The following is a 46,952-nucleotide window of genomic DNA, read 5'->3' as shown; positions in this document are numbered from 1 at the left end:
AGGCCGAGGGCTTGTCCATGTGTGCTCGCGTCCACTGTGTGGTTCTGAAACAATCAGCCACCGAACCCCCCTGGCGGGGAGCTGTTCCCTTTAGGGGGATGGTGTCCCTGCCTGGTGTGCGGGTGGTGTGTGTTTCATAGTGTTTCGGTGGTCATAGCGTTAGGGAAACGCCCGGTTACATTCCGAACCCGGAAGCTAAGCCTTTCAGCGCCGATGGTACTGCAGGGGGGACCCTGTGGGAGAGTAGGACACCGCCGAACAATTATTCAGCCCCCGCCCCCGAGGTTTGCCTCGGGGGCGGGGGCTTTTTTGCTTCCCGTCACCTCACGTTCACATCGCCCGGAGACTCTGGGCGCCTCGACAGGCGGAGGTGTGGAGACGTGCAGCAGATGACGACTGCCGGACGGCAGCACAGGATCGCTTCGGACTCGACGTCCTCCGCGTTGCGCAACGCTCTGGTCGAGCTGGGCATCGGCACTGGCGACGAGGTGATCGTGCCGTCCTTCGGGCCCAGCGCGCCCGCCGACGCCGTGCGGCTGGCCGGCGCCGTACCGGTCTTCGCGGACATCGATCCGCGGACGTTCTGCCTGGACCCCGACGCGGTCGCCGCCAGCGTCACCTCCCGCACGGCGGCGATCCTGCCGGTCAGCGTATTCGGGCATCCCGCGCCGCTGGCGCGGCTCGGCGAACTGGCCGGGCGCTACGCACTGGCCATCGTGGAGGAGGGCGGCACCGCCGAGGACATCGGGACCGTGGCCCGGCGCCGGGCGCACGCACGCTTCCTGGACTCGGCGTTGACCGGCGTGATCGTGCCGTACACCGAGCCGGGCGCCCGTCACCTCTATCACCAGTACACCGTGCGGGTGCCCGGCAATGGCCGGCCCGACCGGGACGCCTTCGCCCGGGCCCTGGCCGTCCGCGGCGTCAGGGCGACGGTGAGCGTTCCCGTACCGGTGCACCGTATGCCCGCGCACCGGTCGGGGACCGTACTCCCGCAGACCGAGCTGGTGGCCGCCGACGCGCTGTCGCTGCCGGTGCATTCCGGGCTCAACCAGCGGGAGCTGACACATGTCGCCGACGCCTGCAATGCCCTCGGCGGACTGATCTGACCGCGCGTCGACAACCGCCGATCGGGTTTCACCGCACACCAGTTCATGCGCTACGATCTTCCCGTTGACCCGCCCCAATAGCTCAGTCGGTAGAGCGTCTCCATGGTAAGGAGAAGGTCTACGGTTCGATTCCGTATTGGGGCTCAGCAGGACAAGGCCCCCGCCTCCATGGCGGGGGCCTTTCCTTTTGTCCCTGTACGTGTCCGCGTTCCTGTCCCCGCACGTGTCCTGGCACGTGCTTCCGCGGCTGTCTCCGGTGCCGGAACGCGGTTACTTCGGTACCCGCATCACGAGGATCGCCATGTCGTCCGACGGCGCGTCCGAGGCGAACCGCTCGACCGCCCGCTGGACGCGTGAGGCGACCGCGCCGGCGGTCAGGCCCGTGCAGGTGGCCAGGACATCGGCGAGGCCGTCGTCGCCCAGCATCCGGGTGCCCTCGCGGCGCTCGGTGACGCCGTCGGTGACGCAGAGCAGGACATCCCCCGGGTCGAGGGTGATGGACTGCTCGAAGAGTTCCAGATCCTCCATCACGCCCAGCAGCGGCTGCGGTTCGGCGGCCGGTTCCACGGTGCCGTCCGGGCGCAGGCGAAGCGGCAGCGGGTGTCCGGCGCAGACCATGCGGAGCACCGCGCTTCCGTCGTGCTGCGGCCACAGCTCGCCGTAGAGGAGGGTGAGAAAGCGGCTGCGGGCGCCCTCGTCCAGGATGGCGGCGTTGAGCCGTTCCAGCACCGCGGGGCCGCCGAAGCCCTCGCGGGCCAGCAGGCGCAGCGCGTGCCGGGCCAGGCCGGTCACGGCGGCCGCCTCCGGGCCCGTACCGCACACGTCGCCGATGGCGAAGCCCCAGCAGCCGTCGCGGATGGGGAAGAGGTCGTAGAAGTCGCCGCCCACCTCATTGCCCTCACCGGCGGCGCGGTAGACGACCTCGACTTCGACGCCGGGCACCCGGGGCAGCTCCGGCGGCAGCAGGCTGCGCTGGAGGGCCTGGCTGATGGCGGTGCGCTCGCTGTAGAGGCGGGCGTTGTCCAGGGCCAGGGCGGCGCGGCGGGAGAGATCCTCGGCGAGCTCCAGGATCTCCTGGCGGAAGCGCTCGTCGGTGGGCTTGCCGAGGGTGAGCATGCCGATGACGCGGTTGCGGGCCACCAGCGGCAGCACGACTGTCTCGCCGCCGATCGCGGCCGCGGTGGCCAGCTGGATGCCGGGGGTGTTCGCGGGGCGGCTGCTCACCGCCGAGGAGGCCGCGGCGGCCGACCCCACGCCGAGGCTGCGCAGCGAGGCGCGCAGGGCGCTGGAGTGGGCCACGTCCGACGGGTCGGTCCAGATCCGGGCGCCGGGTGTCGGGTCCGGGGCGGGCGGCCGTACCTGGGACAGCAGTGCCTTGATGCCGTCGATGCGGTCCTCGTCCTCGTGCAGGACGAAAGCCAGCTCCGGTTCGGACTGCGACTGCTCGGCGATGGTGTAGACGGCGCACCAGCTGGCCAGCGTCGGTACGGTCATCTGCGCCATCAAGGCGAGTGTCTGATCGCGTTCCAGGGTGCCGGCCAGCAGGTCGGAGGCCTCGACGAGGAAGGACAGCGAGCCGCGGCGGAGCCGCTCCAGCTCGGTGAGGCGGGCGCTTTCGACGGCCAGCGCGATCCGGTCGGCGGCGAACTGGAGGCGGAGTGCCTCCTGGTTGGAGTAGCGGCCGGGCGCCTCGGCGGCGACTCCGATGGAGCCGGTCAGGCGGCCCTCGACCTTGAGCGGCACGGTGACCACCGAACGCATGCCGGTGCCGGACAGCAGCGGTACGGCGCCGGGTACGGCGGTGAGGTCCTCGTGCACCGCGGGCATCCTGGCACTGCCGTAGCGTCCGGTGCCGGCCTCGACGGGGACCCGGGCGAAGCGCTGCCGGGCCGAGGGCAGGCCGGTGGAGGCGCGTACCTCCAGCTCGGTCTCGTCGTCGGTGGCCAGCAGCAGGTAGGCGGCGTCCCCGTCGAGCATGTCGCGGGCGCGTTCGACGGTGCGCTGGAGGAGGCTGTCGAGGTCGTCGGGGGCGGGGGAGCCGATGAAGACCTCGAACGCGTCGGTGCTCTTGCCGCGCTGGGTGAGGCTGGGGTCGGAGTGCGCCGGGCCCCGGGACGGGCTCTGCAGGACGGCGCGCTCCTCGGCGCGTACCAGCAGACACACGGTGGAGGGCTCGCCGGCGCTGTCGCGGACCCGCAGGTGGGAGCCGTAGACGGGCAGGACGCGGCCTCCGGCGTCGCGCAGGCCGTAGGTGCCCTCCCAGCGGGAGAGCTGGAGCGCTTCGGCGAGGCCGATGCCGGTGCCGGGGGTCTGCGGCCAGGCGGTGATGTCGGCGAGCGACTTGCCGAGTATGTCGGCGGGGGCGTGGCCGAACAGATCCGCCGCGTCGTCGTTCCACCGGGTGATGACGGCGCGGTTGTCGGCCTGGATGACGGCGACCCGGACCCGCTCGTCGGCGACCGGCAGATCGGTGACGGGCATCACGGGACCGGCCGAGCGGGTGCCGGCCGGACGCTCCGGCAGGTCGAGCTGGAACCAGACGGTCTTGCCGGCGGCGGTGTACTCCACGCCCCAGCGGCCGGCCAGCGCGGCGCACAGCAGCAGGCCGCGACCGCCTTCGTTGTCGCCGTCGCGGAACTGGCGGCCGCGCGGCTGCATCGGGATCTCGCGTTCGGGATAGTGGTCGGCGACCTCGACCCGGACCGCTGTCTCGTACCGCAGGCAGGTCACGTCGGCGGCGGTGCCCGCGTGCACCACGGCATTGGTGACGAGCTCGCTGGTGAGGACCACCGCGTCGTCCACCACGTCGGCGAAGCCCCAGCCGTGCAGGGTGTCGCGCACGAACGCCCGGGCGACGGCGACGGAGCGCCCCACGGGTTCGAAGCTGGCCGCTGCCCGCGCCGTGATCACAGATCTCCTCGTGAGTGTTTCGGTGTTCCCCCGGAGGCTGTGTCCGGTCGCGCTCCCACCAGTTCCCCGACCACGAGCCGAGTGTCGCACTGCCATCAGGCAAGGCTAGTGCGTGGGACGGCGGCCGTCCCATGCGGTACGAAACCGGGAAGCGTTGTGACGCTTGTCCCTCTATATGCGATGCGCGGATGGCGAAGCGCCACAGTGATCAGGGGTTGAACACACCGCGCAGTCGGCAGGTGCCATCGAGCGTGCGATGGTGCCGAACCGCTGGGACTCCTCCCGCCCCGGGGGACAGGCTTCTCGCCGGACAGCACAGCCGTGGCGAAGGACGAGTCCCGCCCTCCATAGGCCAACGACCGTTCCGGTGAGATGGTTACGACGGAAGTTTGCCGGGCCGGTGGGCGATGGTGGAACACTAGGCATGTTTGCTCGGCAGAAAACATGCACATCCGCAGGTCGATCGACCCTCCAGGAGGGACACGGTGGAGTCTGGCGCATCGGCGCGGGGCACAGTCACGCGTACGAAGAACGGGCGATCTCGTGGCAGCGGGACGGTAGAGGTCGATTCGGCCGCGCTCACCAAGCTGCTCGGGGCGCTGGCCGCGATGCGGGACGGGAACTTCCGCAAGCGGCTCACGGTGTCCGGCGACGGCCCGATGGCCGAGATCGCCGCGGTCTTCAACGAGGTCGCGGACCGTAACCAGCACCTCACCGGGGAGCTGGCCCGGGTCCGGCGGGTGGTCGGCCGGGAGGGCAAGCTCAACGAACGGCTGGAGACCGGCGCCAGCGAGGGCGCCTGGGCGGCGGCCATCGAGGCGTCCAACGCGCTGGTCGACGACCTGGTGCGGCCGGTCTCCGAGGTCGGCCGGGTGCTGTCGGCGGTGGCCGAGGGCGATCTGGTGCAGCGGATGGACCTGCGGGCGCAGAACGCCGACGGGTCGGCGCACCCGCTGCGCGGGGAGTTCCTGAAGGTCGGCCGTACGGTCAACGGGCTGGTCGACCAGCTGTCCGCGTTCACCGACGAGGTGACCCGCGTCGCCAGCGAGGTCGGCACCGAGGGCAAGCTGGGCGGCCAGGCGAAGGTGCGCGGGATGGCCGGGTCCTGGAAGGACCTGACGGACTCGGTCAACACCATGGCGTACCGGCTGACGGCCCAGGTCCGGGACATCGCGCTGGTCACCCAGGCGGTGCTGAAGGGCGACCTGTCCCGCAAGGTCACCGTGCATGTGGCCGGCGAGATGCTGGAGCTGAAGAACACCGTCAATTCGATGGTGGACCAGCTGTCCTCCTTCTCCTCCGAGGTCACCCGGGTCGCCCGTGAGGTCGGCACCGAGGGAGAGCTCGGCGGTCAGGCGCAGGTGCCCGGCATGGCGGGTGTGTGGAAGGACCTGACCGACTCCGTCAATCTGATGGCCGGGAATCTGACCGCGCAGGTGCGGGACATCGCGCAGGTCACCACGGCGGTCGCCAACGGCGACCTGACGCAGAAGATCACCATCGGGGCGCGCGGCGAGGTCGCGCAGCTCGCCGAGACGATCAACGCCATGACCGAGACACTGCGGACCTTCGCCGACGAGGTGACCCGGGTCGCGGGCGAGATCGGCGCCGAGGGCCAGCTCGGCGGGCAGGCCCAGGTCCCGGGCGCGGCGGGCACCTGGAAGGACCTCACCGACTCGGTGAACACCGCCTTCCGCAATCTGACCGCCCAGGTGCGGGACATCGCGCAGGTCACCACGGCGGTGGCGGGCGGCGACCTGTCGCAGAAGGTCACGGTGGACGTCTCCGGCGAGATGCTGGAGCTGAAGAACACCGTGAACTCGATGGTCGGCCAGCTCTCCTCGTTCGGTGACGAGGTGACCCGGGTGGCCCGCGAGGTGGGCGTCGAGGGCATCCTCGGCGGGCAGGCGCAGGTGTCCGGCGCGGCGGGCACCTGGAAGGACCTCACCGACTCGGTGAACACCGCCTTCCGCAACCTCACCGGTCAGGTCCGCAACATCGCGCAGGTCACCACGGCGGTCGCCAACGGCGATCTGACCCAGAAGGTCACGGTGGACGTCTCCGGCGAGATGCTGGAGCTGAAGAACACCGTGAACCGGATGGTGGACCAGCTGGGCTCCTTCTCCGCCCAGGTGACGCGGATGGCCACCGACGTGGGCACCGAAGGCCGTCTCGGCGGTCAGGCGCGGGTGGACGGGGTCAGCGGCACTTGGAAGGACCTGACCGACTCCGTCAACTTCATGGCCGGCAACCTGACCTCCCAGGTCCGGCAGATCGCCCAGGTCACCACGGCGGTCGCACGCGGCGACCTGTCGCAGAAGATCGATGTGGACGCCCGGGGCGAGATCCTGGAGCTGAAGAACACCATCAACACGATGGTGGACCAGCTGTCGTCGTTCGCCGAGCAGGTCACGCGGGTGGCCCGCGAGGTGGGCACCGACGGGCGGCTGGGCGGCCAGGCGCAGGTGCCCGGTGTGGCCGGTGTGTGGCGCGACCTGACCGACTCGGTGAACTTCATGGCCGGCAACCTCACCGGCCAGGTCCGCAACATCGCGCAGGTGGCCACCGCCGTCGCGCGCGGCGACCTGTCGCAGAAGATCGACGTGGACGCCAAGGGCGAGATCCTGGAGCTGAAGAACACCCTGAACACGATGGTGGACCAGCTGTCGTCGTTCGCCGAGCAGGTGACCCGGGTGGCCCGCGAGGTGGGCACCGAGGGCATCCTCGGCGGGCAGGCCGAGGTCAAGGGCGTGTCCGGGACGTGGAAGGACCTCACCCAGTCCGTCAACTTCATGGCGAACAACCTGACCTCGCAGGTCCGCAACATCGCCGATGTGACGAGCGCGGTCGCGCAGGGCGACCTGTCGCGGAAGATCACCGTCGACGCCAAGGGCGAGATCCTGGCCCTGGTCACCACCGTGAACACGATGGTGGACACCCTGTCGGCGTTCGGTGACGAGGTCACCCGGGTGGCCCGCGAGGTCGGCACGGAGGGCCAGCTCGGCGGCCAGGCACGGGTGCGGGACGCCTCCGGTATCTGGAAGGACCTCACCGACAACGTCAACCTGATGGCCAACAACCTGACCAGTCAGGTGCGGTCGATCTCCTCGGTGGCCACGGCGGTCGCCAACGGCGATCTGACGAAGAAGATCGATGTGGACGCCCGGGGCGAGATCCTGGAGCTGAAGAACACCATCAACACGATGGTGGACACCCTGTCGGCGTTCGGTGACGAGGTCACCCGGGTCGCCCGCGAGGTCGGTACCGAGGGCATCCTCGGCGGCCAGGCCCGGGTGCCGGGCGTGGCGGGCACCTGGAAGGACCTCACCGAGTCCGTCAACGGGATGGCCTCCAACCTGACCGGCCAGGTCCGGCAGATCGCGCAGGTCACCACGGCGGTCGCCCGCGGCGACCTGTCCAAGAAGATCGATGTGGACGCCCGCGGCGAGATCCTGGAGCTCAAGACCACCATCAACACGATGGTCGGCCAGCTGTCCGCCTTCGGTGACGAGGTGACCCGGGTGGCCCGCGAGGTGGGCACCGAGGGCCGTCTGGGCGGTCAGGCGCGGGTGCCGGACGTCTCCGGCATCTGGAAGGACCTCACCGAGTCGGTGAACCTGATGGCCAACAACCTGACCTCGCAGGTGCGCAACATCGCCCAGGTCGCCACCGCGGTGACCCGCGGCGACCTGAATCTGCGGATCGACGTGGACGCGGCCGGCGAGATCCTGGAACTCCAGGACTACATCAACACGATGATCGTCAGGCTGCGCGAGACCACGCTGGCCAACAAGGAACAGGACTGGCTCAAGGGCAATCTGGCCCGTATCTCCGGTCTGATGCAGGGCCGCCGCGACCTCGGCGACGTGGCCGCGCTGATCATGAGCGAGCTGACCCCGGTGGTCTCCGCGCAGCACGGCGCGTTCTTCCTCACCGAGGACACCACGGAGGCCGGCGAGGAGTACGAACTGCAGCTGATCGGCAGCTACGGCTTCTCCCGGCGCACCAGGTCCACCGTCTTCCTGCCCGGCGAGGGGCTGATCGGACAGGCGGCGGTGGAGAAGCGCAGCATCCTGATCGAGCATGTGCCGCCGGGCTATCTGAAGATCACCTCCGGGCTCGGCGAGGCGCCGCCGTCCCATGTGATCGTGCTGCCGGTGCTGTTCGAGGGCCGGGTGCTGGGCGTGATCGAGCTGGCCGCCTTCCAGCCGTTCACCCAGATCCAGAAGGACTTCCTCGACCAGATCACCGACATCATCGCGATCAGCGTCAACACCATCTCGGTCAACACCAAGACCGAGGGACTGCTGAAGCAGTCCCAGGAGCTGACCGAGCAACTGCAGGAACGCTCCGCCGAGCTGGAGAGCAGGCAGCGCGCGCTGGAGATGTCCAACGCCGAACTGGAGGACAAGGCCGAGCTGCTGGCCCGGCAGAACCGCGACATCGAGGTGAAGAACACCGAGATCGAGGAGGCCCGGCAGGTCCTGGAGGAGCGCGCCGAGCAGCTCGCGGTCTCGATGCGCTACAAGTCGGAGTTCCTCGCCAACATGTCGCACGAGCTGCGCACCCCGCTCAACTCGCTGCTCATCCTGGCCAAACTGCTGGCCGACAACGCCGACGGCAATCTGTCGCCGAAGCAGGTCGAGTTCGCCCAGACCATCCACGGCGCCGGATCGGACCTGCTCCAGCTGATCAACGACATCCTGGACCTGTCCAAGGTCGAGGCGGGCAAGATGGACGTCTCGCCGACCCGGATCGCGCTGGTGCAGCTGGTCGACTACGTGGAGGCCACCTTCCGGCCGCTGACCGCGGAGAAGGGCCTGGACTTCTCGGTACGGGTCTCGCCGGAGCTGCCGGTCACCTTGCACACCGACGAGCAGCGGCTGCTCCAGGTGCTGCGCAATCTGCTGTCCAACGCGGTGAAGTTCACCGACAGCGGCTCGGTGGAGCTGGTGATCCGCCCGGCCGGAACCGAGGTGCCGCAGTCCATCCGCGAGCAGTTGCTGGAGGCCGGGACACTGCGCGAGCCGGACCAGCCGCTGATCGCGTTCTCGGTGACCGACACCGGCATCGGCATCGCGGCCGGCAAGATGCGGGTGATCTTCGAGGCGTTCAAGCAGGCCGACGGCACCACCAGCCGCAAGTACGGCGGTACGGGCCTGGGCCTGTCGATCAGCCGCGAGATCGCCCGGCTGCTGGGCGGTGAGATCCACGCCGACTCCCAGCCGGGACGCGGTTCGACCTTCACGCTGTATCTGCCGCTGAGCCTCGGCGAGGTGCCTCCGGCGCTGCCGCAGCTGGCCGTCGGCGGCTACGGCGCGGACATCGACCAGAGCGCGCAGGGCCGCACCCGCAGCCCCGGCAGCAGCCTGGCGCGGCTGCGCCGCCGCTCCGCCCTGCCGCCGGCCCCGCACTCCTCGGGGGGCGGCGGCCACCCGGGCGCCCAGGGCAACGGTCAGGGTTACGGCCAGAGCTATGGCCAGGGTTACGGCCAGGGCTACGGGCATAACGGCCAGGGCGGCGACCTGGGACCGAGCAGCGTGCACGGCTACGGGCAGGCCCAGCTCGGCGCGGCCGAGCCGTGGGCGGACGAGGCGCAGGGCGAGGCGTACGCCGGTTTCTCCGGCAGCTTCAGCGGCGAGAAGGTGCTGATCGTCGACGACGACATCCGTAACGTCTTCGCGCTGACCAGCGTGCTGGAGCAGTACGGACTGACGGTCCTCTACGCCGAGAACGGCCGGGAGGGCATCGAGGTCCTGGAGCAGTACGACGACATCGCCGTGGTGCTGATGGACATCATGATGCCGGAGATGGACGGATACGCGACGACGACGGCGATCCGGAAGATGCCGCAGTTCGCCGGGCTGCCGATCATCGCGCTCACCGCGAAGGCGATGAAGGGCGACCGGGAGAAGGCCATCGACTCCGGAGCGTCGGATTATGTGACGAAGCCGGTGGACACTGATCATCTGCTCACGCTCATGGAACAGTGGATGCACGCGCGTTGACCGGCGCGCCCCCGGGGCGCGCCGGAGGGGCCGGTCCGGCCGTCCGGCGTGCCGGGGGAGGCGGTCGGCCCCGGCAGGCGTATCTTTTGCCGACCCGTGTGTCGGGCGAGGTGTGAGGGCAGTGGAATCAGGGAACCTTCTGGTCCCCGCCTACGTTTCCGGTGCGTGTTGAGTGACCTGGCGGTGACAGGGTGTGGCGAACGGCGGGGTGCGGCTACCATGACCGGCACAAGGACGGGCGGCATGACGGAGCTGTCCCCGGGGGCGGCGACCGGCACAGGGCCGGGGCGAGGAGGGCGGGCCATGGTGCAGAAGGCCAAGATCCTCCTGGTCGATGACCGGCCGGAGAATCTGCTGGCGCTGGAGGCGATCCTCTCGGCGCTCGATCAGACACTGGTGCGGGCATCGTCCGGGGAGGAAGCACTCAAAGCGCTGTTGACCGACGACTTCGCGGTGATCCTGCTCGATGTCCAGATGCCGGGCATGGACGGATTCGAGACCGCGGCGCACATCAAACGGCGGGAGCGGACCCGGGACATCCCGATCATCTTCCTGACCGCGATCAACCACGGGCCGCACCACACCTTCCGCGGCTACGCGGCAGGGGCGGTCGACTACATCTCCAAGCCGTTCGACCCGTGGGTGCTGCGGGCCAAGGTGTCGGTCTTCGTGGACCTCTACATGAAGAACTGCCAGCTGCGGGAGCAGGCGGCGCTGCTGCGGCTCCAGTTGGAGCAGGGCCTGCCGGACGGCGCGGGCTCCAACGGCGGCGGCAAGGAGTCGGTGGGGATCATCGCCGAGCTGTCCGCGCGGCTGGCCGCGGTGGAGGAGCAGGCCGAGGCGCTGGGCAAGCAGCTCAACGAGTCGGGTGACGGCGCGGCCGTGGCCACCGCCGCCCACCTGGAACGCAAACTCACCGGTCTGCGGCGGGCGCTGGACGCGCTGGAGCCCGGCACCGGAGGCGGCATCATCAAACAGCACGGCGGGGACTGAGCGGGGCCGGCGGGCGGACCGCGGCGGACTGACGGGCCAGCAGGGCGTCACCGCACGGCGGGTGACGGAGGGTCAGTCCGCAGGTCCGTCAGCTTGGCCCGGTCCGTCCGGTCAATCATCTGATCGGCGCGGTCCGACACGAACGGGCGTATCCACAGGCAGGCGTGTCACCCGGGCAAAGAACGGTAACCTCGGCACCATGGCCTCCCGTACGTCCGGCACCGCCAAGAAAGCCCCGGCGAAGCCTGCGGCGAAGAAGACCGCGGCCAAGAGACCCGCGGCGAAGAGCGCTTCCGCCAAGGCCCCCGTCAAGAAGGCGGCCGCGGCGGTCAAACCCGCGCCCAGGCCCGCCCCTTCGCCGTCCAATCCGCTCTACCGCATGGTGCGGGCCATATGGCTCGGCCTGGCCCATGGCGTCGGCGCGATCTTCCGCGGCATAGGGCGCGGTGCCCGCGGCCTGGACCCCGCGCACCGCAAGGACGGCCTGGCGCTGCTGCTGGTCGGCCTCACCCTGGTGGTCGCCGCCGGCACCTGGTCCAATCTGCGGGGCCCGGTCGGCGATCTGGTGACGATGCTGATCACCGGCGCCTTCGGCCGTCTCGACCTGCTGGTGCCCTTCCTGCTCGGCGCGATCGCCGTCCGGCTGATGCGCCACCCCGAGCAGTCCGAGGCCAACGGCCGGATCGTGATCGGACTGTCCGCGCTGGTCATCGGCCTGCTCGGGCTGATCCACATCGCCTGCGGCTCCCCGACCCGTGCCGAGGGCGCCCAGGCCATGCGGGACGCCGGCGGCCTGATCGGCTGGGCCACCGCTTCCCCGTTCCTCTACACCGTCGGCGCGCCCCTGGCCGTTCCCCTGCTGCTGCTCTTCACCGTCTTCGGGCTGCTGGTCGTCACCGCCACCCCGGTCAACGCCATTCCGCAGCGGCTGCGCTGGGCGGGCGGCAAGCTCGGCCTGTACGCGGCGCCGCCGGACCCCGAAGCCGTACCGCTGGAGGACTTCTTCGAGGACGACGAGGAGCCCGCCGGCCCCGAGGACGAGTCGCCGGTGCGCCGGCTGCCGCTGCGCTTCACCAAGCGCGCGGCGGCGGACGCGGACCCGTACGACGTGGACCGCGAAGGCCCCCTGGACGGCGCCGAGGAGCCCAGGCCGCGCCGCAGGCCCAGGCGCCGCGCGGAGCCCGGGGACGGCCCCGACGCGGTGGACGTGGCCGCCGAGGCCGCCGCCGCCCTGGACGGAGCGGTGCTGAACGGCGTGCAGCCCTCACCGCTGGTCGCCGACCTGACCAGCCGGGTCAGGAAGCATCTGCCGGCCGCCCGGGCCGAGGACGGTGAGGACGCCGTCGCGTCCAGGGGCGCGGAGGCCGCCGGGCTGCCCGCCGGCGCCCCGGTCCCCGATCTGACCAAGCACACCCCCGACCCGGACGCCGGCGTGCCGCTGCCGCCGCGCGCCGAGCAGCTCCAGCTCTCCGGCGACATCACCTACGCGCTGCCCTCCCTGGACCTGCTGGAGCGCGGCGGCCCCGGCCGCACCCGCAGCGCCGCCAACGACCTGGTGGTGGCCCAGCTCTCCCAGGTCTTCAAGGAGTTCCGGGTCGACGCGACCGTCACCGGCTTCACCCGCGGCCCGACGGTCACCCGCTACGAGGTCGAACTGGGCGCCGCCGTCAAGGTCGAGCGGATCACCGCGCTCGCCAAGAACATCGCCTACTCGGTGGCCAGCCCCGACGTAAGGATCATCAGTCCGATCCCCGGCAAGTCCGCGGTCGGCATCGAAATCCCCAACAGCGACCGCGAGATGGTCAATCTGGGCGACGTGCTGCGCTCCGCCGAAGCCGCCGGCGAGGTGCACCCGATGACGGTCGCGCTCGGCAAGGACGTCGAGGGCGGCTATGTGATGGCCAATCTCGCCAAGATGCCGCACGTCCTGGTGGCCGGCGCCACCGGTTCCGGCAAGTCCTCCTGCATCAACTGCCTGATCACCTCGGTGATGGCCCGCGCCACCCCCGACGAGGTGCGGATGGTGCTGGTCGACCCCAAGCGCGTCGAACTCACCGTGTACGAGGGCATCCCGCACCTGATCACCCCGATCATCACCAACCCCAAGCGGGCCGCCGAGGCGCTCCAGTGGGTGGTGCGCGAGATGGACCTGCGCTACGACGACCTCGCCGCCTACGGCTTCCGGCACATCGACGACTTCAACGCCGCGGTGCGCTCCGGCAAGGCCAGGACACCCGAGGGCAGCGAGCGCGAGCTGACCCCGTATCCGTATCTGCTGGTGATCGTGGACGAGTTGGCCGATCTGATGATGGTCGCCCCGCGCGATGTGGAGGATTCCATCGTCCGCATCACCCAGCTCGCCCGCGCCGCCGGAATCCACCTGGTGCTCGCCACCCAGCGGCCCAGCGTCGATGTCGTCACCGGTCTGATCAAGGCCAATGTGCCGTCCCGGCTCGCCTTCGCCACCTCCTCGCTCGCCGACAGCCGGGTCATCCTCGACCAGCCCGGCGCCGAGAAACTCATCGGAAAGGGTGACGGACTGTTCCTGCCGATGGGCGCGAACAAGCCGATCCGGATGCAGGGCGCCTTCGTCACCGAGGACGAGGTCGCCAAGATCGTCGAGCACTGCAAGGCGCAGCTCACCCCCGCCTACCGCAGCGACGTCACGGTCGGCAGCGGGCCCAAGAAGGAGATCGACGAGGAGATCGGCGACGATCTGGATCTGCTCTGCCAGGCCGCCGAACTGGTCGTCTCCACCCAGTTCGGTTCCACCTCGATGCTCCAGCGCAAGCTGCGGGTCGGCTTCGCCAAGGCGGGCCGGCTGATGGACCTGATGGAGTCGCGCGGCATCGTCGGCCCCAGCGAGGGGTCCAAGGCCCGCGACGTCATGGTCAAGGCCGACGAACTCGACGGTGTGCTCGCGGTGATCCGCGGCGGGGACGCTTCGTAGGGCGGCGGCCGAGGGATCCTGGGCCGCCGCGGGCGGCGGGCGGATGCGCCGTGCGCGGCGCGTGTGATCCCCGGCAGCCGGGGCACGCTCCCGGGCAACCGTTTCTCCTGCCCGCGCGTCAAGTTGTTACAGCTGCACCCCCCGTCGGGCAGCCCGGGTGGCGGACAAAACAGCTCCTCCGGTTGCCCCCACGTTTCGCACCCCCCCTAGACTGAACTTCCAGCAGGTGGCTGCACGCTCGAAAGGCGCCCTCGTGTCCATCGGCAACTCGCCTCCCGACGACCAACCTTCGGTCGGTCGCGCCCTTGCCCAGGCCCGCGTCGCCGCGGGACTCTCCATCGACGAGGTCAGCACCACCACGCGGATCCGCGTCCCGATCGTCCAGGGGATCGAGCAGGACGACTTCTCCCGCTGCGGCGGCGACGTCTACGCCCGCGGGCACATCCGCAGCATCGCCCGCGCCGTCGGCCTCGATCCCGAGCCGCTGGTCGACCAGTACGTGGCCGAGCACGGCACCGAGACCGCCCCCGCGCCCGTGGCGCCCCTGTACGAAGCCGAGCGGATCCGCTCGGAACCACGCCGGCCGAACTGGACGGCCGCCATGGTCGCCGCGATCGTCGCCGTCGTGGGCTTCGTCGGATTCACCGCGCTCTACAGCGGTGGCGGCGGCGGGAAGACCACCGCCGACTCGACCACCACCGCCCCGAGCAGCACCGCCTCGCACACCCGCACCCCGCAGGGCAACGGCGCGCCCAAGCCCCCGCAGCCGACCGGCAGCGCGATCGCCGCGGCGCCGCCCGGCAAGGTCACGGTCAAGGCCACCGTGGAGGGCAGCTCCAGCTGGATCCTGGCCACCGACAGCAACGGCAAGCAGCTGTACCAGAGCTCGCTCAAGAAGGGCGAGTCCATGACCTGGACCGACGACAAGAAGATCAAGCTCACGGTCGGAAACGCGGGCGCCGTCCAGCTGTTCGTCAACGGCAAGGACATCGGCAGGGCCGGCTCCAAGGGCCAGGTCGCCCACCTCACCTACACCCCGGGTGACCCCACTCAAGGCTGACGCGCACGCGGCGGTCCGCCAACCGCCGCGTACGGGTGGCCGTACCCCCTGCGGGTAGTCTGGGCTCATGCCCGAACCCCGTACCGTCGCTCTCGTCACGCTCGGCTGCGCCCGCAATGAGGTGGACTCCGAGGAACTCGCCGGCCGACTGGCGGCGGACGGCTGGCGACTGGTGGACGACGCGGCCGACGCCGATGTGGCGGTGGTGAACACCTGCGGCTTCGTCGACGCGGCCAAGAAGGACTCGGTGGACGCCCTGCTGGAGGCCAACGACCTCAAGGGCCACGGGCGTACCCAGGCCGTGGTGGCGGTGGGCTGCATGGCCGAGCGCTACGGCAAGGAACTCGCCGAATCCCTCCCCGAAGCCGACGCGGTGCTCGGCTTCGACGACTACGCGGACATCTCCGACCGGCTGCGGACCATCCTGGCCGGCGGCGTCCACGCCTCGCACACTCCCCGCGACCGGCGCAAGCTGCTGCCGATCAGCCCGGCGGAGCGGCAGGGCACGCCGGTGGCGCTGCCCGGGCACGGTCAGGGGACGGCGGACGGCTCGGTGGCCGCCGGGTCCGGGGCGGACGCTTCCGCCGTCGCCGGCCCCCCGGCGCCGGGCGGGGCCGAGGCCGACCTCACCGATCTTCCGGACGGCATCGCCCCCGCCTCGGGCCCGCGTGCCCCGCTGCGACGCCGGCTGGACTCCGGACCGGTCGCGTCCGTGAAACTCGCCTCCGGCTGCGACCGCCGCTGCAGCTTCTGCGCGATCCCCTCCTTCCGCGGCTCCTTCATCTCCCGCAGGCCCTCCGACGTCATCGGCGAGACCCGCTGGCTCGCCGAGCAGGGCGTCAAGGAGGTGATGCTGGTCAGCGAGAACAACACCTCCTACGGCAAGGACCTCGGCGACATCCGGCTGCTGGAGACGCTGCTGCCCGAACTCGCGGCGGTGGACGGCATCGAACGGATCCGGGTCAGCTACCTCCAGCCCGCCGAGATGCGCCCCGGCCTGATCGACGTGCTGACCGCCACCCCGGGTGTCGTCCCGTACTTCGACCTGTCCTTCCAGCACTCGGCGCCCGCCGTGCTGCGCGCCATGCGCCGGTTCGGCGACACCGACCGCTTCCTGGAGCTGCTGGACACCATCCGCGCCAAGGCACCCGAGGCCGGCGTCCGGTCCAACTTCATCGTCGGCTTCCCCGGCGAGACCGAGGGCGACCTGGCCGAACTCGAACGCTTCCTCGGCTCCGCCCGGTTGGACGCCATCGGGGTGTTCGGCTACTCCGACGAGGACGGCACCGAGGCGGCCGGCTACGACCACAAGCTCGACGAGGACGTGGTGGCGGCCCGGCTGGCCCGGATCTCACGGCTCGCCGAGGAACTGACCGCGCAGCGCGCCGAGGAGCGGCTCGGAGCCACGGTGAAGGTGCTGGTGGAATCGGTGGACGAGGAGACCGGCGAGGTCATCGGCCGGGCCGACCACCAGGCGCCGGAGACCGACGGCCAGGTGGTGCTGACGCCGGTCGGCAGCTGGTGGGAACCGGCGCCCGGAACGTTCGTCACCGCGAAGGTGACCGGTACCGAGGGCGTCGACCTGATCGCCGAGCCGCTCGGCGTGCAGGAGCCGGCCGGCCCGCGGGGCACCTCGGGAGCGCGGGACGCCACGGGCGCCCGGGGCACCGGCCGCGGGGACGGGGTGGGCAGATGACCGGAGCCTCCACGCCCGCGTCGGCCTCCCCGCCCTCCCCACGCCCGTCCACGCCGTCACCCGCATCCGCACCAGGGCTCACGGCCGCGTCATCCGTGGCCGGGACCGTCCCGCTGGGCGGCACCGTACCCTCGCCCCTGACCGGGAGGGCTTCCGTGGCCCCGTCCGTACCACCGCCGGGCCCCGCCGCCGGCACCGACCATCTCGGGGATGAGCCGGCGCCCAAGGCCAGGCTGATGAACGTCGCGAACCTGCTGACGATGATCAGACTGGCGCTGGTCCCCGGCTTCGTCCTGCTGCTGGTGCACGACGACGGCCATGACCCGGCCTGGCGGTCCTTCGCCTGGGCGGCCTTCGGCGTCGCCATGATCACCGACCTGTTCGACGGCGAGCTGGCCCGGCGCTACGGCCTGGTCACCGACTTCGGCAAGATCGCCGACCCGATCGCGGACAAGGCGATCATGGGCGCGGCGCTGGCCGGGCTGTCCGCCCTGGGCGATCTGCCCTGGTGGGTGACGGTGGTGATCCTGGTGCGGGAGCTGGGCATCACGCTGATGCGCTTCTGGGTGATCCGGCACGGCGTCATCCCGGCCAGCCGGGGCGGCAAGCTCAAGACGCTGGCGCAGGGAGTGGCGGTCGGTATGTACATCCTGGCGCTGACCGGCCCGCTGGCCACCATCCGGGCCTGGCTGATGGCGGTCGCGGTGATCCTCACGGTGGTGACCGGTCTGGACTACGTACGACAGGCGGTCGTGCTGCGGCGGGCGGGCCTGGCGGCGGAACGGGCGCGGCGGGCATGACGGCGGCCGAGCCGGTGCGCGAGCCGGAGCGCGAGCTTGAGCCGGTGGCCGGGAGCGGGGTGCCCCCGGCGGCCGCCGCGGATTCCCCCGCGGGCGGCAGCGCCGCCGCCGCTGCCGTCGACGTGCTGCGGCTGCTGGACGAGCGCGGCGGGACACTGGCCGTCGCGGAATCCCTGACCGGCGGTCTGGTGGCCGCGCAGCTCGCCGGGGTGCCCGGCGCCTCCCGGACCTTCCGCGGCTCGGTGACGGCGTATGCGACCGCCCTGAAGCACGAGCTGCTCGGTGTGGACGCCGCCCTGCTGGCGGCACGTGGCGCGGTGGACCCCGAAGTGGCCCGGCAGATGGCCGCGGGAGTACGGGACCGGCTCGGCGCGGACTGGGGCGTCTCCACCACCGGGGTCGCCGGACCCGATCCGCAGGACGGTCAGCCGGTCGGCACGGTCTTCGTCGCCGTGGCCGGCCCGGGCAGCGCGGCGGCCGAGGCCCGCGAGCTGAAGCTCACCGGCGACCGTACCGCGATCCGCACCGCTTCCGTCACGGCGATCCTGGAACTGCTCGCGGCTCGTTTGAGGGAGAGTACGGTAGCGGGTCCGGGATTCGGCCAGACTCCCGGATAACGCTCCTGGCGCGAGTCCATGGGCGAAGGATGGGGAAGAACCAGGGGGGTAGGGATGTTTGCAGCCCTGAGTGAACACGACTTGGCTCCCCGCACGGTCAGTGCCGGAGGCGGTACGGTGGGGCGAGGAAGATGCGGTTACGCGGTCCGAGGAGGGAGCCACCGATGATCTTGCTCCGTCGCCTGCTTGGTGACGTGCTGCGTCGGCAGCGCCAGCGCCAGGGCCGCACTCTGCGTGAGGTCTCCTCATCCGCCCGGGTATCGCTCGGTTACCTCTCCGAGGTCGAGCGCGGGCAGAAGGAGGCGTCCTCCGAGCTGCTCTCCGCGATCTGCGAGGCGCTGGACGTGCCGATGTCCGAGGTCATGCGCGAGGTCAGCGACGATCTGTCGCTCGCCGAGCTCTCGCAGTCCTCCGCCGCCGAGACCACCGCGGCGCCCATGCGGCCGCTGCTCGGCTCCGTCACGTCCGTCACTTCCGTCACCTCCGTGGCCGGTGCCCCGGACGAGCGGATCACCATCAAGGCCCCCAAGAAGTCCGCCGAGGCCGTCGACGTCGTCGCCGCCTAGGCCGGCCCTCCTGGCCGCTGTTTCTCCCTGCTCGCTTCGCGCGGCGGCCCGTCCCGGATCATCCCGGGGCGGGCCGCCGCGCTTTTGCCATGTGTAGACCGTCAAGGCAGGGTAGACGAAGGCGGTCAGCAGGGGATGAACCGGACCTGAACGCGTCGAATCGCGAGGAGAACAGCTCATGACTGTCGTAAAGAGCCCGCTGCCCCAGCAGGCCGTCAAGACCGTCGGCGACGCCCTGCAGGGCGCCCTGGTTGATCTGCTGGACCTGTCACTGGTGGGCAAGCAGGTGCACTGGAACATCATCGGGCCGCGTTTCCGCTCGATCCACCTCCAGCTGGACGAGGTGGTCACCGCCGCCCGCGCGGCCTCCGACAACGTCGCGGAGCGTGCCTCGGCCCTCGGCATCTCCCCGGACGGCCGGGCCGGGACGGTCTCCGCGTCCAGCGGGGTCGAGACGGTGACCGACGGCTGGATCAAGGACGTCGACGCCGTGGAGGTCATGGTGGCCGCGCTGGCTTCCGTCATCACCCGGATGCGGGAACGCATCGAGGCGACCGACAAGCCCGACCCGGTCACACAGGATCTCCTCATCGGCATCACCGCCGAACTCGAGAAGCAGCACTGGATGTTCCAGGCGGAGAACCACTGAGCCGGATGCGGTACGAGCCGGTGATACGGCTGAGTGAGTCGGCGAGACGACGCGGCAGGACCTGACCTCGGGGCCGGGATGGCCGCCCGGGCCCCGTGCGGGGGCCCGGGCGGCCGAGTTGGAGGCGGCGATGCGGGGACTTCGGGTGCGGGAGTCGGCTGGGGCTGCCGGGAGTGAGGGGCGTGACGGGAGCGGCGGGGCGGCCGGGGGTGAAAGGCGGGGGCGCCGGCCGGGGAAGGCGGCCCGGCGGGTGCTCGCGGTGGTCGCCGGGTCCCTGTGGTGGTGGGCGGTGCTACGGCTTGCCGTCCGGCCCGAGAGCGCGGGTCCGTTGGAAGGCATGGCGGCGATGGCGGGCTGGAGTCTCGGCCTGATACCCCTGCACGCCGTACCGGCCGCCGCCCGGTCGGTCAGTCCTCGCCGGGCACCGGACCGAGCTGGCACCGCGGACACCAGTACGCCACCCGGCTCCGGTCCTCCCGACCGTGCTGCCCGGATCTGACCGGGGTGCCGCAGCGCAGGCAGGGCTGGTGCTCCCGCCCGTAGACCCAGTTCGTACGGCCGCGCCGGGTGTCCCCGGTGGTGACGTGTCCTACGCGGCCTTTGTTCGCCTCCAGCAGCCGCCGGGCCAGCGCGACCATCTTCTCCGGCGCCCGGAGCTGTCCGAAGGGCGTCCACGGTGTCACTCCGCGCAGAAAACACAGCTCCGCCACGTAGACGTTGCCGACCCCGGCCAGATTGCGCTGGTCCAGCAGCGCCTCCCCGACCGGCCGCTCCGGATCGGCGGCCAACCGGTCCAGCGCCCGCGCGGCGTCCCAGTCAGGACCGAGGAGATCCGGCCCCAGGTGCCCGACCACCTCGCCTTCCTCCGCGGTCGGCAGCAGCTCCAGCACCGGCAGCCGGTAGCCCACCGCGATCCGCCCCTCGGTCTCCAGCACCGCCCGCACCTGATGCGCCGGACCACCCCGCCAGCGCTCCCCGGGGCCGTAGAGATGCCAGGAGCCCTCCATCTGCAGATGCGAGTGCAGGGTGATCCCGTCCGCCAGCCGGGCCATCAGATGCTTGCCGCGCGGCACCACCTCCAGCACCCGCCGGCCCGCCAGATCCACCGTCGCCAGCTTGGGCACCCGCAGATCCGCCCGCAGCAGGGGTCGTCCGGCCAGCGCGGCGTTCAGTCGGTGGGCGGTCAGCCAGACCGTGTCTCCTTCGGGCATCCGTCCATTCTCACCGACCGGGCGGTGGAGCGGGCCGGCCGGCGGTGCGCGGCGGTCGGCGAGGGCGGCCGTCAGGGGGGGCGCGCCGTGCGGCGGGCCCGGTGCGCCCGGCCCCGCGGTCAGCCGCCGTCGCGCAGCCGCAGGCCCCGGGGGGTGGCGTGGAAACCGGCCGCCTCCAGCGCCTGGCCCAGCGGAGAGGTGAGCGCCGGCTCGCCATTGGTCCGCTCCACGGTGAGCCGGCCCAGCGCGCCCTCCCGGACCGCCAGCACCAGGGCGTCCGCGGCGGCCTGCACCCGTATCTCGTCCATCGGCCAGGACAGCAGCGTCTTGCCGCCCCGCTCGACGTACAGGGCCAGCTCGCCGTCGGTCAGGACGACCAGCGCGCCCGCCTTCCGCCCCGGCTTGTGGGTGACGCCGGGGGGCTGCTCCGGCCAGGGCAGCGCGGCTCCGTACGGATTGGCCGGATCAGCGGCCGCCAGCACCACCGTGCGTGACCGGCCCTGCTGCTCCTTCTCCAGCTCCCGCGCCGTACTCAGCGCCCGCAGCCGGTCCACGGCGCCGTCCATCGCGAACTGCGCGGCTCCCAGTCCCTCGACCACGTAGCCGCGCCGTGCCTGCCCGGTCTCCTCGAAGGCGGCCAGCACCCGGTACGCCGCGGAGAAACCGCCGGCCACCCCCTCGGCGGCCACCGCGCCCCGGGTGACCACGCCGTGCCGGTCCAGCAGGGTGTGGGTCAGGGCGTGCGCCCGCAGGGTCGGATCGGGCTCGGCGACGGGCACCAGCGACCAGCGGCCCGCAGTGGTGGGCGGCCCGCTCCGGGAGGCGGTGGCGCGCGGGGCCTGGGCGGCCAGCGAGCTGTAGCGTCCGCGCGGCACCGCCCGCGGTGCCCGGTGGGCGGTGGCTCCCGCGGTGCGGCCGGAACCGAGCAGTGCGCGCAGCGGTGCCAGGGTGTCGTTGGTGAGCCGGCCCGACCAGGCCAGATCCCATACCGCGTCGGCGAGCTGCGGGTCGCTCACCTCCTGGCCTGCCGCTCGCAGCCGATCGGTGATCTGCCGGAAGAACAGTCCGTAGCCGCCGTCCAGCGCGGCCAGCACCGCTTGGTGCAGAGGGCCGAGCTCCAGCGGTTGCGGCGCGGGCAGCAGCAGCGGGGCGCTGTCCGCCAGATACAGCGAAACCCAGCCGTCCTTGCCGGGCAGCGCGCCGGCGCCGGCCCAGACGATCTCCCCGGACGAGGTCAGCTCGTCCAGCATCGCCGGGCTGTACCCGATCACCCGGGACGGCAGCACCAGCTTCTCCAGGGCCGAGGCGGGCACGGTCGCGCCCTGCAACTGCTCCACCGCCCGCGCCAGCCCGTCCATGCCGCGCAGGCTGTGCGTGCCCACGTGCTGCCACTGCGGCAGGAAGATCCCGAGTGTCGCGGGCGGCACCGGCTCCAGCTCCTGCCGCAGCGCCGCCAGCGAACGGCGCCGCAGTCGGCGCAGCACCGTGGTGTCGCACCACTCCTGCCCGGCCCCACCGGGCCGGAACTCGCCCTGCGCCACCCGGCCCGTCGCCGTCAACCGCTGCAGGACGCCGTCCGCGACCGCTGCTCCGAGCCCGAAACGCCCGGCCGCGTCAGCGGTGGTGAACGGCCCGTGCGTACGGGCGTAGCGCGCCACCAGGTCACCCAGCGGGTCCTTCACCGGCTCGGTGAAGGCCACCGGCACGCCGACCGGAAGCGCGGTGCCCAGCGCGTCCCGCAGCCGCCCGGCGTCCTCGACCGCCGCCCAGTGCTCGGCCCCCGCGACGCGGACCCGGATCGCCCGCCGTGCCGCCTCCAGCTCCGCGGCCCAGCCGGGGTCCGCGCCCCGGGCCGCCAACTCGTCGGAAGTGAGGGGGCCGAGCATCCGCAGCAGGTCCGCCACGCCCTCCGCGTCCTTGACCCCGCGGTCCTCGGTGAGCCACTGCAACTCCCGGTCCAGCTCAGCCAGCACCTCGGGGTCCAGCAGCTCGCGCAGCTCCGCCTGGCCCAGCAGCTCGGCCAGCAGCCGCGAGTCCAGCGACAGCGCGGCCGCCCGGCGCTCGGCCAGCGGCGAGTCCCCCTCGTACAGGAACTGCGCCACGTAACCGAACAGCAGCGAGCGGGCGAAGGGTGACGGCTCGGGTGTGGTGACCTCCACCAGCCGCACCCTGCGGGCCTCGATGTCGCCCATCAGCTCCACCAGGCCGGGGACGTCGAACACATCCTGGAGGCACTCGCGCACCGCCTCCAGCACGATCGGGAAGGAGCCGTACTCCGAGGCGACCTGGAGCAGCTGGGACGCGCGCTGCCGCTGCTGCCACAGCGGGGTGCGCTTGCCGGGGCTGCGGCGCGGCAGCAGCAGCGCGCGGGAGGCGCATTCCCGGAAACGGGAGGCGAACAGCGCGGAGCCGCCCACCTGGTCGGTGACCAGTTGCTCGATCTCGCCCTTGTCGAAGGCGACGTCCCCGGCCCCCACCGGCGACTGCTCCGGATCGAACTCGTTGCCCGACCGTGCCGGATCGGCGTCCAGCAGATCCAGGCCCATCAGATCGGCGTCCGGCAGCCGCAGCACGATGCCGTCGTCGGCGTGCATGGCCTGTGCGTCCAGGCCGTACCGCTCCTGGAGCCGGGCGCCCAGTGCCAGCGCCCACGGGGCGTGCACCTGGGCGCCGAAGGGGGAGTGGATGACGACCCGCCAGTCACCCAGCTCGTCGCGGAAGCGCTCGACCACGATCGTCCGGTCGTCCGGCACATGACCGCAGGCCTGGCGCTGCTCGGCCAGATACGCCAGCACGTTGTCAGCCGCCCAGGTGTCCAGGCCCGCCGCCGACAGGCGCTCCCTGGCCGCTTCCGGGGTCAGCGCACCGACCTCGCGCAGCCACGCGCCCACCGCCCGGCCCAGCTCCAGTGGGCGGCCCAGCTGGTCGCCCTTCCAGAAGGGCAGCCGCCCCGGCACCCCGGGCGCCGGTGTGACCAGCACCCGGTCCCGGGTGATGTCCTCGATCCGCCAGGAGGTGGTGCCCAGGGTGAAGACGTCGCCCACCCGGGACTCGTAGACCATCTCCTCGTCCAGCTCGCCGACCCGGCCTCCGCCCTTCTTCGGGTCGGCCCCGGCGAGGAACACCCCGAACAGGCCCCGGTCCGGGATCGTGCCGCCCGAGGTGACCGCGAGCCGCTGGGCGCCCGGCCGGGCAGTCAGCGTGTTCGCCACGCGGTCCCACACCAGGCGCGGGCGCAGCTCGGCGAAGGCGTCCGACGGGTAGCGCCCGGCCAGCATGTCGAGCACCGCCGTGTAGGCCGAGTGCGGCAGCGCGGCGAACGGCGCCGCCCGGCGCACCACCGCGAGCAGCTCGTCGACATCCCAGCTGTCCATGGCGGTCATGGCCACGATCTGCTGGGCCAGCACGTCCAGCGGGTTGGCCGGCACGCGCAGCGCCTCGATCGCGCCCTGGCGCATCCGCTCGGTCACCACCGCGGACTGCACCAGGTCCCCGCGGTATTTCGGGAAGACCACCCCGGTGGAGACCGCCCCCACCTGGTGCCCGGCCCGGCCGACCCGCTGGAGGCCGGAGGCGACCGAGGGCGGCGACTCCACCTGGACGACGAGGTCGACCGCCCCCATGTCGATGCCCAGCTCCAGGCTGGACGTGGCGACGACCGCCGGCAGCCGTCCCGCCTTCAGGTCCTCCTCCACCAGGGCCCGCTGCTCCTTGGACACCGATCCGTGGTGGGCCCTGGCCAGCACCGGCGGGGCGCCCCTGGCCGCACCGGACTCGGCCATGATCTGGGCCGGGGAGTGCGCCTCGGGCAGCGGCTCGCCCTCGGCGCGCTCATAGGCGATCTCATTGAGCCGGTTGCACAGCCGCTCGGCCAGGCGGCGGGAGTTGGCGAAGACGATCGTGGAGCGGTGCGCCTGCACCAGGTCGGCGATCCGCTCCTCCACATGGGGCCAGATCGAGGCGCGCTCGGTGGGGCCGGCGGCCGGCCCGCTGTGCTCGGACACCGGGGAGCCGCCCAGCTCGCCCAGATCCTCCACCGGCACGACCACCGACAGGTCGAACTTCTTCTGGGATGTTGGCTGCACGATCCGCGCCCGGCGCTGCGGCGAGAGATAGCGGGCGATCTCGTCCACCGGGCGGACGGTGGCGGACAGCCCGATCCGGCGGGCCGGGCGCTCCAGCAGCTGATCCAGCCTTTCCAGCGAGAGCGCGAGATGCGCGCCGCGCTTGGTGCCCGCTACGGCGTGCACCTCGTCCAGGATCACCGTCTCCACACCGCTGAGCGACTCCCGGGCCGCCGAGGTGAGCATCAGGAAGAGGGATTCCGGTGTGGTGATCAGGATGTCCGGCGGCCTGGTGACCAGGGCCCGCCGCTCGGCGGGCGGGGTGTCCCCCGAGCGGATACCGACCCGCACCTCCGGCTCGGGCAGCCCGAGCCGGACCGATTCCTGGCGCAGGCCCGCCAGCGGACTGCGCAGATTGCGCTCCACGTCCACCGCGAGGGCCTTCAGCGGTGAGACATACAGCACCCGGCAGCGGCGGCGGGCCTCGGCCGGCGGCGGGGTGGCGGCCAGCCGGTCCAGCGCGGCCAGGAACGCCGCCAGCGTCTTTCCCGAGCCGGTGGGGGCGACGACCAGCACGTCGGAGCCCTCCACGATGGCCGACCACGCGCCCGACTGGGCGGCGGTGGGCTCGCGGAACGCCCCCGTGAACCACGCGCGGGTGGCGGGCGAGAAAGCGTCGAGGCTTTTGTGACTGGACATGGCATCCATCCTGCCTCGCGCCACCGACACCGCGCCGAGCACGGCTCCGCGGGCTGTGGACAACTTCTGGCGCGAGCATGCCGACGCCGGCGTCGCTCGGGACCGCCGCCCGGAGCGCCGCCTCGGACCACCGCCCAGGCGCCCGATCTCCGGCAGACGATCGGGCGCGCGATAATGGAACCCATGCGGTTGACGATTTTCTGGGAGCGGATGCGCGCGCATTTCGGCGACACCTACGCCGACACCTTCGCGCGCGACCACGTGATGTCCGAGCTGGGCGGCCGTACGGTCCTCCAGGCGCTGGACGACGGCTGGGAGGCCAAGGACGTCTGGCGCGCGGTCTGCGCCGCCATGGAGGTGCCGGCCTCCCACCGGTGAGCGGAAGGGCCGCGCGGTCGGCGGGGCCTTCGCCCGCGGTACTGCAAATGGGTTGATATCAGGACTTACCACTAGGCAGGACACAGACTTGCCCTGTGGCAGGAAGCGACGGGACCCCGGACTCGGGGGCGGGTGAGCCGCAGGACGAGCCGGAGAGGTCACGCGCCCGGATGCCGCGCTGGCTGAACCGCGCGTTCCTGCTCGCGCTCGTCTTCGTCGCCTGCTTCCAGTTCGCCCACTGGGTCTTCGACCGGCTGATCGGTCTGCTCGTCAACGTCCTGGTGTCGTTCTTCGCCGCCCTGGCCGTCGAACCTGCGGTGGACTGGATGGCCCGGCGGGGCATGCGCCGCGGTCTTGCCACCGGACTGGTACTGCTCCTGGTGCTGATCGCCGGCGGCGGCTTCCTGCTGGCGCTCGGCTCCCTGCTGGTTGAGCAGCTCACCACCATCGGGCACAACCTGCCGCGGGACGTGGACAAGGTGGTCCTCTGGGTGAACAGGACCTTCCACACCCGGGTCGACACCGGTGACCTCCGGAACCGGGTGCTGCACTCCGGCTGGCTGCGCAGCCATCTGCTCAACGGCGCCGGGAGCGTGGTGGGCATCTCGACCACCGTCATCGGCACGGTCTTCCGGCTCTTCACGATCCTGCTGTTCACCTTCTATCTGGCCGCCGACGGACCGAGGCTGCGCCGCTCGCTCTGCTCCATGCTGCCGCCCGCCCGGCAGGCCGAGGTGCTGCGCGCCTGGGACATCGCGGTCGTCAAGACCGGCGGCTATCTCTACTCCCGCGCGCTGATGGCCGTGATCTCCGGCGTCGCGCACTACATCCTGCTCCAACTGCTCGGTGTGCCCTTCGCGCCCGCCCTCGGGGTCTGGGTGGGCCTGGTCTCGCAGTTCATCCCGACGGTCGGCACGTATCTGGCCGGCGCGCTGCCGATCCTCATCGCCTTCACCCGGGACCCGTGGGACGCGCTGTGGGTACTGGTCTTCGTCGTGGTCTACCAGCAGTTCGAGAACTACCTGCTGCAGCCGCGGATCACCGCCAGGACCGTGGACATCCACCCGGCCGTCGCCTTCGGCTCGGTCATCGCCGGAACCGCCCTGCTCGGCGTGGTCGGCGCCCTCATCGCGATCCCCGCCACCGCGACGCTGCAGGGGTTCTTCTCCGCCTACGTACGGCGTTACGAGGTCATCGACCAGCGGGCCGAATGAGCCGAACGGGAAGGGGCGGCCCGGCGGATGTCCGGGGACGCGGCTTGACATAAAAATCGAACATCCATTCTCATAGAGAAACCGGGCAGCTTTTCCCCGCCACGGCACGGGATTTCGCCCCGGCCCGCGAGAGTTGTCCACAGCTCGGGACCGACGTCCGGGCGCATTGTCAGTGGCAGGCGCTAGCGTCATGGACGTGAAGCGATCGAACCAGACATCCCGGGTGGAACCCATGGCAGGAAACGACCGCGAGAAGGCGCTCGACGCCGCACTCGCACAGATTGAACGGCAGTTCGGCAAGGGCGCCGTCATGCGTCTCGGCGACCGGCCCAACGACCCCATCGAGGTCATCCCCACCGGGTCGACCGCCCTGGACGTGGCCCTCGGCGTCGGCGGACTCCCGCGCGGCCGGATCGTGGAGGTGTACGGGCCGGAATCCTCCGGCAAGACCACCCTCACCCTGCACGCGGTGGCCAACGCCCAGAAGGCGGGCGGCACAGTGGCGTTCATCGACGCCGAGCACGCCCTCGACCCCGACTACGCCAAGGCCCTCGGCGTCGACACGGACAATCTCATCCTGTCCCAGCCGGACACCGGCGAACAGGCGCTGGAAATCGTGGACATGCTGGTCCGCTCCGGCGCCCTCGACCTGATCGTGGTCGACTCCGTGGCAGCCCTCGTGCCGCGGGCCGAGATCGAGGGCGAGATGGGTGACTCGCATGTGGGCCTGCAGGCCCGGCTGATGAGCCAGGCGCTCCGCAAGATCACCAGCGCGCTCAACCAGACGAAGACCACCTGCATCTTCATCAACCAGCTCCGCGAGAAGATCGGTGTGATGTTCGGCTCGCCGGAGACCACCACCGGTGGTCGCGCGCTGAAGTTCTACGCCTCCGTCCGGCTCGACATCCGCCGGATCGAGACGCTCAAGGACGGCACCGACGCGGTCGGCAACCGCACCCGTGTCAAGGTCGTCAAGAACAAGGTCGCGCCGCCCTTCAAGCAGGCCGAGTTCGACATCCTCTACGGCCACGGCATCAGCCGTGAGGGCGGTCTGATCGACATGGGCGTCGAGCAGGGCTTCGTCCGCAAGTCCGGTGCCTGGTACACCTACGAGGGCGACCAGCTCGGCCAGGGCAAGGAGAACGTCCGCAATTTCCTCAAGGACAATCCGGACCTGGCGGACGAGATCGAGAAGCGGATCAAGGAGAAGCTGGGCGTGGGCGTGCCGAAGCCCGTGGTCGAGGCCCCGGGCGCGCAGCCGGGCCCGGACGCCGCCGGCCCGGCCGAGCCCGCCAAGGCGGAAGTCCCGGCCCCCAAGAAGGTGACCAAGGCCACCGCCGTCAAGGCCTGACGCCATGGCGTTCGGTTCCCGTAAGCGCGGCGGCTCTTCCGAGTCGAGGGCCTCGCAAGAGCCGCCGCTCGATCCCGAGGAGCAGGCGCGGGCCCTGTGCCTGCGTCTGCTCACCGGGACCCCCCGCACCCGCAGGCAGCTCGCCGACGCCCTGCGGAAGCGGGAGATCCCCGACGAGATCGCCGAGCACGTCCTGGAGCGCTTTCAGGACGTGGGCCTCATCGACGACCATGCCTTCGCCAACGCCTGGGTGGAATCCCGCCACCGCGGCCGCGGACTCGCCCGCCGGGCCCTGGCCAGAGAACTCCAGCAGCGCGGGGTGGACGCGGAGCTGGTGACCGAGGCGGTCGGGCTGCTCAACTCCGAGCAGGAGGAGCAGACCGCCCGCGAGCTGGTACGGCGCCGGCTGCCGGCCACCCGCGGCCTGGACCGCGACAAGCGGATCCGCCGCCTCGCCGGAATGCTCGCCCGCAAGGGCTACTCGGAAGGGCTGGCCCTCAAAGTGGTCCGGGACGCGCTCAGTGTGGAGGGCGCCGCCGACGAAGGGGAGGAGGAGTCATGGCTGTGGGAGACCGAATAACACCCGCCACCGCCCGGACCCTGCCGCCCAGCGCCCGGACCTGCCACCCGGTCCGGTGCGCTGCACAGCCCTAGCGAGTGGGCCCGCCGACACGGCGGGCCGCCGCTCCGCCGCCGGCTCTGCCACCGCCGTGACCCGGCCGGCCCCGTTCCCGGCTGCCGTCGTCGCCGGGGGAGTCCTCCCCGTCGGGCGGAAGGCCGCCCTCGGCGGGATCCGAGTCCGCCGTCGGAGGGCCGCCGCGTGCCAGGTCGGCGAACGAGTACAGCTCGGCGGGACGGCAGCCGATCATGATGGCGACCAGGTGTCCGTCCGGCCGGATCAGCAGGACACTGTGGGCGCTGGCGCCCGGATAGGTCTCGGCGACGAGCAGTTCGGCGCGGGTGGGCAGAGCCGCGACCGCGGAGGCCAGCCTCGGCATCAGACCTGCCGTCAGCCAGTGCCGGGATTCCCACACCCCGGTACCGGGGGCGACCAGAACCACGACCAGACCCCGTCCGAGCCGGTCCCGCAGCCGCCCCACCGTGCCGTCCAGCGCGGTGACCCGTACATCGCTGACCACACCGCCCAGCGGCGTATCGCACCCGGCGGCCGACGCCGCGGACCCGGCCTTGCCGCCACCGCCGCGCGGCCCCGGCACGGACAGCGGTGAGCGGTTGTACACCACGGAGCCCGCGGCGCCGCCGCGCCCCAAATGGCTGTCGGTCAGCAACTCCACCTGCCCGCGCACCGAACCGGACAGCAGGGTGTGCCGCACGCTCTGCCAGGGGCCGCTCGCCCGCAGCAGCGGGAGCGCCTGATCGGCGGCCCGCAGCCGGGCACCGACCGCGCTCCGCCGCTCCGCCTCATAACTGTCCAGCAGAAGTCTGGAGGCCCCGTCGTGCCAGGCCAGCGACAGCTTCCAGGAGAGGTTCTCCGCGTCGCGCAGACCCTCCTCGACACTCTGCGCACCCAGCGCGCCCATCAGATGGGCCGCGTCCCCGGCCAGGAAGGCCCGCCCGACCCGCCAGCGCCGGGCCAGTCGCTGATGCACCGGATACTCCGCCGAGCCGATGAGTTCGTAGGGCACCACCTGTCCGCACCAGGCGGTGAGCGTGGCGCGCAGCCGCTCCACCAGGGCGTCGGAGGTCAACTGCCTGCCGTGCGCGGGCAGCAGCCAGTCCAGCCGCCACAGCCCGTCCGGCAGCGGCCGGGCGGTGATCTCCTGTCCGGCGGGGGCGCCCGGCGGATCGCGGTGCAGCAACGCCACGCCCGGCTCGGGGAGTTCGGTCCGCAGCACGGCCACCGCGTAGCGGTCGACCGCGGTGCGGCCGGGGAAGCGCGCCCCCAGCAGCTTGCGGACCGTGGACCGGAAACCGTCGCAGCCGACCAGGAAGCTTCCCCGCCACCAGGTCTCGTGCGCCCCCCGGGTGTGCACGGAGACTCCCCGGGCGTCCTGCTCGATCGCGTCCACCCGGCAGCCCACCACGATCCGTACCGAACCGCAGGTCAGCAGGGCCTCCCGCAGACCGCGTTCCAGCCGGTGCTGGGCGACATGTACCGGGGCGTCCATCGGATCGGGGCCGAAGTCGACGCGCACCATCTCGGTGCGGCGGCGCAGCGTACGCCAGGCCGCCCAGGTGGCGGAGTCCTGACGCAGGGTCGCGTAGCCGAGCCGTTCGACCAGCGCGGCCGTGGTGGGGGTGAGGACGGCGGTGCGCGGGCGCCGCAGTCCGTCGGCGTCGCCCAGCACCTCCGCTTCGTCGAGGAGGATGACGGGGACGTCGCGGCGGGCCAGCGCGAGAGCGAGAGCCAAGCCCACTGGGCCCGCCCCCGCGACGATCACCGGGTCCACGCAGCAGCCCCCGGAAGAATTGCGGTCACAAAGCGTATGCAACCCACTGCGCCTGCCCACGTCAAGCGACGGTCGCCGCTCGGCGCGGTGCGGCACGCGCACACCCGGCGCACTTCACGCGCATCGGACGGCGCCCGCGAAGCGTACCGGCTCGGTAACGGTCCGCCGCGTGAGACGGTACCCCCTTGACGCACCCGGGCTCGATCGGCGTGGATTCCGTCGGGACGGACCGGAGCCCACCGCCGCCGAACCCCGCCCGAATCCCCGCCGAACTCGCGCACCGCACCAGACCGCACCAGACCAGACCACACCCCGCCCGACACCGCACACTCGATGACGACTCGACGATGAGGAGGAGGTGACGCATGCGACTGCTGCTCGTGGAAGACGACGACCGGGTCGCCGCCGCCCTCTCCGCCGTACTCGGCAAGCACGGCTTCGATGTCCGGCACGCCCGCAGCGGTGAGGAGGCCATCCAGGCGATCCTGCCCGACGAGGGCCCCGGCTTCGACTGCGTACTGCTGGACCTGGGCCTGCCCGACCAGGACGGTTTCGAGGTGTGCAGCAGAATCCGTCGCCGTACCGCGACCCCGGTGATCATGGTCACCGCCCGGGCCGACGTACGGTCCCGTATCCACGGCCTCAATCTGGGCGCGGACGACTATGTGGTGAAGCCGTACGACACCGGTGAACTCCTCGCCCGCATCCATGCCGTCAGCCGCCGCCCCCCACTGCGAGCCCCCGCCGCCGGCGGGTCCGCGGCGAGCGCCGAGACGCCGGCCGCCACGCCCGCCGCCCCCGGGCCCGGGGGCGTACCGGCCACGGCCGCCGACGGGGACCTGCTGCGGCTCGGCCGGGTCGCGATAGAACTGCCCACCCGCCGGGTCACCGTCGACGGCGACCTGATCGCGCTCACCCGCAAGGAATTCGACCTGCTGGCACTGCTCGCCCAGCGGCCCGGCGTGGTCTTCCGCCGTGAGCAGATCATCAGCGAGGTGTGGCGCACCGTCTGGGAAGGCACCGGGCGCACCCTTGAGGTCCATGTGGCCTCCTTGCGCGCCAAGCTCCGTACCCCGGCGATGATCGAGACGGTCCGCGGCGTCGGCTACCGGCTCGTCGTCCCGGCCGGCTGACCGCCCGGCAGGAGGGGGAAGCCCGCCGTGCGCTCGCGACTGCTCACGCTGCTCCTCGTGCTGATGGCCGGCGTCCTGCTGGCACTCGGCTTCCCGCTGGCCGCCAGCCAGGCCGCCGCCCAGCAGCAGCGCGTGGTGGTGGACCGGATCGACGACACCACCCGCTTCGCGGCCCTGGCCCAGTTCGTCAGCGCGCGGGACGAGGACACCGATGCCGTCGACCCGGCCGACGACGAGCGGCTGCACACCCTGCGCACCGAACTCGTCCGCTACCAGCAGCTCTACGGCATCGGCGTCGGTGTCTTCTACCGCGACCGCACCGCGATGGCCGCCGCTCCCGGGGGCTGGCGGGTGCCGCCGGAGGGTGAGCTGTACGACTCGTACTACGCGGCGCTGCTCGGCCGCCGTGCCCACAACCCGCGGCAGGTGTGGCCCTGGCAGTCCCGGACCCTCGCCATCTCCTCGCCGATCGTGCGGGACGGGGACGTGGTGGCGGTCGTGGTCACCGACTCGCCGACCGGGGCGCTGCGCTCCCGCATCCTGCACGGCTGGCTGCTGCTGGCGGCCGGCGAGTTCGCGGCGATGGCGATCGCGGTGCTGCTCGCCGTACGGCTGACCGGCTGGGTGATGCTGCCGGTCGCCACCTTGGACCGGGTGACGCACGACATCGCCACCGGCCGGATGAAGTCCCGGGTCGAAGCGGCCGGCGGACCGCCCGAACTGCGCCGGCTGATCCGGTCGTTCAATGAGATGGCCGACAACGTGGAGGCGGTGCTGGACCAGCAGCGGGCCTTCGTCGCGGATGCCTCGCACCAGTTGCGCAACCCGCTGTCCGCCCTGCTGCTGCGGATCGAGTTGCTCGGGTTCGCGCTGCCGGACGGCCACACCGAGGCCGAGTCGGTGAAGGAGGAGGGCCACCGGCTCGCCCAGGTGCTGGACGACCTGCTCGGTCTCGCCGTCGCCGAGAACGCCGGCAACCGGCTGGTCGCCACCGACATCACCGAACTGGCCCGGGGCAGGACGGAGGCCTGGCGGGCGGTCGCCGACCGGGCCGGCATAGCGCTGGAGTTCGCCGAGTCCGAGTCCGAGTCCGGGCCCGGGCCTGAGGGCCGGCCGGTGACCGGCTGGGCCGACACGGTGGCGTTGTCCAGCGCCCTCGACGCGGTGCTCGACAACGCGCTCAAGTTCACCCCCGGCGGCGAGACGGTGCGCGTGCGGGTGACCGCCGCCGACGAGCGGGTGGCGATCACCGTCGCCGACGGCGGCCCCGGTCTGAGCGACGACGAGCTGGCCCGGATCGGGGACCGCTTCTGGCGCAGCGCCCGCCACCAGAATGTGCAGGGCTCCGGCCTCGGCCTGTCCATCGCGCACGCCCTGCTCGGCCGGAGCGGTGGCGCCGTCACCTACGGACGGCGCGAACCGCGCGGCTTGGAAGTCACGTTGACGGTGCCGCGCGCCACCGGAGTGACCACGGGGTGAGGCCGCCGCGCCCGGCGGACCGGAGCGCTACGGCTTGACCGACCGGTAGTAGCGCGCTGCCCCCACATGCAGGGGCAGCGGATCGGTGAAGACGGCCGTCCGCAGGTCCACCAGCTGCGCCGCGTGCACCTTCTTGCCGATCGCATCCCGGCTGTCGATCACCGCCCGGGTCAGCCGCTCCACCAGCCCCGGGTCGGCGTGATCCGTGGTGACCAGCAGATTCGCCACCGCGATGGTGGCCACCGCCTGCCCGTCCTGCGCCTTCGGATACGCGTCGGCCGGCATCTCCGCCTGCCGGTAGTACTGCATCCGCGATCCCATGGTGTGCAGCTTCGCCACCAGATCGCCCAGCTGCACCAGCCGGATCCGCGCCGTCGGGGTGGCCATCGCGGTCACCGCCGCGGTCGGCAGCCCGCCCGACCAGAAGAACGCGTCCAGCTTGCCGCCGAGCAGCATCGCCGGTGCCTGGTCGATGCCGACCGGAAAGGCCCTGATGTCCTTGTCGATGTCCAGTCCGGCCGCGGTGAGCAGCCGCCGGGTTATCAGATTGACGCCGGAGGCGGCCTGGCCGACACCCACCCGCAGACCCCGCAGGTCACGGGCCGAGCGCACCGGGGAGTCCCGCGGTACGACCAGCTGCATGTAGTCGTCGTAGAGCCGGGCGCAGGCCCGCAGATCGGCCTTGCCCGGGCCCTGGTAGCTCGCCACCGCGTCCGCCGCCGCGATGGTGAAGTCGGCGCGCCCGGAGGCCACGCGCTTGATGTTGTCCACCGATCCCTCGGTGTGCATCAGGTCCACCCGCACCCCGGGCAGCGCGGTCCGCAGATCGCTCTTGAGCAGCACCCCGTAGGTGTCGTACACCCCGTCGGCGACGCCGGTCGCCAGCGATATCGGTGCCTTGGGATACGAGGGGCCGTCCGACGGCAGCAGCCACCACAGCAGCAGCGCTAGCGCCGAGGCCGCCGCCAGTACGGCCTGCACGGCCCGCCGCCGCCCGGCCGCCCGGCCGTCGAGCGCCGCCCGCAGGCATCCGCCGAGGTGGGAGAGATCCATGCCCCGCGATCCTGCCAGCAGGCGCCGACCCGCGGAAGACGCCGCGGACGGCGGGAAGTCCGCCGTGCGTCCGGGTCGTGCCGGGGCGCGGTCACGGTCCCGGCCCGGGCCGCGTTCGACCCCGCGAGCGGGGTCGTCGCACCGGCGCCCCGCGACTCCGTTCGGGGGACACCCGCGGAGCGCCTACCCTGGTGGCATGACCGCGCAGGACACCCTTCCCCGCAGCTACGAGATCCGCACCTACGGATGCCAGATGAACGTCCATGACTCCGAGCGGCTGTCCGGCCTCCTGGAGCAGGCGGGGTACGTGCGCGCGCCCGACGGCGCCGACGGCGCGGACGTGGTGGTCTTCAACACCTGCGCCGTACGCGAGAACGCCGACAACCGGCTCTACGGCAACCTCGGCCAGCTCGTGCCGAAGAAGGCGGCCCGCCCCGGCATGCAGATCGCGGTCGGCGGCTGCCTGGCGCAGAAGGACCGCGACACCATCGTCAAGCGGGCCCCCTGGGTGGACGTGGTGTTCGGAACCCACAACATCGGCCAGCTGCCGGTACTGCTGGAGCGCGCCAGGATCGCCGACGAGGCGCAGATCGAGATCGTCGAGTCGCTGGAGACCTTCCCCTCGACCCTGCCGTCGCGCCGCGAGTCCGCGTACGCCGCCTGGGTCGCGATCTCGGTCGGCTGCAACAACACCTGCACCTTCTGCATCGTGCCCGCCCTGCGCGGCAAGGAGAAGGACCGCCGCCCGGGCGACGTCCTCGCCGAGGTGGAGGCACTGGTCGCCGAGGGCGTCATCGAGGTCACCCTGCTCGGTCAGAACGTCAACGCCTACGGCTCCGAGATCGGCGACCGCGAGGCGTTCGGCAAGCTGCTGCGGGCCACCGGCCGCGTCGAGGGCCTGGAACGGGTGCGTTTCACCTCGCCGCACCCGCGCGACTTCACCGACGACGTGATCGCCGCCATGGCCGAGACCCCGAACGCGATGCATCAGCTCCACATGCCGCTTCAGTCGGGCTCCGACCGGGTGCTGAAGGCGATGCGCCGTTCGTACCGCCAGGACCGCTACCTCGGCATCATCGAGAAGGTGCGCGCCGCGATGCCGGACGCCGCCATCACCACCGACATCATCGTGGGCTTCCCCGGCGAGACCGAGGAGGATTTCGAGGAGACGCTGCACGTGGTGCGGCAGGCCCGCTTCGCGCAGGCGTTCACCTTCCAGTACAGCAAGCGGCCCGGCACCCCCGCCGCCGAGATGGACGGGCAGATCCCCAAGGCCGTGGTGCAGGAGCGGTACGAGCGGCTGGTCGCCCTCCAGGAGGAGATCTCCTGGAGCGAGAACAAGAAGCAGGTCGGCCGCACCCTCGAAGTCCTGGTCGCCGAGGGCGAGGGGCGCAAGGACGACGCGACCAGGCGGCTGTCCGGGCGCGCCCCCGACAACCGCCTCGTGCACTTCGAGCGGCCCGCGGAGCCGGTCCGGCCCGGTGACATGGTGACGGTCGAGGTCACCTACGCCGCTCCGCACCACCTGCTCGCCGAGCAGCGGCCGCTCGCGGTCCGCCGCACCCGCGCGGGCGACGCATGGGAGCGCCGCACAGCGGCTCCGGCGCCCCGCCCGACCGGCGTCATGCTGGGCATCCCCACCATCGGGGTTCCGGCTGCCCAGCCCGTTCCGGTGCCGTCGGGCGCCCCGGCGGACGGCTGCGCCTGCTAGGGCCGTTCCACCCGGCTCGGCGGGCCGCCCGCGACCGGGTTCGGTCCGGGCCGCGCGCCTGGTCAAGGGCTTGCCGGGCCCGGACTCCACGCGTTGTCAGAGGTCGTGGGTAGGGTTCCGATCATGCTGGTCGCCGCTGCCGTCTGTCCCTGTCCGCCACTGCTGGTCCCCGAAGTCGCCGCGGGGGCCGCCGCCGAGCTCGATGAGCTGCGTGCGGCCTGCGCGGACGCGGTGGGGGTGCTGGCCGCGTCCCGGCCGGAGCGGCTGGTGGTGATCGGCCCGGCGGAGCGGCCGGGCCGAGGTGTCTTCGCGCAAGGCACCGCCGGATCCTTCCATCCCTTCGGGGTGGCGCTGGACGTCACCTTGGGCGAGCCCCCCGCGTCACCGCCGGAGGAGCTGTCGGTGCCGGTCCTGGCAGGAGCCGGACCGGCGGATACCGCGCTGCCCGACGACGTGACGCTGCCCGGGGACGTACCGCGCGGCGAGGACCGGCGGTCGCTGCCGCCGTCCCTGGCCGTGGCCGCCTGGCTGCTGCGGGGCTGGAGGGCGGCGCCCGTGGAGGGGCTCGGGGTCGGGGAGCGGCTGGAGCAGGAGCGCTGCGCGACCACCGGACGGGCTGTGGCCGGGTCGGCGGACCGGGTGGCGCTGCTGGTGATGGGTGACGGCAGTGCCTGCCGTACGGTCAAGGCGCCCGGCTATCTGGACGAGCGGGCCGTGCCCTTCGACGCGGGCGTCGCCGCCGCTCTGGCGGCGGCCGACACCCGGGCGCTGGCCGCGCTGGATCCGGAACTCGCCCACGCCCTCAAGGCCGCGGGCCGGGCACCCTGGCAGGTGCTCGCCGGCGCGGCGGACGGCTCCGGTCTGGGGGGCGAGCTGCTGCACGAGTCGTCGCCCTACGGCGTCGGGTACTTCGTGGCGGCCTGGACCTGACCCGGCATCTGAACGCCAATCGGGCGGCGCCGTTGGGCGGTCCGGCCGTGCTGCGCTTGACGCGTGGGTGTGCCGCTGCCGCAGCTCGCGGGTCCGGGCATGGACTCGCCGCGGATGGTGGAAATCCGCGGCTGTCCGGTTCGGGTGGCGGGCTCGTTCGCCGGTCCTCGGCGGAGCGCTGGACGCCTCTCGTCAGGCGGGGCCGTCGCCCCTGTCCTGGCGGTCGTCCATCGCGTCCTTCGGGTCCTGCATGCCGGACTCGGGGTTCTGACCACCCTTGTCGTTCCCGGGCTCGACGTCGTCCTGGTGCTGCCGGGTGATGTCGTTGGTCCGGTCCTTCGACATGCCGAGCTTGTCCTTGAGCGTGTCCATGAAGCTCATCTGGCACCTTCCCTCGAAGATGACTGCCAGGGGACGGGCGGGATGCCCCATCGCACCCGATGGCTCGCGTCGTGCCGAAACCATCACAAAACGCCCTCTCCCTCTCCGACCTTACTCGCGCCGCCCGATTCCCGCGCCGTGTCGGCCCCGGAGTGCTCATTCGATCGAGGTCACCCTCAGATCTTTGCGAGACTGGGGGAGTGATGAACCGTGTGATCGCCGTCGTCGGACCCACCGCGGCCGGGAAATCCGACCTGGGCGTCGCCCTCGCGCAGGCGCTGGGCGGCGAGGTGATCAACGCGGACTCGATGCAGCTCTACCGCGGCATGGACATCGGCACCGCCAAGCTCACCCACGAGGAACGGCTGGGCATCCCGCACCACCTGCTGGACATCTGGCACGTGACCGAGGCGGCCAACGTCGCCGACTACCAGCGGCTGGCCCGCACCGAGATCGACCGGCTGCACGCGGCAGGGCGCGTCCCCGTGCTCGTCGGCGGTTCGGGCCTCTATGTGCGGGCCGCCCTCGACGTCATGGAGTTCCCCGGCACCGATCCGGAGGTCCGGGCCCGGCTGGAGGCCGAACTCGACATGCGGGGACCCGGCGCCCTGCACGCCCGGCTGGCCGCCGTCGACCCGGAGGCCGCCCGCGCCATACTCCCCAGCAACGGCCGCCGGATCGTGCGCGCGCTGGAAGTCGTGGAGATCACCGGCCGTCCCTTCACCGCCAATCTGCCCAGCCACGAGTCGGTGTACGACACGGTGCAGATCGGTGTCGACGTGCCCCGGCCCGAACTCGACGAGCGTATCGCGCTGCGGGTCGACCGGATGTGGGAGGCCGGCCTGGTCGCCGAGGTCCGCGCCCTGGAGGCCGTGGGCCTGCGGGAGGGGCGTACGGCGTCCCGCGCGCTCGGCTACCAGCAGGTGCTCGCCGCGCTCGGCGACGACTGCACCGAGCAGGAGGCACGCGCCGAGACGGTACGTGCCACCAAGCGCTTCGCCCGCCGTCAGGATTCGTGGTTCCGGCGTGACCGGCGGGTGCACTGGCTGAGCACCCGGGGACCGGAACTCGCCGACCAGGCGCTGATGTTGCTCCAGGAAGCGGTCACAGCCTGATCACGTGATGGCATCGGGACGCCCCGGTGTCCGGGAGCGGCCCCTCATGCGTGCCATCATCGAGCTTCAGGTAGCTGTGTGTCGGAGATTCTGGAGGGCGCGTGGCGATGGCAGTCGGCCCACGCGACACCCCACCGGGACGCGACAGAGCGGCGGACGTGGACATGTCCCATGCGTCACAGGGGGACCAGGGGCTTCCGGAGCCCCGTCCGCACCGCGAATCACTGGAGTCACTTGCGGCCGAGGAGCCTCTCGACCGACTCGAACCCTTGGAGCCAGGGGGGTCCCTGGGCCTGAACGGGTCCCTGCACCCCCTTGACCCTCTCGGTTCCCTCGACCCTCTTGATCCGCTTGACCCGCTGGAACCCCTGGGGTCCACCGAGCACCTTCCGCCCATCGAGGACGGTCAGTCCTTCGGGGAGTTGCGGCCCCAGCGGCGGCTGCGGATCTGGCAGCTGGCCCCGATCATCGCGCTGGCGGTCGGCGGCTCGCTGATGTTCGCCTTCCCGCTCGCCTTCGAGTCCGGGGACGCCGGGGCGGTGGTGGCCATGCTCGGTCTGCTGCTCTTCTGCTGCGCCGCCGGCTGGGGCCTGATGGCGGCCCGCCGGATCGGCCAGACCTGGCCGGGACTGCCCGCGCGCGGCTCCGGTGCCCGGCCGGACTGGCGCTACGTCCTCGGCTACGCGGGGGCCATCGGACTGCTCGCGGTCCTCGCGGTCTGGCGGATCGCCCGGCTGCGCTGAGCAGGGGCCCGAGCAGACGCCGAGCAGGGATACGCGCCGGGTCCGGGCGCGCCGCATCGGTTCGCCCCGGTTGTCCACAGGTCGCTGCGGCGGCCCCGCGCCCGGCGGCGCTCCCCGCGTACGATCGGACACGTGACTGAAGCCCGATCCAACGCCCGATCCGAACCCGCCCCGACCGAGCCGGTGGCCTTCCTCAAAGGCCATGGGACCGAGAACGATTTCGTGATCGTTCCCGACCCGGACGGCCTGCTGGACCTGTCCCCGGCCGTCGTGGCGCGGCTGTGCGATCGACGGGCCGGCATCGGGGGCGACGGCCTGCTGCGGGTGGTCCGCTCGGCCGCCCACCCGGAGGCGGCGGCCCAGGCGGCAGAGGCCGAATGGTTCATGGACTACCGCAACGGCGACGGCAGCGTCGCCGAGATGTGCGGCAACGGAGTGCGCGTCTTCGCCCGGTATCTGCGGCGCGCCGGGCTCGCCGGCGCCGGGGACCTGGCCGTCGCCACCCGCGCGGGGGTGCGCCGGGTGCACATCGCCAAGGACACCGAGGACGGCGCCCCCGGCGACGTGACGGTACGGATGGGGCGCGCGGTGCTCCCCGGCGGCGAGGTCACCGTCGGCGCGGCCGGCCGGAGCTGGCCGGCGCTGCACGTCAGCATGGGCAATCCGCACGTGGTCGCCTTCGTCGACGACCTGGACGAGGCCGGGGACCTGCTGCGGGCGCCGGCCGTGACCCCCGCCGCTGCGTATCCGACCGGCACCAACGTGGAGTTCGTGGTGGACCGCGGCCCCCGTCATGTGGCGCTGCGGGTGCATGAGCGCGGCTCCGGCGAGACCCGCTCCTGCGGCACCGGCGCGTGCGCGGTGATGGTGGCCGCGGCCCGCCGGGACGGCCTGGACCCGGCGGTGACCGGCCGGCCCGTCACGTACACGGTGGATGTGCCCGGCGGGCGGCTGGTGATCAGCGAGGGCACCGACGGCGAGGTCGAGATGACCGGGCCCGCCGTGATCCTCGCCGAGGGCTTCATAGACCCCGCCTGGCTCGCCGGCTGACCGGGCGGGGCGCGTACGGCGAGAGGCACGGCGGGCCGCGCGGGGATCTGCCCCGCCCGTCCGCCGCGGATCGCCTTTACCGCGGGGCGCAGGCGTACCAGGACGTATCCGGTCGAGAACCCCGTACGCCTTCGCTCAAATGGGTGACGGGGATCACTCTCGGCGAGAGCGCGACTGCCACACGTGGTGGGCTCGGTAGCATCAATCACCGGCGCGGCCCCCGGGTCGCGGAGGGCTCCCGCTGCCGGTTCACGCTGCCGGAGGGTCGATGAGCGCAGACAACGCGGTGAACGCGGGACGGCCCGCGCTCGACGTGGGACGTTCCGCGGTGGAGCGGAAGCGCGGTCTGCGCCGGCTCGACCTTCGGCTGCTGGGCCGCGCGGCGCTGCTCGGCGGCTCGGGCGGGCGGGACCGGCTGCCCGGCGCCATCGAGCATCTGATCAAGGTCCACCGCGCGCGCCAGCCCGCGGCCGGCCCCGAGGCCATCGAACGGCTCAGGCGGGCGTATGTCCTCGCCGAGTCCTCGCATCGCGGCCAGACCCGGAAGAGCGGTGAGCCCTTCATCACCCATCCGCTCGCGGTCACCCTCATCCTGGCCGAACTCGGCGCCGAGACCACCACGCTCACCGCGTCACTGCTGCACGACACGGTCGAGGACACCGAGGTGACACTCGCCCAGGTCGAGCGGGAGTTCGGCAAGGCCGTCGCCTATCTGGTGGACGGTGTGACGAAACTGGAGAAGGTCGACTACGGCGCCGCGGCCGAGCCCGAGACCTTCCGCAAGATGCTCCTCGCGACGGGCAGCGACGTCCGGGTGATGTCGATCAAGCTCGCCGACCGGCTGCACAACATGCGCACCCTCGGCGTCATGCGGCCGGACAAGCAGGCCCGTATCGCCAAGGTCACCCGCGATGTGCTCATTCCGCTGGCCGAGCGGCTGGGCGTCCAGGCGCTCAAGTCGGAGCTGGAGGACCTGGTCTTCGCCACGCTCCATCCCGAGGAGCACGCCCGCACCCGGGCGATGATCGAGGCCCACGCCGCCAGCCCCGATCCGCTGGCCGCGGTCGCCGACAGCCTGCGGGCGGTGCTGCGCGAGGCCGGTATCGCCGCTGACGTCGCCGTCCGGCCCCGGCACGCCGTCTCCGTTCACCGGCTGCTGCTCAAACGCGGCGGGGCACGGCTCGGCGGCTGCGACTTCGGCCGGCTGCTGGTCCGCGTCGGGGAGGACGCCGACTGCTACGCGGTCCTCGGCGAGCTGCACACCTGCTTCACCCCGGTGATCGCCGAGTTCAAGGACTTCATCGCCGCCCCGAAGTTCAACCTGTACCAGTCCCTGCACACCGCGGTCGCCGACGAGCAGGGCCGGATCGCCGAGGTGCTGGTCCGTACCCACCGGATGCACCGGGTGGCCGAAGCGGGAGTGATCGCCCTCGGCGACCCGCACGCCGGCGCGGAGGCGGCGGCCCCGGCCGAAGGGGAGAGCGGCGTGCGGGTCGATCCGACCCAGCCCGGCTGGCTCGCCCGGCTGCTGGAGTGGCAGCGCGCCGCGCCCGACGCCGACACCTTCTGGAGCGCGCTGCGTGACGATCTCGCCCAGGACCGCGAGATCACCGTCTTCACCGACCAGGGCGGTGATGCCTCCGGGACGGTGCGGCTGCCGGCCGGGGCCGGCTGTGTGGACGCCGCCTACGCGGTGCACGGTGCCTTCGGGCACGCCTGTGTGGGCGTCCGGGTCAACGGCCGGCTGGCCCCGCTGGGCACCCGGCTGCGCGACGGCGACACCCTCCAGCTGCTGATGGACGACTCCGCCACCTCCGGGCCCGACAAGGACTGGCTGGAGCACGCCATCACCCCCGCGGCCCGGATCGCGATCACCCGATGGCTCACCCAGCATCCGGACGCGACCGGCCAGGACCAGCCCAGACGCACCCCGGCGGTACGCCCGGTGCCTCTCCCCGCCGCCGGGCCGGCCGCCGAGCCGGTAGCCGTCACCGATGTGCCGGACGCGGCGGTACGGCTGGCCCGCTGCTGTACGCCGGTGCCGCCCGACCTGGTGACCGGCTTCGTCATCCGCGGCGGCACCGTGGCCGTACACCGCACCGAATGCCCGACCACCGTCCGGATGACCGCCGCCGGACGCGAACCGGTGCCCGTCCTGTGGCGCGACGGCAGCCCGGCCGGCGGATACCGCGCCACCGTACTCGCCGAGGCGCTCAGCCGGCCGAGACTGCTGGCCGACCTCACCGAGGCCATTGCCGGGCAGGACATCGGCATCGTCTCCGCCGCGGTGGAGCCCCCGCAGGAGCACCGGGTCCTCCACTCCTACACCGTGGAGCTTCCCGACCCGCGGGCGCTGGGCGCCCTGATGCGGGCGATGCGCTCGGTGCCGGGGGTCTACGACGTCTACCGGGCCCGGCCCGCCGTGGCGTGGGCGGACCGGGAGGAGTGAGGGAATTCCGACGGTCCGGGAGCCGTTATCCCACTGACGGTGGTGTGCGCGGGGTGCCCAGTGGGCATGCGCGCTGAAAAACGGCCGGGTAAACCGGCGTGACCGTTTCCGCCGCACGTGGGACCATCAGCAATGACGGCACCTGACCGGCCGCCGGACCATTGACCGTACGACCAAAGGATCAAATGACTTCCACACCTTCTTCCTCTTCGGACAACCGCCAGCGCCTTCCCGAGAGCCTTCGGGCCGACGCCCTGATGGAAGAGGACGTGGCCTGGAGTCAGCAGATCGACGGCGATCGGGACGGCCAGCAGCTGGACCGGTACGACCGGGCCTCGCTGCGCCGGGTCGCCGGACTGTCGACCGAACTCGAGGACATCACCGAGGTCGAGTACCGGCAGCTCCGCCTGGAGCGCGTGGTACTCGTCGGCGTCTGGACCAGCGGCACGGTGGACGACGCCGAGAACTCGCTGGCCGAGCTGGCCGCGCTGTCCGAGACCGCCGGCGCCCTGGTCCTCGACGGGGTGATCCAGCGCCGCGACAAGCCGGATCCGGCCACCTACATCGGCTCCGGCAAGGCGCGGGAACTGCGCGACATCGTGATGGAGACCGGTGCCGACACCGTCGTCTGCGACGGTGAGCTGAGCCCCGGCCAGCTCACCCATCTGGAGGACGTCGTCAAGGTCAAGGTGGTCGACCGGACCGCGCTGATCCTCGACATCTTCGCCCAGCACGCCAAGTCCCGTGAGGGCAAGGCGCAGGTGTCGCTGGCCCAGATGCAGTACATGCTGCCGCGACTGCGCGGCTGGGGTCAGTCGCTGTCCCGGCAGATGGGTGGCGGTGGCGCCGGCTCCTCGGGCGGTGGCATGGCGACCCGTGGTCCCGGTGAGACCAAGATCGAGACCGACCGTCGGCGCATCCGCGAGAAGATGGCGAAGATGCGCCGGGAGATCGGGCAGATGAAGACCGGCCGCGACCTCAAGCGCCAGGAGCGCAAGCGCCACAAGGTCCCCTCGGTGGCGATCACCGGTTACACCAACGCGGGCAAGTCCTCGCTGCTCAACCGGCTCACCGGAGCCGGGGTGCTGGTGGAGAACTCGCTGTTCGCCACCCTGGACCCGACCGTGCGCCGGGCGGAGACGCCGGGCGGACGGCTGTACACCCTGACGGACACTGTCGGATTCGTCCGGCACCTCCCGCACCATCTGGTCGAGGCCTTCCGCTCCACCATGGAGGAGGTCGGCGACGCCGATCTGATCCTCCACGTGGTGGACGGCTCGCACCCGGTGCCCGAGGAGCAACTGGCCGCGGTCCGCGAGGTCTTCCGCGACGTCGGCGCGCTCGACGTGCCCGAGATCGTGGTGGTCAACAAGGCGGACGCCGCCGACCCGCTGGTCCTCCAGCGCCTGCTGCGCAACGAGAAGCACGCGATCGCGATCTCGGCGCGTACCGGGAAGGGCATCCCCGAACTGCTCGAACTCCTCGACCGGGAACTGCCCCGGCCGGAGGTGGAGGTGGAGGCCCTGGTCCCCTACACCCACGGCGGGCTGGTCTCCCGGGTGCATGTCGGCGGCGAGGTGCTGTCCGAGGAGCACACCGGGGACGGCACGCTGCTGAAGGTGCGGGTGCACGAGGAACTGGCCGCGGAACTCGGACCGTTCACGCTGGTCGCACGGCACTGAGAGCGGCGGCCGCGTAGGCAGCCAGAGACAAAGGTAAGGACCTGCCTCCTTGAGGCAGGTCCTTACCTTCGTGCATGCCTCTCGCCCGCGTCGCGTCGGACGGCCCGAGCGCTCAGCGGAATTTCCGACTCATCGCGTCGAACATCTTCTCCGCCACGGCGCCCAGCCGCGGTCCCGCCAGCCAGGTGTTGGTCACCGGACCGATCGAGGTATTGCTGATCAGGGCGGCCTTGCCGTCGGGCCCGGTGGCGAACCAGCCGCCGCCCGAGGAGCCGCCGGTCATCGTGCACCCGATCCGGTACTCGGTCGGCGCCGCGGCGTCCGCCGACAGCCGCCCGGGCCGCCCCGCGCAGGAGTACATCCGCTGCCCGTCGTAGGGCGCCGCCGCCGGATAGCCCCACGCCCCCACGACGCCGATCGTCGTCGCCGAGGGCGCGTCGAACCACACCGGCACCGCCGCGCCGACGGTCTCCTCCAGTGACCTGCCGCCCGCGCCCTGCTCCGGAACCACGTGCAGCACCGCGAAGTCGTACGGCGAACCGCTTCCACCGGATGCCGAGCCGGAGGCGATCCACTGGTCGGAGGTGCTCGCGCCGTCCGCCCACCACACGCCGTAGGGCGCCAGTACGTCACGTGGAGCGCCCTTGAGCGCGTCCGCGTCGAGGCCGCCGTCGTCGTACGAGGGGACGAAGGCAACATTGCGGTACCAGCCGCCCGCCCGGCCCGCATGCACGCAGTGGCCGGCCGTCCAGACCAGGTCGGACTTCCCCGGGTGCGCCGGGTCCGCCACCACGGTGGCCGAGCAGACCATCGAGCCCTGGGGGCCGTCGAAGAACAACTTGCCGACGCCCGGCGCGTTGTCGTGGTAGGGCGCGGCGACCGGACGGGCCGGCACGGGGGCCGGCGCGGGATCCGTCCGGCCCTGGTCGGCCGTGATGGCACCGGAGACGCGCTTGTCGCTCTGATCGGCGTTCTTCATCCGGTCGTCGCTCCACAGACCGTCGATCACCGGGTTGACGAAGTCCGCGGCCTTGCGCAGCCACGACGACTTGTCCCAGTCCTTCCAACCGCCGTCCTTGTAGGCCTGCTCCCACTTCTTGAGGTCGTCGAGACTGGTGGGGAAGGACGTCGGGAGCTTCGGCAGGCCGTGGTCGCCACCGGCGGTCGCCGATCCGGAGGGCTTCCGGTCGGCGGAGTCCCCCGATCCCGCCGAGCCGCACGCGGTGGCGGTGCCGGCCAGCAGTACGGCGGCGGCCACGGCCGCAACCACGCGTCCGCGTTTGCGTGTTGTGGACGATGACATGGACGGGTCCCCCCGGATCTCCTCGCGCCGCACGGTCCCTGACGCTGTGGGGGACGAACGGCCGCGCCGCCCGGTTCCGTACGGAAAGTCTGTCAACCCCCCGTGATCGGTTCGTCACCGCGTCGTTAGTACGGATGGGGGACGACGAGACAGCATGCGGAGCCGGAGGAGGGAAATGGTGGCGGCCTTGTCGAGCGCGCCGGAACAACTGGCGGCAGTCGCCGACGACTTCATCGCGGGGGAGGGGATTCTGCGCCGGCAGGCGCAGCGCGAGTCCGCCGCGCGCACCTACGCCCGCTCGCTGCCGGTGGTGCCGGTCCGCGCGCGGGGCATGACGGTGGAGGGCGCCGACGGGCGCCGCTATCTGGACTGCCTGTCCGGGGCAGGCGCCCTGGCCCTCGGCCACAATCACCCCGTCGTCCTGGAGGCCATCAGAGCCGTGCTGGACTCGGGGGCGCCGCTGCAGGTGCTCGATCTCGCCACCCCGGTGAAGGACGCCTTCACCACCGCCCTGTTCGAGACGCTGCCGGCCGAGCTCGCCGAGCACGGCCGGATCCAGTTCTGCGGCCCGGCCGGCACCGACGCGGTGGAGGCCGCCGTCAAGCTCGCCAGGATCGCCACCGGGCGCGGCGGCCTGCTCGCCTTCTCCGGCGCCTATCACGGCATGACCGCGGGCGCCCTCGCCGCCACCGGGGACGTCGCGGTCCGCTCCGCCGCCGGTGACCCGGACGCCCGGGTCACCCGGCTGCCGTATCCGTACGACTACCGCTGCCCGTTCGGCGTGGGCGGCGACCGGGGCGCGGAGCTGTCCGCGCGCTGGATCGCGCAATCGCTCGACGATCCCAAGAGCGGAGTGCTGCCGTCGGCCGCGATGCTCGTCGAAGCGGTGCAGGGCGAGGGCGGGGTGATCCCGGCGCCCGACAGCTGGCTGCGCCGGATGCGGGAGATCACCGCGGCCCGCGGCATCCCGCTGATCGTGGACGAGGTGCAGACCGGGGTCGGGCGCACCGGCACCTTCTGGGCGGTCGAACGCAGCGGCATCGTGCCCGATGTGATGGTGCTGTCCAAGGCGATCGGCGGCAGCCTGCCGCTCGCGGTGATCGTCTACCGCGAGGATCTCGACGTCTGGCGGCCCGGCGCCCACGCCGGCACCTTCCGCGGCAATCAGCTCGCCATGGCCGCCGGCACCGCCACCTTGCGCTTCGTCCGGCAGCACGGACTGCACGAGAGGGCCGAG

General features: G+C 72.1%; 31 protein-coding genes, 1 tRNA gene and 1 rRNA gene (1 of these 33 cut by a window edge). 26 read left to right on the top strand and 7 right to left on the bottom strand.

The window, feature by feature from the left end; genetic code table 11:
• Positions 1–143: 143 nt before the first annotated feature.
• The 3 genes from rrf to ACFO3J_RS27135 all read left to right on the top strand — a co-directional run bounded on the left by rrf (position 144) and on the right by ACFO3J_RS27135 (position 1,253).
• A 5S ribosomal RNA gene (gene rrf, locus ACFO3J_RS27145) occupies positions 144–260 on the top strand.
• A 129-nt stretch (positions 261–389) separates the two neighbouring features.
• Positions 390–1,109, top strand: a complete 720-nt coding sequence (locus tag ACFO3J_RS27140; protein ID WP_386434495.1) for a DegT/DnrJ/EryC1/StrS family aminotransferase — start codon at positions 390–392, stop codon at positions 1,107–1,109.
• A gap of 71 nt (positions 1,110–1,180) precedes the next feature.
• Positions 1,181–1,253 (top strand) — tRNA-Thr (locus ACFO3J_RS27135).
• Positions 1,254–1,379: 126 nt separating this feature from the next.
• Here the strand turns inward: ACFO3J_RS27135 and ACFO3J_RS27130 are convergent.
• Entirely contained in the window at positions 1,380–4,019 is a 2,640-nt protein-coding gene (locus tag ACFO3J_RS27130; RefSeq protein WP_386434492.1) for a SpoIIE family protein phosphatase, read from the bottom strand.
• A gap of 485 nt (positions 4,020–4,504) precedes the next feature.
• Between ACFO3J_RS27130 and ACFO3J_RS27125 the strand changes: the two genes are divergently transcribed.
• From ACFO3J_RS27125 to ACFO3J_RS27085, 9 genes are all read left to right on the top strand, one after another.
• Positions 4,505–10,027 (top strand): HAMP domain-containing protein, encoded by a 5,523-nt coding sequence (locus ACFO3J_RS27125; protein ID WP_386434489.1) that lies wholly within the window; start codon positions 4,505–4,507, stop codon positions 10,025–10,027.
• A gap of 303 nt (positions 10,028–10,330) precedes the next feature.
• Positions 10,331–11,020 carry a response regulator gene (locus tag ACFO3J_RS27120; RefSeq protein ID WP_386434486.1) on the top strand — a complete coding sequence of 230 codons (690 nt, stop codon included), beginning with the start codon at positions 10,331–10,333 and terminating at the stop codon, positions 11,018–11,020.
• A gap of 199 nt (positions 11,021–11,219) precedes the next feature.
• Complete coding sequence (locus tag ACFO3J_RS27115) at positions 11,220–13,970, top strand: DNA translocase FtsK (protein WP_386434483.1); 2,751 nt, start codon at positions 11,220–11,222, stop codon at positions 13,968–13,970.
• Between the two features lie 253 nt (positions 13,971–14,223).
• Complete coding sequence (locus ACFO3J_RS27110; protein WP_386434480.1) at positions 14,224–15,030, top strand: helix-turn-helix domain-containing protein; 807 nt, start codon at positions 14,224–14,226, stop codon at positions 15,028–15,030.
• 67 nt (positions 15,031–15,097) lie between these two features.
• Positions 15,098–16,726, top strand: coding sequence for a 30S ribosomal protein S12 methylthiotransferase RimO (rimO, locus tag ACFO3J_RS27105; RefSeq protein WP_386434477.1), 1,629 nt, complete (start codon positions 15,098–15,100; stop codon positions 16,724–16,726).
• Between the two features lie 155 nt (positions 16,727–16,881).
• On the top strand, positions 16,882–17,526 hold the full coding sequence (pgsA, locus tag ACFO3J_RS27100; RefSeq protein WP_386434474.1) for a CDP-diacylglycerol--glycerol-3-phosphate 3-phosphatidyltransferase: 645 nt from the start codon (positions 16,882–16,884) through the stop codon (positions 17,524–17,526).
• Complete coding sequence (locus ACFO3J_RS27095) at positions 17,523–18,143, top strand: CinA family protein (RefSeq protein WP_386434471.1); 621 nt, start codon at positions 17,523–17,525, stop codon at positions 18,141–18,143. The genes pgsA and ACFO3J_RS27095 overlap by 4 nt, the downstream gene beginning before the upstream one ends.
• Positions 18,144–18,307: 164 nt before the next feature.
• Positions 18,308–18,709 carry a helix-turn-helix domain-containing protein gene (locus ACFO3J_RS27090; RefSeq protein ID WP_386434468.1) on the top strand — a complete coding sequence of 134 codons (402 nt, stop codon included), beginning with the start codon at positions 18,308–18,310 and terminating at the stop codon, positions 18,707–18,709.
• A gap of 178 nt (positions 18,710–18,887) precedes the next feature.
• The gene (locus ACFO3J_RS27085; RefSeq protein ID WP_386434466.1) at positions 18,888–19,358 is read left to right on the top strand and encodes a Dps family protein; all 471 of its coding nucleotides are present in this window, start codon (positions 18,888–18,890) and stop codon (positions 19,356–19,358) included.
• A 407-nt stretch (positions 19,359–19,765) separates the two neighbouring features.
• Here the strand turns inward: ACFO3J_RS27085 and ACFO3J_RS27080 are convergent, their stop codons facing one another.
• A complete protein-coding gene (locus ACFO3J_RS27080; protein ID WP_386434463.1) occupies positions 19,766–20,569 on the bottom strand; it encodes a DNA-formamidopyrimidine glycosylase family protein in 804 nt (267 codons plus the stop codon).
• A gap of 119 nt (positions 20,570–20,688) precedes the next feature.
• Complete coding sequence (locus ACFO3J_RS27075) at positions 20,689–25,332, bottom strand: ATP-dependent helicase (protein WP_386434461.1); 4,644 nt, start codon at positions 25,330–25,332, stop codon at positions 20,689–20,691.
• A 183-nt stretch (positions 25,333–25,515) separates the two neighbouring features.
• Between ACFO3J_RS27075 and ACFO3J_RS27070 the strand changes: the two genes are divergently transcribed.
• The 4 genes from ACFO3J_RS27070 to recX all read left to right on the top strand — a co-directional run bounded on the left by ACFO3J_RS27070 (position 25,516) and on the right by recX (position 28,855).
• Entirely contained in the window at positions 25,516–25,710 is a 195-nt protein-coding gene (locus ACFO3J_RS27070; protein WP_386434458.1) for a DUF3046 domain-containing protein, read from the top strand.
• Between the two features lie 170 nt (positions 25,711–25,880).
• Entirely contained in the window at positions 25,881–26,924 is a 1,044-nt protein-coding gene (locus ACFO3J_RS27065) for an AI-2E family transporter (RefSeq protein WP_386434529.1), read from the top strand.
• A 232-nt stretch (positions 26,925–27,156) separates the two neighbouring features.
• The gene (gene recA, locus ACFO3J_RS27060; protein ID WP_386434455.1) at positions 27,157–28,275 is read left to right on the top strand and encodes a recombinase RecA; all 1,119 of its coding nucleotides are present in this window, start codon (positions 27,157–27,159) and stop codon (positions 28,273–28,275) included.
• Between the two features lie 4 nt (positions 28,276–28,279).
• A complete protein-coding gene (gene recX / locus ACFO3J_RS27055) occupies positions 28,280–28,855 on the top strand; it encodes a recombination regulator RecX (protein ID WP_386434452.1) in 576 nt (191 codons plus the stop codon).
• Between the two features lie 70 nt (positions 28,856–28,925).
• Here recX and ACFO3J_RS27050 read toward each other — a convergent pair whose 3' ends face one another.
• Complete coding sequence (locus tag ACFO3J_RS27050) at positions 28,926–30,686, bottom strand: FAD-dependent monooxygenase (RefSeq protein WP_386434449.1); 1,761 nt, start codon at positions 30,684–30,686, stop codon at positions 28,926–28,928.
• 365 nt (positions 30,687–31,051) lie between these two features.
• Here ACFO3J_RS27050 and ACFO3J_RS27045 point away from each other — a divergent pair, with 365 nt between their 5' ends.
• Entirely contained in the window at positions 31,052–31,819 is a 768-nt protein-coding gene (locus ACFO3J_RS27045) for a response regulator transcription factor (RefSeq protein WP_386434446.1), read from the top strand.
• Positions 31,820–31,846: 27 nt separating this feature from the next.
• Entirely contained in the window at positions 31,847–33,298 is a 1,452-nt protein-coding gene (locus tag ACFO3J_RS27040; protein WP_386434443.1) for a sensor histidine kinase, read from the top strand.
• Between the two features lie 27 nt (positions 33,299–33,325).
• Here ACFO3J_RS27040 and ACFO3J_RS27035 read toward each other — a convergent pair whose 3' ends face one another.
• Positions 33,326–34,351 carry a TAXI family TRAP transporter solute-binding subunit gene (locus ACFO3J_RS27035; protein WP_386434440.1) on the bottom strand — a complete coding sequence of 342 codons (1,026 nt, stop codon included), beginning with the start codon at positions 34,349–34,351 and terminating at the stop codon, positions 33,326–33,328.
• A 196-nt stretch (positions 34,352–34,547) separates the two neighbouring features.
• Here ACFO3J_RS27035 and miaB point away from each other — a divergent pair, with 196 nt between their 5' ends.
• Positions 34,548–36,062, top strand: coding sequence for a tRNA (N6-isopentenyl adenosine(37)-C2)-methylthiotransferase MiaB (gene miaB / locus ACFO3J_RS27030; RefSeq protein WP_386434437.1), 1,515 nt, complete (start codon positions 34,548–34,550; stop codon positions 36,060–36,062).
• A gap of 123 nt (positions 36,063–36,185) precedes the next feature.
• Positions 36,186–36,992 carry a class III extradiol dioxygenase subunit B-like domain-containing protein gene (locus ACFO3J_RS27025; RefSeq protein WP_386434434.1) on the top strand — a complete coding sequence of 269 codons (807 nt, stop codon included), beginning with the start codon at positions 36,186–36,188 and terminating at the stop codon, positions 36,990–36,992.
• A gap of 192 nt (positions 36,993–37,184) precedes the next feature.
• On the opposite strand, the gene ACFO3J_RS27020 is transcribed toward ACFO3J_RS27025, so the two are convergent.
• Positions 37,185–37,373 (bottom strand): hypothetical protein, encoded by a 189-nt coding sequence (locus ACFO3J_RS27020; RefSeq protein ID WP_386434431.1) that lies wholly within the window; start codon positions 37,371–37,373, stop codon positions 37,185–37,187.
• Between the two features lie 203 nt (positions 37,374–37,576).
• Between ACFO3J_RS27020 and miaA the strand changes: the two genes are divergently transcribed.
• From miaA to hflX, 5 genes are all read left to right on the top strand, one after another.
• Positions 37,577–38,488: a tRNA (adenosine(37)-N6)-dimethylallyltransferase MiaA gene (miaA, locus tag ACFO3J_RS27015; RefSeq protein ID WP_386434428.1), complete on the top strand. Its 912-nt coding sequence runs from the start codon at positions 37,577–37,579 to the stop codon at positions 38,486–38,488.
• Between the two features lie 164 nt (positions 38,489–38,652).
• Positions 38,653–39,231 carry a hypothetical protein gene (locus ACFO3J_RS27010; RefSeq protein WP_386434426.1) on the top strand — a complete coding sequence of 193 codons (579 nt, stop codon included), beginning with the start codon at positions 38,653–38,655 and terminating at the stop codon, positions 39,229–39,231.
• A gap of 132 nt (positions 39,232–39,363) precedes the next feature.
• On the top strand, positions 39,364–40,281 hold the full coding sequence (gene dapF, locus ACFO3J_RS27005) for a diaminopimelate epimerase (RefSeq protein WP_386434423.1): 918 nt from the start codon (positions 39,364–39,366) through the stop codon (positions 40,279–40,281).
• A gap of 268 nt (positions 40,282–40,549) precedes the next feature.
• Positions 40,550–42,730 carry a RelA/SpoT family protein gene (locus ACFO3J_RS27000; protein WP_386434420.1) on the top strand — a complete coding sequence of 727 codons (2,181 nt, stop codon included), beginning with the start codon at positions 40,550–40,552 and terminating at the stop codon, positions 42,728–42,730.
• 185 nt (positions 42,731–42,915) lie between these two features.
• Positions 42,916–44,412: a GTPase HflX gene (gene hflX / locus ACFO3J_RS26995; protein WP_386434417.1), complete on the top strand. Its 1,497-nt coding sequence runs from the start codon at positions 42,916–42,918 to the stop codon at positions 44,410–44,412.
• A 112-nt stretch (positions 44,413–44,524) separates the two neighbouring features.
• Here hflX and ACFO3J_RS26990 read toward each other — a convergent pair whose 3' ends face one another.
• Positions 44,525–45,715: a trypsin-like serine peptidase gene (locus ACFO3J_RS26990; protein WP_386434415.1), complete on the bottom strand. Its 1,191-nt coding sequence runs from the start codon at positions 45,713–45,715 to the stop codon at positions 44,525–44,527.
• A 175-nt stretch (positions 45,716–45,890) separates the two neighbouring features.
• Between ACFO3J_RS26990 and ACFO3J_RS26985 the strand changes: the two genes are divergently transcribed.
• A protein-coding gene (locus tag ACFO3J_RS26985) for a diaminobutyrate--2-oxoglutarate transaminase family protein (RefSeq protein WP_386434412.1) crosses the window boundary here: on the top strand, positions 45,891–46,952 show its 5' portion. Its footprint extends 345 nt past the window's final position; 1,062 of the gene's 1,407 nt are visible here — the first part of the coding sequence; its start codon is at positions 45,891–45,893; its stop codon lies beyond the right edge, outside the window.

Origin of the sequence: Streptomyces polygonati (genome assembly GCF_042650325.1) — a bacterium.
In the GTDB taxonomy this organism is placed as follows: domain Bacteria; phylum Actinomycetota; class Actinomycetes; order Streptomycetales; family Streptomycetaceae; genus Actinacidiphila; species Actinacidiphila polygonati.
This window is presented reverse-complemented; position numbering and strand designations above follow the sequence as displayed.

What these genes read in the sequence shown, in the direction of transcription:
- ACFO3J_RS27140 (WP_386434495.1), top strand. Translation starts at nt 390, where the DNA reads ATGACGACTGCCGGACGGCAGCACAGGATCGCTTCGGACTCGACGTCC.
- ACFO3J_RS27120 (WP_386434486.1), top strand. Translation starts at nt 10,331, where the DNA reads ATGGTGCAGAAGGCCAAGATCCTCCTGGTCGATGACCGGCCGGAGAAT.
- ACFO3J_RS27115 (WP_386434483.1), top strand. Translation starts at nt 11,220, where the DNA reads ATGGCCTCCCGTACGTCCGGCACCGCCAAGAAAGCCCCGGCGAAGCCT.
- rimO (WP_386434477.1), top strand. Translation starts at nt 15,098, where the DNA reads ATGCCCGAACCCCGTACCGTCGCTCTCGTCACGCTCGGCTGCGCCCGC.
- ACFO3J_RS27095 (WP_386434471.1), top strand. Translation starts at nt 17,523, where the DNA reads ATGACGGCGGCCGAGCCGGTGCGCGAGCCGGAGCGCGAGCTTGAGCCG.
- ACFO3J_RS27090 (WP_386434468.1), top strand. Translation starts at nt 18,308, where the DNA reads ATGATCTTGCTCCGTCGCCTGCTTGGTGACGTGCTGCGTCGGCAGCGC.
- ACFO3J_RS27085 (WP_386434466.1), top strand. Translation starts at nt 18,888, where the DNA reads ATGACTGTCGTAAAGAGCCCGCTGCCCCAGCAGGCCGTCAAGACCGTC.
- ACFO3J_RS27080 (WP_386434463.1), bottom strand. Translation starts at nt 20,569, where the DNA reads ATGCCCGAAGGAGACACGGTCTGGCTGACCGCCCACCGACTGAACGCC.
- ACFO3J_RS27075 (WP_386434461.1), bottom strand. Translation starts at nt 25,332, where the DNA reads ATGTCCAGTCACAAAAGCCTCGACGCTTTCTCGCCCGCCACCCGCGCG.
- ACFO3J_RS27070 (WP_386434458.1), top strand. Translation starts at nt 25,516, where the DNA reads ATGCGGTTGACGATTTTCTGGGAGCGGATGCGCGCGCATTTCGGCGAC.
- ACFO3J_RS27065 (WP_386434529.1), top strand. Translation starts at nt 25,881, where the DNA reads ATGCCGCGCTGGCTGAACCGCGCGTTCCTGCTCGCGCTCGTCTTCGTC.
- recA (WP_386434455.1), top strand. Translation starts at nt 27,157, where the DNA reads ATGGCAGGAAACGACCGCGAGAAGGCGCTCGACGCCGCACTCGCACAG.
- recX (WP_386434452.1), top strand. Translation starts at nt 28,280, where the DNA reads ATGGCGTTCGGTTCCCGTAAGCGCGGCGGCTCTTCCGAGTCGAGGGCC.
- ACFO3J_RS27045 (WP_386434446.1), top strand. Translation starts at nt 31,052, where the DNA reads ATGCGACTGCTGCTCGTGGAAGACGACGACCGGGTCGCCGCCGCCCTC.
- ACFO3J_RS27035 (WP_386434440.1), bottom strand. Translation starts at nt 34,351, where the DNA reads ATGGATCTCTCCCACCTCGGCGGATGCCTGCGGGCGGCGCTCGACGGC.
- miaB (WP_386434437.1), top strand. Translation starts at nt 34,548, where the DNA reads ATGACCGCGCAGGACACCCTTCCCCGCAGCTACGAGATCCGCACCTAC.
- ACFO3J_RS27025 (WP_386434434.1), top strand. Translation starts at nt 36,186, where the DNA reads ATGCTGGTCGCCGCTGCCGTCTGTCCCTGTCCGCCACTGCTGGTCCCC.
- ACFO3J_RS27020 (WP_386434431.1), bottom strand. Translation starts at nt 37,373, where the DNA reads ATGAGCTTCATGGACACGCTCAAGGACAAGCTCGGCATGTCGAAGGAC.
- miaA (WP_386434428.1), top strand. Translation starts at nt 37,577, where the DNA reads ATGAACCGTGTGATCGCCGTCGTCGGACCCACCGCGGCCGGGAAATCC.
- ACFO3J_RS27010 (WP_386434426.1), top strand. Translation starts at nt 38,653, where the DNA reads ATGTCCCATGCGTCACAGGGGGACCAGGGGCTTCCGGAGCCCCGTCCG.
- ACFO3J_RS27000 (WP_386434420.1), top strand. Translation starts at nt 40,550, where the DNA reads ATGAGCGCAGACAACGCGGTGAACGCGGGACGGCCCGCGCTCGACGTG.
- hflX (WP_386434417.1), top strand. Translation starts at nt 42,916, where the DNA reads ATGACTTCCACACCTTCTTCCTCTTCGGACAACCGCCAGCGCCTTCCC.
- ACFO3J_RS26990 (WP_386434415.1), bottom strand. Translation starts at nt 45,715, where the DNA reads ATGTCATCGTCCACAACACGCAAACGCGGACGCGTGGTTGCGGCCGTG.